Below are 57,671 nucleotides of genomic sequence, written 5' to 3'. Positions count from 1 at the left end.
CCTCGCCCACGATGTGGAGTGGCTGCTGACGGAGGCGCTGGAGCTGCCCAGTGCGGGCGAGTTCAGCATGAGCGGCGGAGGCCAGTTCTTTCTCGAAGGCCGCGGCGTGGGGCTGGACTACCAATCCGACGCGGAGGTGTACGAAGACGAGCTGGACGACGAATTCTACAACGACTTTACCGACGAGCAACTAACTGCAATGGGCCTGACGCGCCCCGGGCCCCAAGACGAATCGGCCGTTGTGGTGCCGCCGGCCGAATCGGAGCACGCCGAACCGGCCGCCCTACGCGACGAGCAGATGAGCAATGAGTACTCCGGCCGCCGCATCTTGTTTATGCTGCCGGATTAACAATCCATAACCTTTTTCCCTCGAACGTTAATCACCATTAACATTCGAGGGAATTATTATTTTGAATGTTAGTAAATATTAACGTTTCAATTTATTTTGGAATCGAATGTTAATCCGCTGCTAAAAGTATGCCCCGCCGTGCCTACCCCTCCAACTCGCTGTCTGCCCTCGTACGCAAGGTTTTTGGTTTGACGCAGGCCGATTTAGCTCGTTTCCTGCATATCAAGCGCGCCCAGGTGGCCCACGTCGAAGCTGGCCGCAGCACTTTTTCCCGTGAAGTAGACCGGCGGCTGACGGTGCTTCTGGAGGCGCAGCCGGTACCTGAGGGACGCGCAGGGGCCTGGCCCAAACCAGCCGCAGAACCGGCGGGGGCGTTGCGCCGGGAGCCCCTAGAAAAGCGGCTGAAGGAGTGCCGCTACCGGGCGCTGGTTATCCGCTACGAGCTGGAAAAGACGGACAAGCGGCTGGCCGAGCTGGCGCACCGCCGCCGCGCCCTGGCCGCCCTGCGCGCCTACCTGCTCCCCGCCGACGGCAGCATTCCGTGGATGCCCGGGGATAAAGTAGACGTGGCCTATGTGCGGTTCTGGCTCGATACCCTGGACGCCGACACGGCCGCTGCCCCGGTGCCCGACCCCACCGAGCGGGCCTTGGTGGAGCTGCGCCTGCGTCTGCTCGATGCTGAAGCCACTGCCCTGGAAGGCCTGCTGGCCGACCTGCCGCCTGCGCCGGCAGTGTGACGCCTCGGCCGCCGCCGCTTACCTTTGCCGTTCCCGCCTCGCCGCATTTCCCCTATGACTTCCCCTCAACCCCGCTCCCTGGCCCTGCTGGGCTCCACCGGCTCCATCGGCACGCAGACGCTGGACGTGGTGCGCGCCCACCCCGGGCGCTTCCGCGTGGCCGTCCTCACCGCCCAGCGCCAGGCCGATCTGCTGGTGCAGCAGGCCCGTGAGTTCCGCCCCGCCGTGGTCGTCATCGGCGACGAAGCGCAGTACCAGGGCGTGAAAGCCGCCCTGGCCGCGCAGCCCGAAACCACCGTGCTGGCCGGCGCCGCGGCCCTGGCCGAAGTAGCCGCCCGCCCCGACGTGGACGTGGTGCTGACGGCCCTGGTGGGCTACGCCGGGCTGCTGCCCACCATTGCGGCCCTGCAAGCCGGCAAAACCGTTGCCCTGGCCAACAAGGAAACCCTGGTGGTGGCCGGGCAGCTCGTTACGGCCCTGGCCCGGCAGCACGGCGCCGCCATTTACCCCGTCGACTCCGAGCACTCGGCCATTTTCCAGTGCCTAGTGGGGGAGGCGCCCGGCGCGGTGGAGAAAATCATCCTCACGGCCTCGGGCGGGCCGTTTCGGGGCCGCTCGGCCCAGGAGCTGGCCCGGGTGACCAAGGCCCAGGCCCTGAAGCACCCCAACTGGGAAATGGGTGCCAAAATCACCATCGACTCCGCCTCGCTCATGAACAAGGGCCTGGAGGTTATCGAGGCCAAGTGGCTGTTTGGGCTGACGGACGAGCAGATCGAGGTGGTGGTGCACCCGCAGAGCATTATTCACTCGCTGGTGCAGTTCAAGGACGGTTCCCTGAAGGCCCAGCTCGGCCTGCCCGACATGAAGCTGCCCATTCAGTACGCCCTGGGCTACCCCGAGCGCCTGCCCAACCGCTTCCCGCGCTTTTCCTTTCTCGATTATCCCACGCTCACCTTCGAGCGGCCCGACGGCGACACCTTCCGCAACCTGCCGCTGGCCTTTGAGGCCATGCGCCGTGGCGGCAACGCGCCCTGCGTGCTCAACGCCGCCAACGAAGTAGCCGTGGCCGCCTTCCTGCGCGAGCAGATTGGTTTCATGGACTTACCCAGCGTGGTGGAAAACTGCCTTTCCAAGGTTTCGTACCTTGCCGAACCCTCGCTCGACGACTACGTGCAGACCGACGCCGAAACCCGGCGCGTGGCGGCGGAGTTGGTGAAGTAGCTTTGCATGGACATCTGATTTGACCGTCCTGTCGAGCTTGTCGAGACATCTCGCGTGCTGATGCCGGATAGTAGCCTCACGATTGGAATTACTATCCGGCGAGATTCCTCGGCTGCGCTCGGAATGACGTTCTGGTGTGAGCGTTCTGGCACTGCCCCCAAGACCACAGACACAACTGACAACTAAGTAAAGAATGGATATTCTCGTAATGGCCGGCCAGCTGCTGCTGGGGCTTACCATCCTGGTAGGCGTGCACGAAGCAGGGCACATGCTGTCGGCCAAATGGTTTGGAATGCGGGTGGAGAAGTTCTCCATCGGCTTTCCGCCCAAGATTTTCGGCAAGCAGATTGGCGAAACCGAGTACATGGTGGGGGCCATCCCGCTGGGCGGCTTCGTCAAGATTACCGGCATGGTCGATGAGTCGCTCGACACGGAGGCCCTCAGCGCCGAGCCCCAGCCCTACGAGTTCCGGGCCAAGCCGGCCTGGCAGCGCCTCATCGTGATGCTGGGCGGCATCATCGTCAACGTAGTGACGGGCATCCTCATTTTCACGGTGCTCATCTACATCTACGGCATCGAGTACATTCCCGCCAAGGAGGCGCAGCGCTACGGCGTGGTACCCAGCCCCCTGGGCGAGAAAATGGGCTTCCGCGAGGGCGACAAGATTGTGAAAGTCAACGGCCGCCCGTTCGACGATTTCAACTACGTGTACGACCAGGACGTGCTGCTGGGTACCAACTCCTACTACACCGTGGAGCGCGCCAAGGCGGACGGCACCGAGCTGGTTGACGTGCGGGTACCGGAAAACATCGTCGAAAATCAGGACGAAGTGCACTTCGTGGTGCCGCGCCAGCCTTTCCGGGTGGAGCAGGTGGCTGCCGGCAGCGCCGCCGCCCGCGCCGGCCTGCAAGCCGGCGACGAGATTATCCGCGTCGGCAACCGCGACATTACTTACTTCCACGAACTGAAGGAAGCCCTGGCCGACAACGCGCCTAAGGTGGAGAAGCCCTCCCTGCTGCAGCGCTTCAAGAACTGGCTGAGCAACACCCCGCCCCCCGCCGCCCCCGACAAGCTCACGCCGCTGCTGGTGCGCCGCAACGGGCAAACCCTGCCGCTGAACGTGCGCATCGACGCGGACGGCACCATCGGGTTTGCGCCGAAGTTCAACCTGAACTACGGCACCCACTACTACAGCCTGCTGGGCTCGGTGCCCAAGGGGGCCGAGCGCGCCTTTAGCATCGTTACGGGCCAGGCCAAGGCGTTTGCGAAGATTTTTGCCGGCAAAGTCTCCTTCCAGAAATCGGTGGGTGGCCCCTGGGAAATTGCCCAGCAGTACGGCGGGGCCAAGGAGTTTTCCTGGTACAAGTTCTGGTCGCTGACCGGCATGCTCTCCATGGTGCTGGCCTTCATGAATCTGCTGCCCATCCCGGCCCTCGACGGCGGCCACGTAATGTTCCTGACCTACGAGATGGTAACGGGCCGCAAGCCCTCGGACACCTTCCTGGAAAATGCCCAGAAAGTAGGCATGGTACTGCTGCTCTCGCTGATGGCGTTTGTCATCATCATCAACCCGATTATCAAGCTGCTCAGCAACTAAGGCTGCCCGACTCCTGCTTACCCAATGCCATCTTCCTCGTCGAAGATGGCATTACTTTTTCCCGGCCGTTGTTAGGCCGCTAGTTTTTCCTGCCTATGCGTCGTTTACTTTTCCTGGCGGGCGCCCTGCTCATGGCCCTGACGGCCGCCGCCCACGCCTACCACGCCAGCATCATGGAGGCCCGGCTGAACCCCAGAACCCGGCAGCTGGAGGTGGCCCTGAAAGTCTTCACCGATGATTTGGAGGCGGCCCTGTCGGTGGGGCGGCCCCGCCACCTGAGCCTGGCCGAAACGCCCGCCGCCCAGCTCACGCCCCTGCTCAGTGGCTACCTGCGCCGCACCGTGGCCATCGGTACCCGGCCGGGCGAGGCCCTGCCCCTGACCTACGTGGGCCAGCAGGCTGAGAAGGATGCGCACTGGCTGTACTTCAGCGTGCAGCTGCCCGCCGGCAAGCCCGTGCAGAGCCTCACGCTGCGCCACCGCCTGCTGATGGAGCAGTTTCAGGACCAGATGAACATCGTGAACTTCGAAGCCGGCGGCAAAAAACAGAGTGCCCTGTTCCGCGAAGGCAACGAGGAGCAGCAGCTGAGCTGGTAAGCGGCGGCACCGGCTGTCATTGCGAGGACGAAGGACGAAGCAATCCTTCCTCCAGTAGCACCGCCGTTACCACTGGTAGAAACCAAAAAACAGCCGCGCCCGAAACTGCAGATACAGTTTCGGGCGCGGCTGTTTTTGTTCTGACGATTTTTCGGTTGGTGCCAGTTGCGCCGTTGTGCCGCGAGAGGAAAGCTTGCTTCGTCGTGCCTCCTCGCAATGACTGCCAGTGGGGCCGTTTACCAGCCGCCGCCCGCATCCGGGGCCTTGCCGGGCTTGACTTCGCTGCCCTCCGGCTTCACCAGGCGGAACTCCACCCGGCGGTTGACGCGCATGTCTTCTTCGGTCACTTCCTCCTTCAAGGGCACGGTGCTGCCGTAGCCCCGGCTTTCGATGCGGTTGGGTTTGAGCTTGCCCTTGACTTCGATGTAGCGGCGGATGGCGTCGGCGCGGTCCTGGCTGAGCTTCTCGTTCACGTCCGGGTCGCCGGCGGCGTCGGTGTGGCCGGCAATGCGCAGGCGGGTATCGGGATGGTCGACCATGAATACCACGATGCGGTCCAGGGTGGCGTGCATGGAGGGGCGGATATTCGACTTGCCCGCGTCAAACTCGATGTTCTTGAAGATGAGCGGGATGTTGTAGTCGATGCTGGTGGTCATCAGCTTCATCACCGTGTCGGCCTTCAGGTCGAATTTCTTCTCCACCGTGAAGTAGTCCGGGCTCTGAATCAGCATCACGTACTTGCCCCCGTCGATGAGGTCGAAGTCGAAGGAACCGTCGGGCCGCACGTATTTGCTGGCCACCTCGATGCCGTTGTCCACGTCGATGATGCTGATGATGCCGTTGAGCGGCTTCTGTGTCACGGAGTCGATGAGCGAGCCTTCCACGTGGGTGGTAGCCAGCGGCTGGGCCTCCATCGGCAGGGGGAAGGAGTAGAGGTCCAGGTTTTTCATCTGCTTCTCCTCCGAGCGGGCATAGTACAGGTTCTTGGAGTCCGCGTCGATGGTGAAGTAGTACTCCGAGCCCTTGCCGTTCACCAGCGGGCCGATGTTGATGGGTTCCTGCCAGCGCCCGGCCACGCGGTAAGCCTTGTAGATGTCGAAGTCGCCGAAGTTCAGCAGCTGCCCGCGCGAGGAGAAGTACAGCACGTTGTAGAGCGGGTGGTAGAAGGGGCTGACCTCACTTTCGCGGGTGTTGATGATGGGCCCCATGTTCTGGGCCTTGGCCCAGCCGCCGTTCTTAAGCTTGTAGGTAAACCAGATATCCGACAGTCCGAAGCCGCCGATGCGGTCGGAGGCGAAATACAGGGTATCCTCGGTGCGCGAGAGGGTCGGCTGCGAGTCCCAGCCGGTGGAGTTGACGGCCATGCCCAGGCTCTGCGGCACCGTCCACTGCCCGTTCTTGAACTTGGTCACGAACAGGTCGCAGTTGCCGTGGCAGGTGGGGCACTCACAGCGCGAGAAGTACATGGTGGTGCCGTCCTTGCTGAGGCAGGCCGAGCCCTCGTTGTAGGGCGAGCTGATGGGCTTGGGCAGCGGCTCGGCGTCGAGCCAGGATTCGCCCTGGCGCTTGGCCACGTACAGCTCCTCGTCCACCACGTTGTGAATGCCGCGCACCTTGCGCTTGGAGGAGAAAATCAGCTGCTGCGAGTCGTCGTTGTAGCTCGGGCCGTAGTCTTCCACGTTGGAGTTGATGCCCGCGCCCATGTTGGTGTACACGCCCTTGGGCGGCCGGAAGGTGGCAATGTTCTTCCGGTACTCCACGATGTCGTAGTAGGTCTTCAGCGGCACGTACAGCTCGGCGTCCTTCTGCTCCAGCGAGTCGTAGTAAAGCTGGATTTTGGTTACGTCCTGGCGGTGGTGCTTGAGGGCGAGGCGGTAGTAGGCTTTGGCCTTTTCCTCGTTGCCGGTGCGCTCAAACAGCTGCCCCAGGCGCCAGAGCATCATGTTGTTCTTGTAGAAGTTCTCGATGCCGAAGTGGGCCACGTACTGCTCCAGCAGGCCGCGGGCGGCGTTCCAGTTCTTGCGCTTTTCGGCCTTGGCAATTTCGCGCAGGGCCTTTTTGTCCTCGAAGTACGGCAGGCGGTTGACGTTGACGAAGTCCGGGGTGGCGTCGGGGCGCACCCGCAGCTGTCGGGTGACTTTACCCTTGAGGGCACGCTGCTGGTTGGGCAGGTTTTTCTGGGCCAGCAGCGGGCTGGTAAGCCAAAAAAGCGCCGTAAGCAGGAAAAAAAGCTGGCGTATCAAACGAAACATAGACGAGGACGGCGCGGGAGCCCGGCGTGGGAAAGCCAAGGACTCCAAAAATATAGCTTTTCGGTGATGAGCCGACAAATATATGTGGGGCGTGAGGGTACGGGGGTAGGAGGGTAGGCGTTATTGACTTTGGAAGTCAAGAGTGTAAGGGCGGGTAAGCGTTTAGGAGTTGTTCGGTCGATGCCTCTTAAACGCCCAAACTCGTCAACATTCGACCTCCTGCCCTCAAGCCCTTATACCCTCACACCCTACCCCCGGGCCTGCCGACTTGTCGGGGCGGCTGACGCGCAAAATAGCCCGCCGGGGCGTGGCACGGCACTTGACAAAAGGGTATCTTCGTTCAGCGGAAAGCAGTCGGGCCGCCTGGGCCTGCCAATCTGGCGCTGCTGACCTCCCCCTTTCCTTATGCCAAAAAAATCTGATCCGCGTTTGCCCGCCGGGCTGGTGCTTATGACCGACGGTCCCGACGAGCTGGTGCAAGTGGTGTCGGCCGACCCCGAGCAGGCCGGCGCCGGGCCGGGCGAAACGCCGGAGGTGCTGCCTATTCTGCCCGTGCGTAATACCGTGCTGTTTCCCGGCGTGGTGCTGCCCGTGACGGTGACGCGCAAAAAGAGCATCCGCCTGGTGCGCAAGGCCTACAAGGGTGACAAGCTGGTGGGCGTGGTGGCCCAGAAAACCGGCAACGCCGAGGACCCCACCCTGGCCGACCTCTACGAAGTGGGCACGATGGCCCGCATCCTGAAGCTGCTGGAGCTGCCCGACGGCAACACCACCATCATCATTCAGGGGCAGCAGCGCTTCCGCATCGGCGAAATGACGCAGACCGCGCCCTACTTCGTGGCCCGGGTAGAGTACCTGCCCGAGCTGATGCCCACGCGCTCCACCAAGGAAGTGAAGGGCCTGGTGGCGTCGCTGAAAGACGCGGCCACCAAGATGCTCAAGCTCAACCCGGAAATTCCGCAGGAAGCCCAGGTGGCGCTGGATAATATCGAGTCGCCCGCGTTTTTGATTCACTTCCTGGCCTCCAACCTCAACGTGGAAGTAGGCCAGAAGCAGCGCCTGCTCGAAATCAACGAGGGCGTGCAGCGCGGCACCCAGCTGCTGGAGCTGCTGCTGAAGGAAATTCAGCTGCTCGAAATCAAGCACGAAATCCAGAACAAGGTCCACACCGACCTCGACCAGCAGCAGCGCGACTATTTCCTGCGTCAGCAGCTGAAGGTACTGCAGGACGAGCTGGGCCAGGAAGGCCCCGACGCCGAGCTGGACAAGCTACGCACCCGGGCCAAGGACAAGAAGTGGCCCGAAACGGTGGCCAAGCACTTCCAGAAGGAAGTCGACAAGCTCAGCCGCATGAGCCCCATGGCCGCCGAGTACCCGGTGAGCCTGAACTACGCCGAGTTCCTGCTCGACCTGCCCTGGGGCGAGTACACCAAGGACAACTTCAACCTCACGCGCACCCGCAAAATCCTCGACCAGGACCACTACGGCCTGGAAAAGGTGAAGGAGCGCATTCTGGAGTACCTGGCCGTGCTCAAGCTCAAGCAGGATTTGCGCGCCCCCATCCTGTGCCTCTACGGCCCCCCCGGCGTGGGCAAAACCTCCCTGGGCCGCTCCATTGCCACGGCCCTGGGCCGCAAGTACGTGCGCCTGAGCCTGGGCGGCGTGCGCGACGAGGCCGAAATCCGCGGGCACCGCAAAACCTACGTGGGCGCCATGCCCGGCCGCATTGTCTCGCAGATCAAGAAAGCCGGCGCCTCCAACCCGGTGATGATTCTCGACGAGGTGGACAAGCTCAGCTCCGACTTCCGCGGCGACCCGCAGGCGGCCCTGCTGGAAGTGCTGGACCCCGAGCAGAACTCCACCTTCACCGACAACTACCTGGAAGTGGAGTACGACCTCTCGCGCGTGCTCTTCATTGCCACCGCCAACTCGCTCGACTCCATTCACCCCGCCCTGCGCGACCGGATGGAAATCATTGATCTGACGGGCTACACGCTGGAGGAAAAAACCCAGATTGCCAAGAAGCACCTCTGGCCCAAGCAGGTCACCGAGCACGGCCTGACCAGCAAGGACGTGAGCATCAGCACCGCCGCCGTGCAGCGCGTCATCGACGACTACACCCGCGAATCGGGGGTGCGGAGCCTGGAGCGCAAGCTGGGGGCCCTGGCCCGCAACATTGCCAAGCACAAGGCCATGAAGCAGGCCTTCCCGAGCAAGCTGGAGCCCGACGACGTAGCCAAAATTCTGGGCGCGGCCACCTTCGACCGCGACCTGTACCAGGACAACGAAACCGCCGGCGTGGTGACGGGCCTGGCCTGGACCTCGGTGGGCGGCGACATCCTGTTCATCGAAAGCCTGCTGAGCCGGGGCCGGGGCAAGCTCACGCTGTCGGGCCAGCTCGGCGACGTGATGAAAGAGTCGGCCGTGACGGCGCTGAGCTACCTGCGCAGCCGGGCCGAGGAACTGGGCATCGACTACCGCCTCTTCGACCAGTACGACCTGCACATTCACTTCCCCGAGGGCGCCGTGCCCAAGGACGGGCCGAGTGCGGGCATTGCCATCTTCACCAGCATTGCTTCGGTGTTTACGCAGCGCAAAATCCGCTCCCACCTGGCCATGACCGGCGAAATCACCCTGCGCGGCAAGGTGCTGCCGGTGGGCGGCATCAAGGAAAAGGTGCTGGCCGCCAAGCGCGCCGGTATCAAGGACATCATCCTGAGCCACAAAAACCGCAAGGACATCCAGGAAATCCCCGCCGAATACGTGAAGGATTTGCAGATTCACTACGCCGACCGCGTCGACGACGTGCTGGAAGTGGCCCTGCTGGATGAGCTGGTGAAAAAGCCGCTGAAGCTGACGGTGCGCGAGGAGGAAAAAGCTCCCGCGCCCACCCACGAGGTGGAAGTGCACTAAGAACTGCCATGTCGAGCAGCACGAGGCATCCGGGTTGGAATACCGCCTGACGTTTTCACCCAGATGCCTCGCGCTACTCGACGTGACAGTTTCATTTCTACCTGAAACGCTTAGCCCCGCTCCGGCAACTTGCCAGGGCGGGGCTAAGCGTTTATCTGGCATTATGATGGACGCCGACGAAGTCAACAGCAAGCAGGATTTCCTACTTTTTCTAGCGGAACTGCAGCGTGATTTGCTGACCAACCCCGAAGACTGGGAAAACCACACGCTGCCCGCTTTTCTCGACGCCATGAGCCGCTGGGTGGCCGACATGGAGGGCTATTACCGCAATACCGGCCAGGAAATACCCCGGCAAGTCAGCTGGCGGGTGTTTGCCAATATTATACAGGCGGCCAGCATCTACGAGTAAAGCCCGGGCGGCTCACAATAAACCGCCCGCTTGTGCGTACTGAGGCAGTTCTTCTGAGTATCTTAGCTGTAATGATTCGACCCGTACGCCGCCTGTTTCGTGTTTTGTTGGTTGGGCCGGCCCTGGTAGCTGGCGTCACGGCTGCCCAGGCCCAGATTGGGGGGCAGAGCGTGTTTTCCTCGCTGCACCTGCCGCCCTCGGCTTACCTGGCCAGCGTGGGTGGCATGAGCGTATCGGGCCGCACCGCCGACCCCAACATGCTCTATGGCAACCCGGCCCTGCTCAACGCCGATATGGACGGCCGGCTGAGCCTGAGCTACGGCGGCTACCTGGGCAGCATCAAGCAGAGCACCGCCGCCTACGTGCGCAACTCCCAGAAGCTGGGCCGCTGGGGCTTCGGCCTCTCGTATCTGAGCTACGGCGACTTTGACCAATACGACCCGGCCGGCACGCCCCTGGGCACGTTCTCCGTCAACGACTACCACTTGAGCGTGAGCAATGCCCACACCGTGGGCCCGTTCACGCTCGGCGGCACGGCCCGGCTGGCCGTAGCCGGTATTGCCGGCAACCACTCCGTGGCTACCCTGCTCGACGTGGGCAGCGTGTTCAAGCACCCCGAAAAGGACTGGACCGTGGGCCTGGCCGTGAAAAACGTCGGCTACCAGCTCAAGCCATTTGAAGGCAGCGGGCGGGAACCCATGCCGCTCGACGTGCAAATCGGTACCTCCATCAAGCCCGAGCACATGCCGGTGCGCTTCACCATCACGGCCCACCACCTGCAGCAGTTCGACATCGTGTACCTCGACACCGTCCGCAGCCGCACCACGAGCCTGGATGGCACCACCAAAACGCCCAAGAAATCGGTCGGCGACAAAATTGCCCGCCACTTCACGGTAGGAGGGGAGCTGCTGCTGGGCAAGGGCTTGAATATCCGCGTGTCGTACAACCACCTGCGCCGCCGGGAGCTGCGCCTCGACAACACCTCCGGCGGCGCCGGCCTGGCTTTCGGCGCCATGCTGCGGCTCGGCGCCTATCAGTTCGAGTACACCCGCGCCATGTACCACGTGTCGGGCGGTGCCAACTACATCACGCTCACCCGCAACGTGGACGAGCTGTTCAAGAAGAAGGAATAGCCGACGACAGCACTGGCAGGCATTGCGAGCGGAAGGCCGAGGTAGTCAAGCGCGGCAACTGCAAGAAGGCGCAGCCAATCCTTTCTCCAGTAGCACCGCCGCTACAATCCCTGTCAACCGTAAGGTCGTCTGAACTAAACCAGCCGCGCCCGGAACCTCAGCGGTTTCGGGCGCGGCTGGTTTTGGTTGGTGCCAACTGTGGCGGCGCGCCGCGAGAGGAAGGATTGGCTACGCCTTCCTGCGGTTGCTTCGGCTGCGCCTCGCAATGACTGCCACCCGCACCGTTGGCCGCCACCTGCCAGAACGGCACCCTGGCCGATTCCGCCATCATTTTTGCTGCCGGGCAACTCTGCGGCAGCCGCGCAGTATCTAGTCGGCAGCCGTAGCTTCTGACTCATGCTTGATTCCGCCACCTTCCTCACGCCGGCCCAGATTGTGGCCGAGCTCGACAAATACATCATTGGCCAGCACGACGCCAAGCGCAACGTGGCCATTGCCCTGCGCAACCGCTGGCGCCGCCTGCACGCGCCCCAGGACATGCAGCGCGAAATCGTGCCCAACAACATCCTGATGATCGGCTCGACGGGCGTGGGCAAAACCGAAATTGCCCGCCGCCTCGCCGCCATTGCCGACGCGCCTTTCACCAAGGTCGAAGCCAGCAAGTTCACTGAAGTCGGCTACGTGGGCCGCGACGTGGAAAGCATGGTGCGCGACCTGGCCGAGCAGGCCGTCAACCTGGTGAAGCAGCGCCGCAAGGAAGCCGTCAAAACCCAGGCTGCCCAGGCCGTCGAGGATGCCATCATCGACGCGCTCATTCCGCCCCTGCCCGGCGTGGGTAGTTCCGTCGTGAAGCCCGGCCTGGGCTTTGGCGGCCCGTCGTCTTCCCCGGAGGAAATGCCCAGCTCCGACACCGAGCTGAACGAGCGGACCCGGGTGCGGTTCCGCGAGAAGCTGCGCCGCGGCGAGCTGGAAGACCGGTTTATCGACATTAAGGTGCAGCAGAACAGCAGCCCCGGCATCGGCCTCATGGGCGGGCAGGCCGGGCTCGATGAAGCCTCGCTGCAGGGGTTGCAGGACATGCTCGGCTCGATGATGCCCAAGAAGACGCGCAAGCGCAAGGTCACCATTGCCGAAGCCCGCAAAATCCTGCTCGACGAGGAAGCTGCCAAGCTCATCGACATGGACGAGGTGAAGGACGAGGCCATTCGCCTGGCCGAAAACGCCGGCATCATCTTCATCGACGAAATCGACAAGGTAGCCTCCTCCAACGCCGGCAAGAGCGGCCCCGACGTCAGCCGCGAAGGGGTGCAGCGGGATTTGCTGCCCATCGTGGAAGGCTCGGCCGTCACGACCAAGTACGGTGTCGTGAATACCGACCACATCCTGTTCATTGCCGCCGGCGCCTTTCACGTTAGCAAGCCTTCCGACCTGATTCCGGAGCTGCAGGGCCGCTTCCCCATCCGCGTGGAGCTGCAGAGCCTGTCGAAGGACGACTTCTACCGCATCCTCAAGGACCCCAAAAACGCCCTCACCAAGCAGTACGAAGCCCTGCTCAAGGCCGAGGACGTGGAGCTGACCTTCGATGACGCGGCCTTGGAGCAGCTGGCCAGCATTGCCTTCGAAGTCAACAGCGAGGTGGAAAACATCGGGGCCCGCCGCCTGCACACCGTCATGAGCCGCCTGCTCAACGACATCCTGTTCGACGTGCCCGACCGCATCGGCGCCAATGCCCACATTCAGATTACGCGCGAGCTGGTGGAGCAGCGTCTGCAGGGCATGGTGCGCAACCGCGACCTGAGCCAATACATTCTGTGAGCAGGTGAAATGGCGAGTGTCGTTCAACGGTCCCGTACTTCTCGGCGTAATCGTCCGGAAGGACAGTCGTTGAACGACACTCATCATTTCACCACCTCACTGCATGCACTACTACATTATCACCGGCGCCAGCCGCGGCCTGGGCAAGGCCTTGGCCGAAGAATTGCTGACGCAAGCCGATACCCAGGTGCTCGGCGTGTCGCGCCACGCCACCATCGAGCACGCGCGCTACCAGCACCAGCCCCTCGATTTTTCCGATGTGGTGGCCGTGCAGAACAACCTCTACAAGCTTTTCCCGGCCCGCCCCGACGCGCAAAGCCTTACGCTGATCAACAACGCCGGGGTCATGGGCGACATTGCCTACTTCGGTGAGCAGCCCAACGAGCATTACGAGTTCGTATTCGACGTCAACGTCATCGTGCCGGCCATGCTGATGAACACCTTCCTGAGTGCCTACGGTAGCCTGGGCTGCCCGCTCACGGTGCTCAACATCAGCAGCGGCGCCGGCCAGCGCCCCGTCGACGGCTGGGGCGCCTACTGCGCCTCCAAAGCCGCCCTCGATATGATGAGCCAAGTGGCCCAGAAGGAGCAGGACCGCCGCGGCCGCCCCGTGCGCATCCGCAGCCTCTCGCCCGGCACCATCGACACGGATATGCAGCTTCACATTCGCCAGGCCGATGCCAGTCAGCTCAGCGAGGTGGACCGCTTCATCGGTCTGCACGACGCCGGGCAGCTAACGGCCCCCAGCGACGCCGCTCAGCGCATCATTGCCTGGCTGCGCGGTGCCGCAACGGGAAATGTAGTGCTGCACATGAAGGAGCTGGGCTGATTTTGCCGGGCAAGCCATAAAAAAAGCCCCGACCAAATGGTCGGGGCTTTTGTGGTTTGAGCAGGTAGGGCCTAGTAGCCCGGGTTCTGCTGCGCAGCCAGTACAGGGTTGTTGGCTACTTCGATGGCCGGAATGGGCCACAGGAACAGGAAGTTGCTGTAGGGCACTGCCGATACCGAAGGCGTTGCCAGAGCGCCCGGGTTGTTGCAGGCGTAGCGGGCCAGCGTTACCTGACCAGATACCTGGCCATTGTATTTGGCCGGGACACCACCGGGACCGAAAGTAGCATCCGGCGACAGGCGCGAAATGTCACCCCAGCGTTTGCCTTCACCCACAAACTCAATGCGACGCTCGTTCAGGATAGCCCGCACCAGTGCAGCACCAGCCAGCGAGCCGGGAGCGTACTGGTCGGCAGCCGTCGTTACCGAGCGGTTGCGCACAGCGTTGAGCAGGCTCAGGGCCAGTGTGTTGTTAGTGCCCGTACGAGCCAGCGCCTCGGCCTGGTTCAGAATCACCTCCGCATAGCGGATGATGGGCGCGAAGTCCGAGCTGGTAGCGGCATCGGTGTACTTGCGCAGCACGTAAGCAGTACGCACGCCGTCCTGCTGCATCATCTGCGTACGACGCAAATCGTTGCAGGTAAAGAACGGCGCGTTGTACAGGCCCGGGCTAACGGCCAGCAGGGCGCGGCCGTTGATACCGCCGTTGGCCGGCGTCGCGGAGGAGCCGAATACGTTGGCCACAGCGCCGTTTACCCCCGGGTTATCCTGAGCGCTGTTCTCCACGGAGAAGATATTCTCCGCCGAAACGGCCGTTCCGCCGGGGAATGCTGCCCGTTGCGTAGCTGCCAGGGCGTAGCCGCCGATGGGGCTGGTGAAGGTCGTCGTGCCCGTGATGAGCTTGTTGCCTTCCGTCACAGCCAGTGCCCATTCGCCCTGGTGCAGGCGCAGACGCTGCTTCAGCGCAATGGCCGCCCCTTTAGTAGCCCGCGTCACCGAAGGCGAAGTCGCCCCCGTAATGGTGCGGGTGTTGGGCAGGTTGGTTTCGGCGAAGTCGAGGTCAGCCAGCATCTTGGTGTAGACCTCTGCTACGGTACCCCGGCCCTGAGAACGGGCAGCTTCTACCCCGGCAATGGTATTCACCGGAACATCGCGGTAGGGTACACCCGGGTTAGACCCGTTGTTATCGGTGTACGGACGCGAGAAGTTGATAACCAGTTCGTGGTGCGACAGGGCGCGCAGGAAGCGCAGCTCTCCTTCGTATACCGCAGCATCAGCCGCCGAAATGATACCGCTGGCCGCCGCCTGGCGTACGCCCGCGATGGTCACGTTGGCTTGGTTGATAACCGAGTAGCAGTTCGACCAGATATTTACCAGGTTCGGCGCGGCCGGCGTAATCTGGTTTTGGAACACGAGACCGAAGAAACCGGCCATGTCCGATACGTCCTCGCCACGGGCGTCACCCAGCGCCATGCTGGCGGCGCCAAACGGATAGCCGCGCACGGCCAGCGCCGTGCCGTTCAACGGATCATAGAAACCGGACTGAGCAGCGTTGTACACCCCGTTTACGGCCAGCGCGACGCGGGCCGGGTCGGTGAAGATGGCCGTTTCCGATAGCTGGTTTCGTGGGCTTAAGTCCGTTACATCGCAGGCGCCCAGGCCTAACGTCGCAACAAAAGCCAGCGCCAACATCCGCTGGCGGCTGAAAAGAGAAAAGGTATTGTTCATCAGTGAAAAGCGAAACAAGGAATTAGAAAGCAACGTTCACGCCGCCCGTTACTACCCGCTGCTGCGGGTTGCTGTTGTAGTCCACACCAGCCTGACGGTTCGAGGTGAAGTTGGTGTTGACTTCCGGGTCTACCCCCTTGTATTTGGTGATGGTGAACACGTTCTGCGCCTGCACGAAGAAGCGGATGCGGTTCACACTGAGCGTATTAGTGAAGCGCGTCGGGATGGTGTAGCCCAGCGTCACGTTCTGCAGGCGCACGAAGTTGCCGCTCTCCACGAAGCGGGTCGAAGCGTTACCGTCCTGGTTGACGAAGGCGCTGGTACCCGAGGCGATGCGCGGTACGTCCGTCTGGTCGCCCTCCCGCTGCCAACGGTCGAGAATCTCCCGGCCGTTGTTCAGGAAGTCGTTGCGCAGCAGTTGCTGACGCGTCACGTTCATGATCTTGTTGCCGTAGTTGTAGCGGAAGAACACGTCCAGATCAAAGCCCATGAAGGTGACGGTGTTGCCCAGACCGCCGAATACTTTCGGGTTGGTCTGGCCGAGGACCTTCTTGTCAGCCGTGGTGAGCGTGGAAGCTGCTACGCCGGTACCCAGCGCGGCGCCGGGGTTGGCGGGGTCATACACGTAGTAACGGCTGGCCGTAGCGCCCGAAGCTGCCGTGCTGCCCTGTACCAGCGAGCCATCGGCTTTCCGGTAGATGGGGTTGCCATTGGACGGGTTTACGCCCTGGTAATCGTAGCCGTAGAGCGAACCAATGGCTTCACCCACCCGCGTAATGTTGTACGGGTCGATGATGTCTTCATTGTTGTTCAGCCCCGTCACCTCGTTCTTGTTGGTCGAGATGTTGAAAGTGGTCGACCAGGTGAAGTTGTCTTTCCGAATGTTCTCGGTATTCAGCGACAGTTCAAAACCTTTGTTGTTGATCGAGCCAATGTTGGCGTTGTAGCCGTTGTTCGGTACGCCCAGCGAGAGCGGAGTACGCACGGCCAGAATCAGCCCGTCTACGTCGTTCTCGTAGTAGTCCGCGTTGACGTTGATGCGGCCGCCCAAGAAGCCCAAGTCAACCCCGATGTCGGTTTTCTTGGACGATTCCCATTTGATTTGGTCGTTGCCGAAACGGCCGCTGGTGTTGTAGGCCAGAGCCGACGAGGTACCGTACTGCGCGGCACCGAAGGCCCCTACGTACGGGAAGAAACCGATATCAGTGTTGCCCACCTGTGCGTACGATGCACGAACCTTGAAGTCCGTCCAAACCGACGACAGGCCCATACCCTTGAAGAACGACTCTTCCGAGATGCGCCAGCCAATCGAGCCACCCGGGAACAAGCCGCGACGGTTAGCCTCCGGCAGCGACGACAAAGCGTCCGAACGCAGGGTGAAGCTCAGCAGGTAACGGTCCTTGAACGAGTAGTTCAAACGACCAAAGTAGGACTGCAGCCCCTGCTCGGCAAAGTCACCACCGATGCTGGGCGTAGCCAGCGTCGAGCTGATGATACCGTTCTGGCCCAGGGTACGGTCCGAAATGTTCGTGCCCGACGCCGAGTAGTAGGAGGAAGTCGTTTTCTGGTATTCAGTACCGATTACGGCGTTGATTTTGTGCGACTCGCCGACAACGGTGTTGTAAGTGGCGGTGTTAACCCAGTTCCAGCGGATGCTGGGACCGAACAGCTGGTAGACGTAACCGTTTACGCCACGGCCGTCGCCCTGGCGCGGATCCCAGAACGTGAAGTCATCCTGCAGCTGGGTGTCAGTGCTGAGCTGGGTGCGCAGACGCAGATTTTTCACCGGCTCCACTTCCAGATACCCGTTGCCGAGGATACGGTAGCTGATGGAGCGGTAAATGTTGTTTTCCAGCGGGAAAAGGATGTTCGGGTAGTTGAAGGCAATGGCCTGGCTGTTGTTGCCCTGGCCCAGAATACCGGCAGCGTTGGTGTAGGGCGTGCCATCGGGGTTACGAGCGGGCACGTTGGGGAACAGCGACAGGGCGCCGGCCACGTTGCCCGACAAACCATTAATGCTCGTGTTCAGGCCGTATACCCGGGTCCGCGTCAGGCCCAGGTTCATGCCCACGCGCATCCACTTCTTCACCTCGTTATCGATGTTGGCCCGGAAGCTGAAACGCTGCAGCGAGTTGCTCACGATAACGCCGGTCTGGTCCGTGTAACCACCGGAGAAGTAGTAGTTCGTTTTGTCGGTAGCACCGGAAACCGAAGCAACGTGGTTCTGCTGGAACCCTTGCCGGAAGATTTCATCCTGCCAGTCAGTGCTGACGGTATTTCCGTTAGCATCGACGAACGGAGCAGCAATCGTACCGGCACCACCCGCGTTGCGGTCTTTTTCGTTGCTGATTTCGATAAACTCCTCAGCGTTGAGCATGTCGTAACGCTTGAGGGTTTGTGCCACGCCCAAATAGTTATCGTAGGTAAACGACGCCCGGCCCTGACGGCCTTTCTTGGTCGTAATCAGAATTACCCCGTTGGCGGCGCGCGAACCGTAGATAGCCGTAGCCGAACCGTCCTTCAGGACTTCGTACGACTCGATGTCGGCCGGGTTGATGTCAGCCAGCGGGTTGGAGCCGTTGGCGAAGGCGCTGGTGTTGCCGGTGAAGATGGGCTGCCCATCCACTACAACCAGCGGATAAGTGCCCGAGGAAATGGAGTTCGTACCCCGAATCTGGATGCGCGGCTGCTGACCGAGCAGACCAGTCGGCGTTTGTACTACCACGCCAGCCGAACGGCCTGCCAACTGCTGGGCAAAGCTCGGAGTAGCGAGGTTGGCAATGGCTTCGCCCTGTACCGTGGTGATAGAGCCCGTCAAATCGCGGCGCTCCTGAGTGCCGTAGCCGGTTACGACTACTTCGCTCAGGGTCTTGTTGTCCGAGGCCAGCCCGATGTTGATCTGCGTATCGGTGCCGATCGGGCGCTCCACTGCAATGTAGCCAACCGAGCTAATGGACAGAGTACCACCCTCGTTGGGCGCACTCAGCGTAAACGTACCGTCCGAGTTTGTAGAAACACCAGTAGTCGTGCCTTTGATAAGAACAGTGGCACCAGGAATTCCTTCGCCAGTGGCTCGGTCAGTAACCCGGCCAGAAATCTGGCGGGTTTGGGCTTCCGCCTGGTGCACGATGGCCGCCAAGGGGATCAGACCCAGTAAAAGTTTGTTCATGCGAAAATGAAGTGAGTGAAGTGAGAAAGACTCATCTAAATGTACAACATAGTCATCCAAGTTCGTACTGCTTAATGACTTTTTAATAACACAAGTGGTTATTGATGACAGACTTTATGCTATCCGAAAAGGAATCTTACCTGAATGAAAAACAAAAGCCCGACCAGTAATGGTCGGGCTTTGCGTTAATAACCAGGATTTTAAATATCCTAGTACCCTGTGTTTTGTACAAGATTTGGGTTGCGCTGCAATTCGTTCGCCGGAATTGGCAAAATAGAGCGAGGATCGTTCCATGCCAGGGCCGGCACCTTGATAGTGCCGGTGCCGTGTTCCGGTACGAACGCCGCGGTGCGAAGCAAGTCGTAGTAGCGGTGGCCTTCGAAAGCAAGCTCGAAGCGGCGCTCTGTCAGAATAGCATCAATCAAGGCCTGGGCGTTGGCAAAGCTGGCGGTGGTGTACGAAGCGGCGGAAGTCGGCTTCGAACGGTCACGCACTTGGTTCAGCAGGCTAACGGCCTCGGTGGTAATTCCGCTGGTGCGAGCCAGAGCTTCGGCGCGGTTGAGCAGAATTTCCGGGTAGCGCACAATCGGAATCCAGGCTCCGCGGTTCGAGTTGCCGGCCGCGCCGCTGGGCAGGTTACCGGTATACTTGCGCGTCCACCAGCGGGCCGGGGGCGGGGAGGTGCGGTAAACGGTCAGATCAAGGCGACGCCGGTCAGTGTTAGCTGCCGTGGAACCGTTGGGAATCGGTAGGTTATTAGCGGAGTTGAACGGACCGGGCAGCGCCCGAACGTACGGCCCTATCGAAATGCTGGTGCCCGGTGCGTAGAACTGCCCGATAGCCGCGTTGGTATTCGGGTTATCGTTCTGCGACATAGCAATGAAGAAGATTGATTCCGTATCGGAGACAAAATTCCGTTCTTCCCCGGCCGTCACGCTGAATGCGTCCTTGGCCTCCGCGTTCATCTGGTGGCGGGTAGAGGTAATTACCAGATTGGCATAACGCGCGGCGCTGTCATACTGCATCTGGTAGAGGTACACGCGTGACAACAGGCCGCAAGCCGCGTCCTTGGTTGCCCGGGCCACGTTAAGGTTAGTTGAGCCTTGATTTACCGGCAAGCCTTTGATGGCGTCCTTCAGGTCCTGAGTAACCTGTTCGTATACCTGCTTGACCGTAGCGCGGGGCTTCTGCTGGGCTGGTTGGTATGCTTCAGTGCCATCTGGCGCGTCCAGCTGAATCGGCACGCCTAGGTGTGAGCCGTCAGGGCTGAACCGGTAAGGATGGGCAAACAGGTTGACGAGCGTGAAGTGGCAGAGCGCGCGGATGAATTTGGCCTCTGCGATGTACTGGTTGTACTTGTCGGCGGGAATACCGGCACCATTACGCCGAGTCAATTCCCGAATCATGTAGTTGGCCATGTACATGCTGCGGTAGCCCCCGGCCCAAGCACCTAGAGCGTTGCCGTCGCCCGATTGCAGGGTACTGGTAGCCAAATTCTGAAAGCCAGACGGCAAATCGACATCATCGGAACGGACGTCGCTGTAAATCAAAGCGAAGCTGCCCAGAAATTCGCCATCCTGCAACGCGTCATACATCCCAGCCGCCGCCTTGTCTACGCGTCCTGGCGAAGAGAATACGTCGTCGGGGTTGAAGTCCTGTGGTGATTGTTGATCAAGCAATTCGCAGCCCGCGCCGGCGGTCAGCAACAGGCTAAGCAATGCGGCCCGGCCTATAAAAGGAAAGGTAAGTTTCATGAAACGTCTCGGCGAAAAATCAGAAATCAATGTTGAAGCCAGCGGTGTACGTCCGTACCTGCGGGTTGGAACGCTGGTCAATTCCGTATGCAATGTTGCTGTTCGTCCCCTCGTTAGCAGCTACGTTTACTTCGGGGTCAAGGCCGCTGTACTTAGTGAACACAAAAGCGTTCTGAACCATTGCAAATAAGTTGACGCGCGACGAGCCGAACTTTTGACTGATAGCAGTCGGCAGTAGGTAAGCTAGGCGCACCTGACGTACACGTAGGAAATCACCCTTCTCCATAAATAGGGTAGAGCTGCGCTGGTGCTGGTTTTGGTTGATGAACAAACGCGGAATGTTGGTTTCATCACCGGGCTGGCGCCAACGGTCCAGAATCTGGGTAGTGTTGTTAGTAGCGCTGAATGTGAGCAGTTGCGAGCGAGTAGAGTTGTAGAGGTAGTTGCCGCCGCTGTATTGCAAGAATATTTCCAACTGCAATCCTTTATAGCTGAACGTGTTGTCAAAACCACCCATCCATTTGGGGAAGCCAGTTTTGCCAGTCCATTGACCATCAGTTTGCGTCGAAGGTTCTGGTACTGGCTGTCCGTTCAGCGTCGATTCGCCGTTGTGCAACCAAGTACCAGCCGGAAGTCCATAATTGTACTCGCGCACGTTGCCGTTGGCGTCAAGCCACTGCGGGTTACCGTTTGCCGGATTTACCCCTACCCAACGCAAAAGATTGTATTCGGTGATTGGGTGGCCCTCACTGGCGAAGCGATACACTACGCTGCTCTGTACGTCGCCAGCAGGTAACTCCGTTACGCGGTTGACCAAATATGAGTAGTTAAAAGACGATGTCCACTTGAACCCGGTAGGCGTTTCTAGGTTAGTAGTGTTCAGCGTCAGTTCAACGCCTCTGTTATACATTCTACCAACGTTACGGAACTTAGAAACGAGTGGCAGGCCGGGGTCATTAGGAATTCCGGAAGAATATGGTGCCGGCACGCCTAGTAGTAGGTTATCAACGTCGTTGCTGAAGAAATCGAAATTGATGCCAATTCGGTCCTTTAGAATGGAAGCATCAAACCCTATATCCAGCTTTTTACCCGTCTCCCAGCGCAGACTAGGGTTATTGAGTTTATTGATAGCAAAGCCCGGGTAGATGCCGTATTGACCTTGGCCAATGAGGGTAGCAGCAGCGTATGAGCTAATACCAGCACTATTGCCCACTAGGCCGTAGCTAGCTTTCAGCTTCAGATCGTTGATGACGCTTATATCACTCATAAATGCCTCCCGCGAGATGCGCCAGCCTACCGACGCCCCTGGGAAAAACCCCCAGCGTTCCTGCTCACCAAAACGTGAGCTAGCATCGCGACGGGCTGTAAACGTAGCGTAGTATTTATCCGAAAAGGCATAGTTGAGGCGCCCGAACAACGACTGCCAAGCCGTTACGTCGCGCGAAGTACCTTGACCCGACTGTAGCGGGTCGAAGAGCCCGGAATAGTTGTCTTTGAAAATCGGGTCAGCGAGGAAAGCGCCGCTCGTGAACGAAGCTTCGTAGGTTTCCAGGTTCTGCTCGTAACCGAAAGTGGCGTCGATATTATGGTTGTCGCCAAACAGGTGCGAGTATGTAGCGTAGTTCTGCCAAGTCGTGAGCGTGTTGTCAGCCCGCGTCTTTTGCACCAAGCCGCCCAAGCCGTTCACGCCCCCAAAGTCAAAGCCTAGGCCCGCAATGCTCGGGTCGCTGTACTGGTACTCATAGTTATTAATATAGTCGACCCCGAACTTCGTCGTCACGCTCAGGCCTTTCAGCGGCGTGACGGTGAGGTACGCATTGCCCAGCAGGCGCCGCTGTGTGTTGTTGTTGTTGTTCAGCTTCAGCGTGGCCAGCGGATGGTACAGGCGACCTGCCGTGCCGGTGTAAGGTATGTAAGTAGTCAAACCGACGTTGCTACCCTGCCCCAGATACCGCTGGTCGTCCAAGTAATATGACCCGTCAGCATTATACACCGGGATGTTAGGCTGCGCGTTTAGGGCCCCGAAGGTGGGGGAGGCGAAGAAGTTGCTGGTCAGGTTTGGCCCGAGCACTCCTTGGTTATAGGCGTGGTTGAAGCTCATGTTCACTCCGGCCTTGGCCCAGGTTTTCGGCGTCAGCTCCATATTGATGCGGCCATTGGCGCGCCGCAGCCGGTTGGATACGATGGTGCCTTTCTGGTCGGAGTAGCCTACCGACGCGTAGTAGCTGCCTTTATCGTTACCGCTGGTCAAGGCCAGTTGGTAATCTTGGATGTAGCCGCGCTGGTAGATCTGGTCTACCCAGTTGGTGTCGTCTTCCACGCCATCCATATTCGCGTCGCCGTTGATGGCAATTGGGGCGGCGTTAGGCAGCGCGTTGTTCAGCTTTTCGTTGGTGATGTCACGGAATTCCGAGGCATTCAGCAGCTTGGGCAGCTTGGTGGGCTCCATCATGCCACCCGACACGTTCAGCGTCAGCTTGGATTGTCCACTCTTACCCTTTTTGGTTGTAATCAGAATTACCCCGTTGGTAGCGCGCGAGCCGTAGATGGCCGCCGCCGAGGCATCCTTCAGCACCGTCATCGACTCGATATCATTCGGGTTGATGTCGGCCAGCGGGTTATAGCGCAGACCGGAGGTCATGATGTTCAAGTTGCCGAACTCCGTCATCGGCACCCCGTCAATCACGAACAGCGGCTGCGAGCTGCCATTAATGGAGTTGATGCCGCGGATACGCACCGTCACGGCGTCACCGAGCGTACCGCTGCTGTTGGTGATTTGCACCCCGGCTACCCGACCAGCCAGCGCCTGATCGGCGCTCTGCACGGGCTGCGAAGTAAGCTTGGTTTGATCCAGCTTAGCAAAGGAACCGGTGATGTCCTTCACATCCTGCGACCCGCCATACCCCGTTACCACAACCTCGCTGGTCATCTTGGTGTCCGTAGCCAGGCCAATGTTGAACTTGGTTTCATTGCCAACGGGCAACTCCACCGACATGTAACCTACCGAGCTAATGCGTAGCGTTTTAGCGCCAGCGGGTAGGTCGAGCGCGAAAGTGCCATCGGCATTGGTAGATACCCCGACTGTAGTGCCAGGCACTACAATCGTGACGCCAGGAATTCCCTCTCCGGTAGCGCGGTCAGTGACACGCCCAGAGACGCTCCGGGATTGGGCGTTTGCTTGGTGCACAATGGCCGCCAAGGGGATTAAGCCCAGTAAAAGTTTGTTCATGCGTTGAAAAAAAGTTGACGGGTGTGTGTTATGGAGGGTTTTGTGCTTTGGGTGGCAGGTACTTCGCAGAGGTTCAGCGCATATAAATAAAGCTTAAGTCAGTATCGTCACAGTAAGTCTAGGGTAGGTAGCTAGTAATGAGTCTGCTAATATAGGTAGTCGTGGGGCAAAGGTGTATGATATCGGGTAGGTCGTTTACGCCAGGCTGACCTGCTCCATTGCGAATCACCAGGTGATGGACCTAGGGTAGTTGCTATATAAATATTTAATATTTGAATATTCATAAACCATGGCTTTGCATTATATATAATAAAATGAATAATAATTGCTTTAGTGTTAATGAACCAGCGCATTCATAAAAGCTATTGTGAAATCAGGGTCATCCCGCTGGTAGTCTTTGTAATACGTTGACAAAGTTCTAACACGCCTCACAAACTAAAAGCACAAGTTAGCGTGTAAAAACACAAACTATGATTAAATATTTTTTAATGCAAAGGTTGGAATATCAACGTGGTAGATTCGAAAGGAGTAGAGGAATTTGGAATAAATACAATGTTTTTATAGCTGGATATATGGTTTTAGTTTATACGTAAAGTTATATTTTACTACTTGGAATAAGACTTGTTTAGGGTAACAAAGACAAGTGTGGTTGCTTTGGATATAATCAACTAATTAAAGAGGATTAATCTCAGAAATAAGCCGAGGAATTTGATGGGCAAGCCAGCTCAAATCTCTAGACAGCAGTGGTTATTGCGTTGGTAATCTGTGGTTTGATTTTTAATAGACGGGTAGCGAGCATACAGGTGAACTTCCGATGATAGTGTCGTGGTGGATACTGGTCAATTGTGTTTGTCTAGTAATCGAGCGACTTTCTGATAACCATTCTCTGCGCTTATAGCTATGGGCCAAACATAAAATTGATTATGTTTGGCGACACTCATTCACCATCACTCACTTTCTTCAAATGAAAAAACTTCTAGTTGCGTCGCTGCTGATGGCTCCCTTAGCGGTGCACGAAGCAGCAGCGCAGGGCCGATCCATCTCGGGTCGTGTTCTTGATGCTTCCAGTGGACAGGGCCTACCTGGTGTGACGGTTCTGGTTAAAGGCACTACCAATGGTGCTTCAACTAATGCGGACGGGTCTTATACCCTGAACGTAGCAGCTGACGCCGCCACTCTAGTTTTCTCCTCTATCGGTTACGTAACGGTAGAGCGGCCTATCGGCAATGGGTCGGTTGTCAACGTCACGCTGAACAACGATACCAAACAGCTAGGCGAAGTTGTAATCACCGGTGGCTTGGGTTTACAGCGCCAAGCTAAAGAAATCGGTTACGCTACGGCTAAGATTGAGGCACAAGAGCTTAACCAAGCCCGCGTAACCAATGTCACGAATGGTCTAGCTGGCAAAGTCTCAGGTTTGCAAATCCAGACACTGAGTAACGGTATCAATCCGCAGGTACGAGTAACGCTGCGCGGTACTCGTTCGCTGACAGGCGAAAACCAAGCACTGATTGTACTTGACGGAGTATTGGTGCCCAATGACGTGCTGACTGCATTGAACCCGGACGATATTGCTGATGTGACTATCCTTAAGGGGGCTAACGCAGCAGCTATCTACGGTTCACAGGCTTCTAACGGTGCACTAATTATCACTACGAAAAAAGGTAGCACGACACCGACTGTTACCTTCTCGCATACTTCGCAGTTTGAGGAAATCAGCTTCCTGCCCAAACTGCAGGAGGAATTTGGCCTTGGTTCGAACGAGTACTTCGACCCGAACGATCCGGCCACCTTCTTCGATAACTACATTCCGTACGAAAACCAACAGTACGGTCCGCGTTTCAACGGACAGATGGTGCCAGTTGGTGAACCGATCGGCAGCGCTAGCGGCGACTCGCAAATGCTACCGTATCAGGCTTTCCCGGATGAGCGCCGCAAATTCTTCAACCGCGGCTACCAGATGCAGAACAACGTATCGTTTGCAGGCGGGGACGAGAAGAGTAAGATATTCCTCTCTTTCCAAAACGTGCGTAATAATGGTATCGTACCCAAGGATGTATTTGACCGCAACACCTTCCGTCTGAATGCTTCGCGTGAGTTTGGCAAGCTGAAAGTTGGTTTCAATACCTCATACTCCCAGAAGCGCATCGACGCTACGTCCAACTTGGACCGTGACAACTCAGTGTACTGGAATATTATTAACACGTCGGTTCAAATACCGATTCGCCGTTATAAAAACTGGCAATCGGATTTCTATTCGACGCCGGATAACTATTACAACGAGTACTACCAGAACCCGTACTTCATCCTTGACAACAACCGGGTACGTAGCCGCGAAGACTACTTGATCGGCAACGTTGACTTAGGATACAAGCTGACGGACTGGGCTTCAATCCAGTACCGTCTAGGGGGGACCATTGCTAACCAAGCCAGCAACACGTACCAGAACCAATTTACATACAGCGTTTACAGCGTAAGCCGTGGCGCCCGTCGCGACATTCCTGGCTTCGTGTTGGAGCAAACCAGCGCTAACACGCGTTTGAACTCTGATTTGTTTATCAACCTGAACAAGTCGTTTGGTGACATCACGATAAGCGGTATTCTGGGTAACAACGTGCAGCATGGTGTCTCGCGTTGGACCAACACGCGCTCCTCGGCACTGGCCGTACCGGATGTATTTAACTTGGAAAACCGGGTTGGGGCCATTCAGGGTAGCGCCGCAACGTACCGTTACCGGCAGTTCTCGTTCTTCGCTGATGCAACTTTGGGCTTCCGCGACATCTACTTCCTGCATGGTTCGGTTCGTAACGACCAGACCTCGCTGCTGAGCAAGAAGAATCGTTCCATCGTGTACCCGAGCGTTGACGCTTCCGTGGTCTTCACGGATGCTATTCCTGGGTTGAAGGACAACTCTTTCTTGAACTACGGCAAAATCCGCGCTGGCATTGCTCGTGTAGGGCAGTTCAACGTGGGCAGCGGCCGGGTCGGTGTAGCCGAAACCTATGGTGCTTACGCGTTAGAACCGTTCTTTGGTCTGGGCAGTGGATTCCCCTTCGGCCCGATTACTTCGTTCACTGCCAGCAACCAGCTCATCAGCCCGGACCTGAAGCCGGAATTCACCACTTCATATGAAGTGGGTACGGAATTGGCTTTCTTGAATCGTCGAGCCAATTTTGCGGCTACCTACTATTTCCAGAACTCGACGAACCAGACCGTTTCGGCTGGGGTGTCGCGCACGACCGGCTTTAGCAGCTACTTGCTGAATGCAGGTAAAGTGCAGAACAAGGGGGTGGAACTGGATCTGAACATCACGCCGATTCAGTTGGATAACAGCCTGACCTGGAAAGTAGGGGCCAACTACAACTACAACAACAACGAGGTCAAGGCAATTACGACTGACATCACCGAACTGGCGCTGTCGACTGGTGGTAACGCCCAGGTGTACGCTATTGTAGGCCAGCCTTACCCGGTGCTGCGTGGCAGCTACTACGTAAAGGATGACCAGGGCCGCACCGTAGTGACTCCGACTGCGGTGGCCGGGCACGGTACCCAGTATTTCCCGACTAAAGCTTCGGATCTTAAGGTTTTCGGCAACACGCTGCCTAAGCACAAGTATGGTTTTAATACCAGCTTGGCCTTCAAAGGAATCACGTTGGCAGCGCAGGCTGAATACCGTACGGGCTACTACGTATACCACTCCATCGGAGAAAACCTTGACTTCACCGGGGGCTCACAGCGTAGCGCTGAGTATGGCCGTCTGCCCTTCGTATTCCCCAACTCGTCGGTACGTAATCCCGATGGTACGTTCTCGGCCAATACTTCCAACCTGACGCCAGGTGGGGCTGAGTTCTTCGCCAACGCGGCTTACAATACGACTGTAGCCGAGAACTACGTGACCAAGGGTGACTTCTTTAAGATCCGGGAAGTTTCTCTGAGCTACAGCGTGCCTGCTTCCTTACTGGAGTCGACTCGCGTGATTAAAGGTGTGTCATTGAATCTTTACGCGCGGAATTTGTATACCTGGGTACCCAAGGAGAACCAGTGGACGGACCCGGAGTTCAGCTTCGGCAACTCCAACTCCAACGCAGTGGGTATTAATACCATCAACCAAACCCCGCCGACCCGTTTCTACGGAGCGAGCCTTTCCGCGACTTTCTAAGACTTAGTTGAACATGAAGCGAAATTTTAAAGTATGGGCAGCGTTGGCTATTACGGCCACGACGCTGGCTACTACGGGTTGCGACAAATTTCTGGACGTCAACGAAAACCCGAACAACCCGCTCACCGCTACGCCGCAAGCGGTGCTGGCGCAGGCCTTGAATGCTACGGCCACCAACTTTGCTTCCCAATACAATAACTACGGTAACTGGGTAGCAGCCTATTGGGGCAAAAGCGGTACGGTGAACGGCTACAACGAGGAGCGTACGTACAACTACAGCAGCCTATACAATCAGGGCCTGTGGAACAACACTTACGACAACCTGTACGACTACCAACTGATCGAACAGTTGTCCAACGAGCAGGGACGCCCGAATTTGGCTGCTGTTGCCAAGATCATGAAGGTGTACAACTTCCAGCTGCTGGTGGATCAGTACGGGGACATACCGTATTCGCAGGCTCTGAACGGGCTGCAAAACGTGTTGCCTAAGTACGACAAAGCCGAAGACATCTATAAGGACTTCGTCGTGAAGCTGACGGAAGCCACCACTACGCTGGCTACGTTGCCGACTGACACGCGCGTGTTGGCCAACGAAGACATCGTGTTCGGTGGTGGAGCGGCTGCGCACACTAGCTGGCAGCGTTTTGCCAACACCCTGCGTCTGCGTATTCTGTTGCGTATGTCCAACGTACAGTCGCTGCAGGCTTACGTGACCACGGAGATGACACGACTGGCCTCAGCTCCGGGCGGCTTCCTGACGACGGATGCCCAAGTACAACCAGGCTTCATTCAGTCGGAAGGCCAGCAAAGCCCGTTCTACAACCGTTATGGTGTAGTATCTTCGGGCTTGGCCAGTGCCACGGAGCGTAACTATGTGCAGCCTACGCAGTACATCATCGACCAGTATCAGAACAATGGTCCTGATCCGCGCCTGACCCGCTTGTACACTCCCGCCACGGTAGCACCTTACGCTAACGTATACCGCGGTGTGGTACTGGGCGAAAGCAATATTCCGGCTCTGGGCAACTATGCCCGTTTGCGCCTGGGCGGGGGCCTGCTCAAAGCTTTCGACCAACCAGTGCCGCTCATCCTGTTGGCTGAGAGTAAGTTTTTGCAGGCAGAAGCAAAGCTGAAAGGATTCTTGCCCGGCGGTGACGCAGCTGCTAAGACGGATTATCAAGATGGTATTCGGGCTTCGTTCGTGTACTTCTATGCCCCTGCTCCCAGCCAGCGCTCCACGACGGCTGACCAGTCGGCTAACGCAGTGCCTAACTATGACCTGTACCTCACCCGTAACGCTGCCAATCCGCTAGTAAACTGGGATGTACCGGGCACCGGCGCTAATGCTGTAAGCAAGGAACAAAAGATTTACTATCAGAAGTACCTTGCGTTCAATACGGTTGAAAGCATCGAGGCTTGGAGCGAGTACCGGAGAACTGGTTACCCCCGTATTCCGGCTTCGATCGAGTCGTCCTCGACGCGCCCCGACAAGCTGCCTGTGCGCTTGCTGTATCCGCAAACGGAGATTGCGACGAACCTGAACAATATTCCGACTGGCATCAACCAGTTCACGAGCAAAATTTTCTGGGACGTAGTTGACTAAGCAGTCAGCCTGGACAAAAAAGAGGTTGGGACTTCCCAACCTCTTTTTCTTTGTTCCCTTCCGCTGCAACCTCACTGCGTTGCGGCTCCAATAAAAAGCCCCATTGGTAAATCCAATGGGGCTTTTTATTGAGCGTATCAGCTGCGGTTAGTTCTCCATCAACCAAGCCTTGATATACTCATCTAAGTCACCGTCGAGTACATTTTGCACGTCGGTACGCTCTACGCCGGTGCGGATGTCCTTGATGAGCTTGTAGGGGTGTAGCACGTAGTTGCGGATCTGGGAGCCGAAGTCGATACGCTTTTTACCAGCTTCTACTTCGGCCCGGGCGGCGTTGCGCTTGTCCATTTCGATCTGGTACAGGCGCGACTTCAGCATCCGCAGGGCGTGTTCTTTGTTCATCAATTGACTACGCTCAATCTGCACGGCGATGATGATACCGGAGGGGGCGTGGGTCAGGCGCACGGCGGTTTCTACCTTGTTCACGTTCTGTCCGCCGGCACCACCGGCCCGGAACGTGTCCCAGGTGATGTCAGCGGGGTTGATGGTGATGTTGATGGTATCATCAACGACAGGATAGGCGAAGACGGAGGCGAAGGAGGTGTGCCGCCGGCCGCTGCTGTCGAAGGGGGAGATGCGCACGAGGCGGTGCACGCCGATTTCGCTTTTCAAGTAGCCGTAGGCGAATTGGCCGTCGATTTCCAGGGTGGCCGACTTGATACCGGCGCCTTCGCCCGGCTGGTAGTTCACCTCGCGGACCGAGAAGCCGTGCTTTTCGCCCCACATGATGTACATGCGCATGAGCATTTCGGCCCAGTCCTGGCTTTCGGTGCCGCCCGCGCCGGGGTTGATTTCGACGATGGCCGAGAGCTGGTCTTCCTCATTGGAGAGCATGCGCTTGAACTCCAATTGTTCCACGGCCTGGACGGTTTTGTCGTACTCGGCGCGCATTTCGGCTTCCTCCACGTCGCCTTCCTTGTAGAACTCGAAGAGTACATCGAGGTCGTCGAGGGTTTTTTCGACGGCTTCGTAGTCGTCGGTCCACACCTTGATGCCTTTCAGCTCTTTGAGGGTGGCCTCGGCCTTCTTGGAGTCGTCCCAGAAGCCGGCGGACTGGCTCTGACTTTCCAGCTCGGTTACCTGGGCTTTGCGGTTATCGTAGTCAAAGGTACCTCCTCAAGGCCTCCACGCGGCCTCTCAGGTCTTTCACTTGGTCTGCAGTCATTCTGCTGGGAAAGGGTAGCGGGGTGAAAAATAGCGGACCATCGGGCGGTCCGAGCGTCAGGCTGACGACTTAGGCTGGGCAAAGGTAGCCGCTGCCAAAGAGTACGCCCGCCACTGGCCTAAATAAAGCCAGTAGCGGGCGTAGGGAAATAGAGTTGCGGCTTTACACCCGCACCATCCAGCCGTGGGGGTCGGGTGCCTGGCCGGCGCGAATTTCATCCAGGGCCTTGCCGACGCGGCGCGCAAAGGCGGCATCGGTCAGGGCGGGCAAGTCGTAATCCTTGCCTTCGAAGCCGATAACGGCCATGGGCGCAATAGTGGCGGCGGTGCCGACGCCGAAGGCTTCCTGGAGAGTCCCGTTCTGCAGAGCGTCGATGATTTCGTGCACCGATACCTTGCGCTCCTCCACGGGCATGCCCCAGTCGCGGGCCAGTTGCAGCACGCTCTTGCGGGTAATGCCGTCGAGGATGGACGAGCTGGTGGCGGGCGTGACGACGCGGCCGTCGATGACGAAAATGGCGTTCATCGTGCCGGATTCCTCCACGTAGCGGTGCTCGGAGGCATCAGTCCAGATGAGCTGGTTGTAGCCTTCCTTCTGGGCCAGCTTGGTGGGGTACATGGCCGCGCCGTAGTTGCCGGCGTTTTTGGCGTAGCCGGCGCCGCCCTCCGCCGAGCGCACGTACTTCTCCTCGAAGCGCACCCGGATGGGCTTGCTGTAGAAGGGGCTGGAGGGCGAGGTGATGATGAGGAAGCGGTAGGTATCGGAGGGACGCACGCCGAGCAGGCCGTCGGTGGCAAACATCAGCGGGCGGATGTAGAGCGAGCAGCCGTCGGCGGAGGGCACCCAGTTAGCATCGAGGCGCACGAGCTGCAGCAGGCCCTGCATAAACAGCTCCTCCGGAATCTCGGGCATGCACATGCGCTGGGCCGAGAGGTTCAGGCGGCGGCAGTTGTCGAGCGGGCGGAAGAGCTGCACGCCGCCGTCGGCGGTGCGGTAGGCCTTCATGCCCTCGAAGATGGACTGCCCGTAGTGCAGGGCCGAGTTGGCCGGGCTCAGCGGCATGTCGCCGTAGGGCACAATGCGCGGCTCCTGCCACTCGCCGTTGGCGTAGTCCACCACGAACATGTGGTCGGCGAAGGTTTTGCCAAATTCGATGTTGGCCGGGTCAAGCTCGCCCAGGCGCGAGGCCGTGGTGCGCTGGGTGGAAATCGTCAGCGTATCAAGCATTGAATGGGGAGGAAAGCGTGGGGGGAATGCAGAAAAAATGGGTCGGAAGCGGAGAGAGAGGGGAGGAACCAGGGCTAGACCGGGCGTTGGCGCGGCTGCCAGGCTACCTCTTCGGCACCGAGGGCGTGGCCCATCCAGCGTGCCAGCACAAACAGATAATCCGAGAGTCGGTTCAAATACTGCACGACTAACTCGGGCACGAAGGAGTCTTCGCGCAGGGCAATAACCAGCCGCTCGGCGCGGCGGCACACGCAGCGGGCCACGTGAGCCTGCGACACGGCCGGGTGGCCGCCGGGCAAAATGAAGTTGCGCAGCTCGGGCAGCACCTCGTTCATCCGGTCCATTTCCTGCTCCAGCTCACTCACGTCGGCGTCGAGCAAATCAGGCAGCTGCATGCGGGAACGTTCGGGGTCGGAGGCCAGGGTGGCGCCGACGGTGAACAGGCGGTCCTGCACGTGCTTGAGCAGGGCGCGGTGGGGATGGTTCACGTCCTGGTCGCGCACCATGCCCAGCCAAGAATTCAGCTCGTCGACGGTGCCATAGGCCTCAATGCGCAGGCTGGATTTCGGTACGCGGGTGCCGCCGATGAGGGAAGTCAGGCCCTGGTCGCCGGTGCGGGTGTATATCTTCACGGAAACGAAGCTGAGTTCAGTGGAAAGACAAACGGCCGTTCGTAAGAAGAACGTTTCACCGAAAGTTACGGGAAAAGAAATGCCCCGACGGCGCATCGGGGCACAACCTTGAAAGCCAATAGACTACCGCAGCGGAAGGGTTGAAGGGGTTAGGTGTGCAGCACCACTTGGTGCTTGTGGACGTCGTGGTTGGGCAAATCGGTTTCGATTTCCCCGTCGCGCAGGCGCACGATGCGGTGCGCGTAGCGGGCAATATCCTCTTCGTGGGTTACCATGATGATGGTATTGCCCTTGGCGTACAGGGCCTCGAACAGCTCCATGATTTCGTAGCTGGTCCGGGAGTCGAGGGCGCCGGTGGGTTCGTCGGCCAGCAGCACGCTGGGGTCGTTGACGAGGGCGCGGGCAATGGCCACGCGCTGGCGCTGCCCGCCCGACAGCTCGTTGGGCTTGTGCTTGGCGCGGTCGTGCAGGCCCACGGAGCGCAAGGATTCCATGGCCCGCTCCTCGCGCTCCGACTTGGAAAAGCCGGCGTAGATGAGCGGCAGGGCCACGTTGTCGAGGGCCGTGGCGCGGGGCAGCAGGTTGAACGTCTGGAAGACGAAGCCGATTTCCTTGTTGCGCACGTCGGCCAGCTGGTTATCCGTCATGCGGCTCACGTCTTTGCCGTTGAGGATGTACTGGCCGGTGGTGGGCGTATCGAGGCAGCCGACGATGTTCATCAGCGTGGATTTGCCGGAGCCCGAAGGGCCCATGAAGGCCACGTACTCGCCGCGCGGAATGCTGATGGTGACGGAGCGCAGAGCGTGGATTTCCTCGGTGCCCATCCGGTACACTTTGGAAATGCTGGAGGTTTGGATGACAGGCGGCAGCATAGGGTTGGGGTTAGTTCCAGGGTGCTGCGGCGGCCTGGTGGATGACGCGCCGCTTGTCGTATTGGCTACGAAAGATAGAATATTCTGTGGATGGAAGCAACGTGCCAAGTTTATTCAGCGACGAAATTGCATACTCATCCAAGCCCGCGTCGGCGGCGGTCAGCACCAGGTTCTTGAGCACCGGGACGGATTCAGGATTGTAGGACGCGGCCCGCTGCAGCAGCTCGTAGGCCGTCAGCAGGTCGCGCTGACGAGTGAAAAAAGCCGCGGCAGCCAGCACACCGGCCTCGTCGTACGGGTCGGCCTGCACCAGGCGGCGGTAGGCAGCCGCGGCCTTTTTCGGGGAGGCAGCTTCCTGCGCCGTCGCTTGCTGGTAGGCTTGGGCCAAGGGACGGGCCGGGGCGGGTGGGGCAGGGGCGGGGCCGTTGAGCAGGCGCTGCAGCGGTGCGGCAGCAGCCGGGGAAGCCTTGATGGCGCGCTGGGCCAGGGCCCGGGCCGAATCGGGCTGGCCGGCCCAGAAGAGCGCGTGGACGACGGGCACGGCGGCCGCAGCGTTGCCGGCTTCCTGGGCCTGCTGCAGCCGGGCGGCGGCGCTGGCGTACAGGCCACGCTCCAGCAGGTACTGGCCCAGCAGCTGGTGGTAGTAGCCCCCGGCGCTGCCGTTGGTGAGGGCCTCGAGCTGGTCGGCGCCCGCGGCGGGGCGGGGGCTGCGCAGCAGTTGCAGGCCGCTCAGGAAAGTCAGCTGGTCGGTAAAAGCCTGATTCCCGCCCACCAGTCGCAGCTCCTGCACCAGGGGCAGCAGCGTGGTATCGCGGCGCGCGGCCTGAGCCAGCCCGACGTGGTAGAGCTGGGCAAACTGCGGCACGGTCAGCACCGAGTCGAAGGCGGGGCGGGCGGCAGCCACGGACTGGAAGCGGCCCTGCTGCAAGTCCAGCAGCCAGGCGTTGTTCTGCCAGGCCGGCCAATCGAGCTTGGGCGCCTCCTGCACGGCCTGCCGGGCGGCGGGCCGCTGTTCGTTTTGCAGCAGGTAGGCCAGCCAGTTGGTGTGGGCTACGGGGTTGTCAGCGTCGGCGGCCAGGGCGCGGCGCTGGTAGTACTGTACCGAGTCGATGAGGGCCGAGCGGGTGTAAAGCTGGGCCATTTCGGCGTTGAGCCGGGCACTGGCGGGCAGCGCCCGCAGCCCCTGGCGCAACAGCTGCTGCCGGTCGAAAAAGTCGGCGGGCTGGTCGAAGCGGGCACTCAGGCGCAGCAGCACCTTTTCGCTGGGCTCCCGCTGCAGGGCTTGCACCAGCACGTTGATTTCGTTTTGCCGCTGGGCGCGCTGCTGAAACAGCGCGGCCCGGCCCAGGGCGGCCCGGGCGTTGCGCGGGTCGAGCTGGTCGGCCTCGGCGTAGTACCGCTCAGCCAGGGCCGCCAGGTAGAGGTTGTCGGGCTGCTGGGCGCTCTGGTAGCGCGTCAAATCCCCGAGCTGAATGTATTCGCCGGCGCGGGCCAGGTCCAGCACGTCGAACTTATTGCGCAGCAGTACCCCGGCCACGATGAGCGTGCCCAGCGCGTACATGGCGAAGAAAGGCATCCGGCGCGGGTCGTAGGCCACGCGGTGCACCTGCTTCTTGGCCTGAATCAGCGGGGCGAAGTTGACCAGCACGTAGGCGAAAAAGGCCAGGCCCAGGGCCGCCAGAATCAGGTTGGTAAGGTCGCGGCCGGCCTGCAGCAGCGGGGTATTGGCCGTGGCGGCGGCGTAGGCGGTGCCGCCCAGGGCCAGCAGCAGCAGCACCAGGTACAGCGGCGCGGCCGCCCGGTACGGCAGCCAGCCACTGTAGGTCGGCTCCCGCTTGGGCAGCGTCCACCAGCCGATGCCGGCTGCGGCCAGCAGCAGCAGATAAGGCTCCAGGTGCACCCCCGGCAGCACGGCCAGCTGGCCGCCGTTCCAGTAGTAGAGCCCCATGATGCCCAGCAGCAGCCCGCTCGACACGATGAAGGGTAGCAGGCCGAAGCGGCCGGCGGGGCTGGCGCCCTGCGTATTCAGCCAGAGCAGGCCGTAAATCAGTTCCCCGCCCAGCCAGAGGCTCAGCAGCGCTACCGCTGCCACTCCGGGCAGGGTGGCGTAAGCGGCCAGGTGCAAGATGACCAGCTCGGCGGGCTGCGGGGCCTGGGTAAATAGCAGGGCCGTGAGGCCGGCTACCAATGCTGTGAACAGCAGCAGCCGCCAGCCCAAATTCACCCGCTCGAAGAAAGCCTGCAGCAGAAACGCCGGCAACAGCAACACGCCCAGGGCCAGGATCAGCAGGTACTGCTGCGAGCCGCGGAACACTTCCAGCGCGTCGAGGCTGAGGGCCATCAGCAGGAAGATGACCAGGGCGGCCCCGCCCAGGAAAGCCGGGCGCGACAGGTGGCTGATAACGGCCAGCCACACGCTCAGTCCGAGGCCGAGCAGCAGCAGCCAGGCCGTAGCCGCCGCCGGCCACAGCTCAGGGCCGGCCACGTCGTAGGTCTGCGTGACGAGGTAGCCGTTGGCCTGCAGCGCGAGGCTGTCGGGGCCGGCGGGCAGTTGGGCCACGGTGACGGGCACGGGCACGAGCTGGGCCACGGTGCCAACGGGCAGCGTGTGCTCATCGCCCACAAACCAGGCGTAGAGGGCAAAGCCAAGGCCCGCCAGCAGCAGCGCGCCGAGCAGCAGCAGCAGCCAGCGCCAGACCGGCGGTCGGACCGATGAAAGAGTGGGCACGCGCTACTCCAGAACTTTCGGTACGCGGAAGTAATCCGAATCCTTGCGCGGGGCGTTTTTCAGGCCCTCGGCGTGACTCACGGAGTTGCGGGGCTCGTCGGGGCGCAGCACGTTCAGCTCGCGCGAGAGGTGCACCAGCGGCTCCACGTGGCTGGTGTCGAGGGCGTTGAGCTGGTCTACCCAGTTCAGGATTTCGTTGAGGTCGGCCAGCATCTTTTGCTCGTTGCCCTCATTGAATTCAAGGCGCGAAAGGTGGGCCAGCTGGCGTAGGGTATTCAGGTCGGTGCTCACAAGGAAGCCGGAAATAATGGTTCGGGGAGAAAGTAACGTCAGGAAGCGGCCGGCACGTTCACCGGCGGTGCGGTTTGGGGGCGCAGCGTGCTCGGGCCAGGGATGCCCGCCGCCGTCGGGTCGAATTCGCCGGCAATAATACGGCCCACGCGCTCCTTGAGCGCCGGAATGTCGGCCGCCGTGAGGCCGGCAGTCGGAATGGCCTCGTGCAGCACGATGCGCAGCTTGGAAAAGCGCACGCGCAGGCCCTTCACGTCGGGCATGAAACGGTGGTTGTGCGTCATGGTGACGGGCACCAGTGGCACGCCCGCCGCCACGGCCAGCTGAAAGGGGCCGTCCTTGAAGGGCAGCAGCTCCTCGCCGGGCTTGGGGGCAATGGCGCCTTCGGGAAAGATAATGAGGGAGCGGCCGGCCGCCAGCGTCTGCCGGGCCTGCACCAGGGAGCGGCCCCGCGCCACGGCGTTGCCCCGGTCGACGGTGATGTAGACCCGGCCGAAGATGGGCCCCCAGAGCGGCGTCTTGGCCAGGGAGCTTTTGCCCATGATGTTCAGGTGGCCCGGAATGGCCTTGAACAGCAACGGAATGTCGATGTAGGAGCTGTGGTTGGGCACGTACACCACCGGCGCCGGGGGCCGGGGGCCGCGCCACTCCACCCGCACCGGCACGCCCCACATCCGAATAAAGAGGATGGACCACCAGCGGTTCAGCGCGTGCAGGTGGCGGTGCCAGCGCGGCTGCCGCGACAACAGTACCTGCAGCGGGTAGGTCACGACGAACGGCATCACGAACCAGAACGTGGCCCAGGTGGTGTAGAGGCGGTGACCAAGGTAAGTAAGCAGCCGGCGCATAGACGAAGTGACACGTAACACGTGCCGCATGACACGTGGTGGGGCACGAGAACGTCCGGCAAAAATACGTTGCTGCCGCTAACCGGGCGCACCGGCCACAGTACAGCCCTGTCACCTGTCACCTGTCACCTGTCACCTGTCACCTGTCACCTGTTACTCAGGATCAGGGAGGCTTTGAGCAGACCGGCCACGCTGATGGCATCGGTAATGCGGTTGGCCATGACCATCTGCACGGCTTCGGCCAGGGGCAGCTTCCAGAGGTGCAGCTCCTCGGTTTCTTCGTGCTCGGTTTCGCCCTGCTCCAGATCCTCGGCCAGGAATACGAAGCCTTCCTCGTCGGTGACGGAATTGGAAGTGTGCAGGCGGGCAATGTTGGTCCAGCGGCGGGCCTGCAGGCCGGTTTCCTCCCGCAGCTCCCGCTGCGCCGACTCTAAGATGTCTAACTCGACGGGGCCGCCGCCCATTGGAATTTCCCAGCAGTACTCATCGAGCGGGTAGCGGTACTGGCCCACCAGCCAGGTATTGCCCTCGGCGTCGACGGGCACGATACCCAGAGCCTTGTTTTTCATGCTCACGACTCCGTAGATGCCGCGGCCGCCCCGCGGATTGATAACCTGGTCTTCGCGCACGCTGATCCAGGGATTCTGGTACTTAACCTCGGTGCTTATGACTTGCCAAGGATTGTGCGACTCGTCGGGGAAGGGCTGCATGATTCAGTGAATACGGTATAGGCCGCAGGCAAAGCTACTATCACAGATTTAGCAAAACATATATGATTATCTATATAATTACTAGACTTGCTGTCGGTCGTATATTTGGAAAGTGTCTGAAGAGGTGCGAATAATCCAAAGTCTGATTCGGGTTGTTCGGCTGAGTACGCTTGGTATTATTACTTAGCTGTAATTTGCTAATCAGTAAATTATCTACGAATTTTGTGGCCCAAATACAAAATGGTAGTGGGATAGTTTAAGGTTTATGTTGTTTTTGTCCTAAGCCTGATTAGAGGTGAAGCCTTTCCCATACTGGGAAAGGCCAAGCGGAGCTCTATCTACCAAGACAAGTGCACCATTCAGCTAGTAAGTCCGCTCATTGGTCGAAAACCGGTGGGGCTTTGCAAGGCCTCAAATAATTTTGAAAGCGCCTAATACCCGCTAGGCTGGTAGCAGCCCGAACCCAACCAGACTTTCATCCATCCATCAAACATACTTTCATGAGAACAACCTTACGACTTGCAGTGCTGCTGCTGGCCTGGGGGATGCTCGGAGCGACGGCTGCGCAAGCGCAGCTAGCCTTGCCTGACATCTACAAAGACAGGTTGACCGACGACTTGAGGGCGCTGGTTCCCTCCCTGAATCAAGCCCCCACACCCACGGGTGTGGGCGCCCGGCCGTTGGCTAACCCCGTAGTGACGGACATCACTTCGACGACTGTAGTACCGCTCAACAGCGGTGGTACCGGCTTGACGCCCGGCTTGTCGGGTACCGACTCAGACGGTAATCTGTCGGGTTTCCGCTTGTCGACGCTACCGCCGGCCTCGCAAGGCACGCTGTACATTGCCAACAGCTCCATCAGCGCTTACGAAGTCGCTCAAATCAACGTCAACTACAGCGCGGCCCGGGCTCAATACCTGGCTTTTGCGTCGACGGCCAACGCTACGGTGGGCGCTACTTCGTTTACGTTTCGGGCTTACGACGCTACCAACGGCTTCTCCAACACGGCCACTTACACCTTCCAAGTGGGTGGCCCTTCGTCGGTTGACGTACTGAGCGACATGGTTTCTAACGGCGCTGGTCCGGTCGTGCTAACACCTTATCTGCAGGGCTACAGCGCCGGCACGGTAACGGGCTACGTTATCAAGTCGATTCCGAACACGAGCACGCAAGGTACCCTGGCCCTAAACGGCACACCCGTTACGGTGAACCAGGTGATTTCCCCCAACGACTTGCCCAACCTGACCTTCGACCCGGTTGCTACGGCCTTCGGGGCCGTTGAGTTTACCTACGTTGCGCAGGACAACACCGGCACGGAAGTAGCCGCCAATACATACTCCATCCCCGTGGCGAAAAGCGGCTGCGCGGATGCCAATACGGCCAATTTTCGGGCTCGGACCACTGGGGAAGACTGGAAAACCAGCCGGACGCTGACGGTAGAAGGCCTAAATATTACTTCTACCTACAGCTCGTCGGTGGCAGCCGGTGAAACTACTTTCTCCATTGCGGAGTCGTTCAACAACAAGGTCCTCACGCTGACCACCGACTACACCACCAACGCGGCCACGACCAACAACGCCGTGGCTACGTTCGCGTTGAGCCGGGCGGTGACGGGCTTCTCATTTGCCATCAACGATATCGACAAGCTGGTTGGTGCCTCGAATGGCAGCGGTTGGGAAGACATTGTACGCATTGACGGCCGGCGGCCCGATAACACCATCTACACGCTGACAGCTGCCGATATCGATCTGGGTACCAACAACGTAAATACGTTCAGCGGCAACAACACCATCACGGGTACGGCCAACAGCGGTGGCCTGCTGAGCAATGTAGTTATTACGTTCCCGGTTGCCATCAACCAAGTGGTAGTTACCTACCGCAACGGTCAGACCTCGCAGCCCAACCCTGGTAGCCAGATCATCAGCTTCACTTCGTTTGCCTGGTGCGCCACCGCCGATGTTACCACGGCGCTGACGGCCCCGGCTACGTTGCTGGCGGGTGTGCCCTCGGGCAACTACAGCGTATCGTACACCAACAACGGCCCGGACGCGGCCAACGACGTGACGCGCACGGTTAGCGTTCAAGCCAACGTAGCTTCGGCCGTATCGGCCCCGGGCGGAACGGTGACCGGCTCGCAGGCCGGTGGCTGGACCATTACCTACCCCGCCGCAACCGACTTGCCCTCTGGCACCGCGGTTTCCTACAACTTTACCTTGACGCCGCTGCCGGTGAGCAGCATCACCGTCACAAGCAATACGACCACCAGCACGGGCCAGGGCACGGACACGGCGCCAAACACGGCTTCGACGACGACGACGGTAACGCCGGTAGCCGATGTGTACGCGCAGTTCACCGCGCCGGCCGCGGCCACCACTACGGCTACGGCCGGAACCACCGTCAACTATACGGTGCAGTTTGGCAACAACGGTCCCTCACCGGCGGCTGGGGTAACGCGGGTGGTGAGCATTCCGGCTGGCGTGCCGAGCGTAACGCAAACCGGCGGCACGCTGAGCGGCAACCAGACTTCCGGCTGGACAATTACCTACACTGGGGGAACCATTGCCTCGGGTAACGCCGACAGCTACAGCTTCAGCATCGTGGCGCCGGCCAGCGGCTCGCCCGTATTGACGGCTACTACGACCACTACCACCAATCAGAACGGTGTGACCAGCAACGACTCGCAGACGCGGACGCTGGACGTGACGCCCGTCGTGCTGAGCGGTAACATCTTCGACGACGTAAACTACGGCGGCGGGGCCGGCCGCGACTATGCGGCGGCCAATACGGCGGCGCAGGCTTCGGGCTTTGCCAGCGGCGCCATCCTGCGCGCTAACGCCCGGGTAGAACTTTACGACGCCAGTGGCATCTTCGTAGCCGCTACCACGAGTGCCGCCAACGGCAGCTACTCGTTTAACGTGCCTTCGGCCGCCAACTACACCGTGCGCGTGGTCAACTCCACGGTAACCTCGGTGCGGGCGCTGAACAGCGGCTTCACGGCTGCCAACACCACGGCGGTGCAAACCTTCGTGTACAATGACGTGAACCGCGTGGGTGGCGAAACCCCGTCGCGTATCGACGCTGCGGCCAATACTACCAACGCCAACCTCGCAACGCTGACGGCCGGCTCGGGCCAGACGGCTACCACTGCCCAGTCCATCAAGCTGGTGACGGTACCGGCTGCGGGCCTCACTGGGGTTGACTTCGGCTTCAATTTCGACGTCATTACCAATACCAACGACGCGGGCCAAGGCTCGCTGCGGCAGTTCATCAACAACAGCAACGCGTTGTCGAACACCAATCTGGCTCAGAACGGACAAACGGCGGGCCGCGAGGTGTCGATTTTTATGATTCCGAACGGGGCCGCCACGGGTGCTCCGGCCGGTCTGCGCAATGGCCTGACTTCGGGCCTGACCAACGGGGTGGCCTCGATTTCGCCGGCTTCGGTACTGCCGGACCTGGAAGACGCCAATACCTCGATTGACGGCACGCTGCAAACCACCAACATTCAGAATTCCAACACCGGGACGCTGGGCAGCGGCGGCAACGTAGGCACGGCTGGTACGGCCTTAGCTACGGTGAACCAGCCGGAAGTACAGATTCTGGGCTCGACGGCCCGCGCCATCGGCCTGGACGTGAGCAGCACCGCCACCGGGACGCTGATTCGCGGACTGGCCATTGCTGGCTTCGGCAACGCGACCAACAATAACGCCAACGCCAACATCCGGGTAACGGCCAGCAACGTCACCATCACCGGCAACGTGATTGGCGGTACGGCCGACAACTTCTCGACGGCGCAGGTAAGCAACGCCGATAACATCCGCATCACCGGCGGCACGGGCATTCAGATTACCAACAACCTGATTGGTTTTGCCAACGGGTACGGCGTGCGCGTGAACACCAGTACGTCGGCCACCATCAGCGGCAACGAAATCAGCGGCAACGGGCGCTCGAACAACCTGGACGGCATCAACGTAGTCGGCGGCAACGTGGCCATCAGCAACAACCTCATCACCGGCCACAACGGCAACGGCATTGAACTGGCCGTCGACGGTGACGGGGCTGCTGTCAGCGGCAACACCATCAGCGGCAACGGGGTAGGCACCGGCGCAACGTCGGGCATCCGCATTGCGGCCGACAACGCCACCATCAGCAGCAACGTGATTACCGGCAACTACGGGGCGGGTATCCGGAGCCTTAACGGGGCCGACAACAACACGTTCAGCCAGAACTCCATCTACAGCAACGGCAACGTAGCCAACAACGCCGGCTCGACGGTCAGCGGCCAGATCGGCATTGATTTGCTGTCGAGCGCCCAGACCTCGGGCGGCAACCAGAACAACGGCGTGGCGCCTTACGTGACGCTGAATGATAATGGCGACGGTGACTCGGGGGCCAACGGCCTGACCAACATGCCGATCATCCAGACGGCGACGGTGCGCAACGGCGTGCTGTACGTGGCGGGCTTCACCAAGCCTGGGGCTACCGTGGAATTCTTCGTGGCCGAGCCGAACCCGGCTTCGAGCAACGCCACCGGCGCCAACTTCGGCCAGGGCCGCACTTTCCTGTTCAGCCGCGTGGAAGGCGTCAACGGCAGTGACCTAGATGGATCGACGGGCTCGTACAGCGGCAACATCAACGGCTTTGCGCAGGGCACGGAAACCAACCAGAACCGCTTCACCTTTGCCGTAGCACTCTCGTCGCTGACGGCGGCGCAGCAAACCGCGCTGTCGACGGCGGGCGTGCTGATTACCTCGACGGCTACGCTGAGCGCCGTGGGTACCTCGGAATTCTCGGGCAACGCGCCGGTGCTGCAGGCTCCGGTGGCCACCAACGACTTCACCACGACGGCCCCGAACACGCCGGTGACGCTGACGGTAACCACCAACGACCAGAACAACATCGACCCGGCTACGGTGAACCTGAACGGCCAGGGCGCCGGCAGCACCACGGCCGTGGCCGTCACGGGCGGTACGTTCCAGTTTACCAGCGCCGGCCAGGTGCTGTTCACGCCGACGACGGGCTTCACCGGCATTGCCACGGTGCCCTACACGGTAAACAACACCTCGGGCGTAAGCTCCAACACGGCGTTCATCTCCGTGGAAGTGAAGGCGCCGAACATTGATCTGGCAACGAGCTTCACCTCGCCCGCCAACAACTCGACGGCCGGTGCCTCGCAGACCTACTCGGTGCGCGCGGCCAACAACTCCTCGGTAGCGGTGAATGACGTGGTGCAGACGCTGCAGCTGCCCGCCGGCCTGACCACGGGTGGCGGTACGGTATCGGTAACGGGCGGTGCCTACACTAGCAACACGACGCTCTACAACAACACGACCGGCGTACTGAGCATCCCGGTAGGCACGATGGCGGCCAACACCAACGTCACCTACAACGTGGCCGTGTCGAACATGCCCGGCAGCGGTCCGGTAACGGCTACGGCTACCATCGGCGGTACCGGCACCGAAACCAACACGACCAACAACGTGGTCACGCTCACCTTGAACGTGTCGCCCCGCTACGACGTGGCTACCACCATCAGCGGCCCGGCAACGGCCGTGGTGCGGGGCAACGAAGTAACCTACACCGTGACGACCAGCAACCTGAGCAGCACCAGCGGCTCGGTGTCGCCCGCGCCGAACGTGATTCAGGTAGTACAGCTGCCGACCGGCCTGACGGGCGTATTCGCCTCCAACGGCGGTACCTACAACTCGGGCAACGGCCGGGTGACCTTCCCGGCCATCGGCAGCCTGCCGGTGGGCCAGACGGTGGTCAACTCCATCAGCTTCGCGGCTCCGTCGGCCAACTTCGGTATTCCGACGGCAGTAGTAACGGCGGGCGCCAGCAGCGACAACGCCGGCGACCTGGCTACCGGTAACAACTCGGCCAACCTGAACGGCCTGGCTACCGGTACGCAGGTAGGCACGGTAGCCGGCACCGCCGCCGTCAACGTGTACACCACCGTGACGCCGTCGGCCAGCACCGTAGCCCCCGGCGCCCCGGTAACGCTGACCGTGACGGCCAGCAACGCCGGCCCGAACACGGCTAACGCGGTAACGGAAACGCTGCTGCTGCCCACCGGCCTGACCGGCGTGAGCGTGTCCAACGGCGGCAGCTACGACATCAATACCGGTCTGGTGACCTTCACCTCGTTTGGCAACCTGGCTTCGGCCGGCAGCGCCAGCGCTACGGTGACCTTCAATGCTCCGGCGCAGGGCGTGGTGCTGGCTACGGCCACCGTCGCCACGACTTCGGCCGACATCCTGCCCGCCGACAACCTGGCCCAGGTGAAGGTGGAAGTAAGCAGCGTAGCCGACCTGGCTACCACGCTGGCCGGCCCGACCACGGTTAGCACCGGCCAATTGGTAACCTACACCGTGACGACCAGCAACAGCGGCGAAGCCCCGGCTACGGGCGTGGTGCAGCGCGTGAGCCTGCCCGCCGGCCTGAGCGGCGTGCAGGTGTCCAACGGTGGCAGCTACGACATCAATACCGGCATCGTGACCTTCAACATCTCTAACCTGATGGTGAAAGGTGCTTCGCAGGTCAACACCATCACTTACGAAGTGCCAGTGGGTGCCCGCAGCTTCACGGCTTCGGCCAGCGTGAGCAGCAACACCCCCGAAACGACCCTGACCAACAACACAGCCGCGGTGGCCACCACCGTACAGGCCGTGGGCGACATCGTGGTGGCCTTGAGTGGTCCGACCAGCGCCCCGGTAGGCAGTGCCGTGACCTTCTCGGTATCGACGCGCAACGCCGGCCCGGCCGCGGCTACCAACGTGGTGCCCACGCTCCAACTGCCGGCCGGCCTAGGGGCCAACGCCGTGACGGTAACGGGTGGTGGCTCGTACGACAACACCACCGGTCTGGTAACCTTTGGCACGACCAGCTTCTTGGCCAGCGGCAGCTCCCTCACGAGCACGGCCACGCTGACTATGCCCGACGTAGCCAGCCTGAACGCAGTGGCCCGCGCCACGGCGGGCAGCGTGGAGTCGAACTACGACAACAACGTAGCCACGACCAGCATCAGCGGCAGCACCGCCCCCACCTCGACGGTGGATCTGCGGACCAGCATTGTGTCCTCGCTGCCAAACGTGAACCCGAACTCCAGCCTCATCATCGCCGCCAACTACACCAACAACGGCCCGGTAACGGCCAATAACGTAGTGGTTTCGCTGGCGCTGCCGGCGGGGCTGCAGGCCTTCGGGACGGTGACGGTAAGCGGCGGTACGGGTGGTAGCTACAACATTGCCACCGGCCTGGTAACCTGGAACCCCATTGCCAGCCTGGCTTCGGGCGCTTCGCTGCCCACCAACGCTTACTCGGTGTCCTTCACCGCGCCGAACAGCGGCACGGTTCAAGCCACCTCGTTTGTCCGCTCGGACAACGGGGACAGCAACCCGGCCAACAACTCGGCGCCCTTGGAAGTACCGATTGACGTACGGGCCGACGTGGCCACGAGCGTAAGCGGTCCGGCCACCACGCAGCCGGGCGCCACGGTAACCTACGCCGTGATGACCCTGAACAACGGGCCGACCCCGGCTTCGTCGACGCAGACGGTGACCATCCCGGCTGGAGCTACCAACATCACGTACTCGGGGGCCAGCGGGCCGGTTAGCGTCGCCAACGGCACGACGACCATCACCTTCCCGGCCATCAGCAACCAGACGGTGGGGGCCAGCGGGGAAGTGACCAACTACGTGACCTTCTCGGCGCCGAGCACCAACTACACGGTGACGGCCAACGTGACGCCCACCAACTCGTTCGGGGAAGTGAGCGGCAACAACTCGGCCTCTACGCCGACGACCATCAACCGCGCGCCGGTAGCCTACAACGTGGTAAACAACCTGCAGACCCCGCAGGCTACCACGGCTGGGCCGCTGCTCATCTCGCCGCTGCTGGCTACCGATGCGGATGCCTCGACCACGCTGACCTACACCATTACCTCGTTGCCGGCTTCGGCGGCTGGTACCCTGTACCTGGGCCCGGGCACCGGCTCGCCCATCACCAACGGCCAGACGCTGACCGCCGCCCAGATTAACACCCTGCGCTTCGACCCGGCCAACGGCTTTATCGGCAACGCCTTCTTCACCTACACGGCTACCGATAACGCCAGTGCCCCGGCTACCTCGAACACGGCCATCTACACCATTGCCGTGGGCCAGGATGTCAACTCGGTGTACACGGCGGCGCCGACCCGCGGCGGTCTGCTGGCTGATGCCTACCGCAACAACGACCTGATTGCCAGTGTGCTCGACGCCAATGCGGCCCGTTACAACAGCAGCGGGCAGATGTACACCGTCGGCGGGACCAACAACGGTACGCTGGTGGGCTCCGACAACGGGGTGCGCTCGGCCACGACGGATGCGGCCGGCACCACCCTGCTCAACACGCTCGGGCTGACGCTGAACGCCACCAACGGGGAAATCCGGGTGACGAACGTGAACAACCTGAACCTGCGCGCCGGCAGCTACACGCTGAACGTAACGACGGTAGACGCCAACGGCGGCACGAACACCCAGGTGGTGGCCTTCACCATCGGCTTCGGCCCGCTGCCGGTGGAGCTGGTTGACTTCGCGGCCAAGGCGCAGAACACCGCCGCCCTGCTGACCTGGCGCACCGCTCAGGAGAAAAACAACAGCCACTTCGAGGTTGAGCGCTCCATCGACGGGGTGAACTTCGTGAAGGTAGGCCGCGTGGCCGGCCACGGCACCTCCACCACGGCGCACCAGTACAGCTTCACCGATGCCGAGGCGGCCCGCCAGGCTAGCACGGTGTACTACCGCCTGCAGCAGGTGGACCTGGACGGCACCACGACCACCACGGACACCCGCGCCGTGCGCTTCGACAAGCAGGCTGGCCTGGAGTTGGCCCTGTACCCGAACCCGGCCGTGGAAACGCTGAACGTGCGCCTGCTGGGCGCCACCGACGCCAGCTCCGTGCTGATCTACAACACGGCCGGCAGCCTGGTGCTGAAAGGCCAGTTGGCTGGTTCGCTTGCCACGTCGCTCGACGTGCGGGCGCTGCCGGCCGGAACGTACCTAGTGAAGGTGCAGGGCGCCAACGGCCTGAACCTGACCCGCCGCTTCGTGAAAAACTAGGGTGGATGGAACCCGCGAACGGCAACGGCCGCTGTCCCGAAAGGGGCAGCGGCTTTTTTTTGGCCGGCCGTAACATAGAGTTAACTTGATATCCACTAAAGCCGTAACTTCCAATAAGCTGGTCGCTAACCTTCCGGCCAGCCATCTGCACCGTTATGGCCAATTCGCAAAAAAACTCCGCCAACCAAAACACCTCTAATCCCGGCGACCCGCTGTTCAACCTGAAACACGCCCAAGCCGAAGCCGAACTGCAGCAACAAACCGGGGGCCTCGGCCCTCTGACCAACGAATACATCAGCACCGACGAAGACGGGGAGCTGGACGAAGGCCCGCGCGACAGCCAGGGCCTGCGCCGCGGCGAATCGCCCGACAACATTATCGGCAGCACTGCCGGCAAACATTAGGCAGCCTCCTTTCTTGCCTACTTGGGCAACCGCCCGTCCTGGCTTCAGACGCCACGGCGGGCGGTTGTTTTTTGCCCCGGCCGCGGCGTAGCTGCCCCGCCGTGGCTAGCTTTGCGGCCGATTATGCTGCCCGTTTCCCTTACCCACCAGCCGCTCGAAGCCGGCCTCGACGAAGCCGGCCGCGGCTGCCTGGCCGGACCGGTGTTTGCCGCCGCCGTGGTGCTGCCGCCCGATTTTGTAGCCCCCGGTCTCACCGATTCCAAGCTGCTCAGCCCCAAGCGGCGCGAGCAGCTGCGCGACGTGATTTGCCGCAACGCCGTAGCCTGGGCTGTGGCCGAAGCTTCGCCCGAGGAAATTGCCAGCATCAACATCGCCCAGGCCAGCTACCTGGCCATGCACCGTGCCGTGGCCGCCCTGGGCCTGCAGCCCACCCACCTCGCCGTCGACGGCAACCGGTTCCGGGCTTACCCGGGCATCCAGCACAGCTGCATCGTGAAGGGCGACGCGAAGTTTCTCAACATCGCCGCCGCCTCGGTACTGGCCAAAACCTTCCGCGACGAGCGGATGGGCCAGCTGGCGGCCGAGTTTCCGCACTATGGCTGGCAGCAGAATGCCGGTTACCCCACCAGCCAGCACCGCGAAGCCATTCGCGCCCACGGCCCCACCGTGCACCACCGCATGGGCTTCCGGCTCCTCTAGGGCGGTGAGATAGTGAAATGGTGAGTTTGACGGCCTGACGACCCGAAATACGAAACGGCCCCGGCAACTAGTGTTGCCGGGGCCGTTTCGTGTTGGTAAAAGCAATAAGTAGAGCAAGGGAGCTGCGTAAACGTCAAACTCACCCGCTCACCATCTCACTATTTCACCAGCTACCGCTGCGCTTCCTTGAGCTGCAGCAAATCCAGGAACAGGCTGAAGCCGTCGACGGTGGAGCCGCCCTCGCCGAACTTATCGAAGTTCAGGGGCTTGATGATGTAGCCGCTCACGGCCAGGTCGCGGGCTTTGAGGCGGTCGGTATCGAGGTCGGAGGTGGTCATGATGAACACGTTCAGACCCACGAACTCGGGGTCGGAGCGCAGCACTTCCAGCAGCTCCAGGCCGTTCATGCGCGGCATGTTGATGTCGAGCATCACCACGCTGGGCTTGGGAATCTGGTCCCGGTCGCCCTCCCCGCGCAGCAGGGCCAGGGCCTCGCGGCCATTGCGGGCCACGTACAGCGGCACGGTGATGTTGTGCTTGCGCAGCTCGCGCTGCACGTTCATAATATCCATCTGGTCGTCTTCGACGAGCAGAATGCTGGCGGGGTTTGGTGAGTCGGTTGACATAGCGGGCAAGGGTGAGGGGCCGGCGCATGCAAGGGGTGGCGGAGTGCCGGCCTGCCCATATTACGCAAATAATCCGCTACTGGCCGACTTGGGCCGGCCGGGCCGCGGCCGCCGCGGTGCTGCGGGCCGGGAGTTTGGGCCAGGTAAAGGTGAACGTGGCGCCGGCTCCTTCGCTGGATTCCAGCCGGATAGTGCCCCCGTGCCGCTCGATGATTTTCTTCACGATGGCCAGGCCCACGCCGGTGCTTTCCATGGTGTCGCGCTCGGTCAGCGTCTGGAATAGTACGAACACCCGCTCGTGGTACTCGGGCGCAATGCCGGGGCCGTTGTCGGCAATGGTGAAGGTATACTCCTCGGTGGTTTCGCGCAGACCGATGCGTACCAGGCCCTGGCTGGGGTCGTGGTGGTACTTGAGGGCGTTGCTGATGAGGTTGCTGAACACCTGCTGCAGCTCCACCCGCGAGGCCAGTAGCACCGGCAGGTAAGGCGGCAGCACCACCCGGAAACCCTCGGGCGGGGCCAGAGAGTCGATGATTTCATTAAGCAGCTCGCGCACGTTTACGCGCTCCTGCTGCTGCTGCACCCGCCCGATGCGGGCCAGCTCCAGAATGCCACTGATGAGGTTTTCCATGCGGTGTACCCGGGTGCGCATCAGCACCAGAAACTCCCGGATGTGCTCGGGCAGGCCGGTATCCATGTCCTCCTCAATCCAGCGGGAGGCGCTTTCGATGCCGCGCAGCGGGGCCTTCAGGTCGTGCGACACCACGTAGGCAAACTGGTCCAGCTCCTGGTTGCGGCGCTCCAGCTGGTTGATGGTCGACTCGATAGTGGTGGCCATGGAATCGAGCGAGAGGGCCAGCTCGCTCAGCTCGTCGCGGGCGTCGTCGGCCAGGCGCACATGGTACTCGCCGCGGGCAATGCGGGTGGCCAGCTGCACCATGCGGCGGATGCGGCGCGAGAGCAGCCGGGCAATCAGCCAGGCGCCGAGCAAACCCAGGCCCAGGGCCAGCAGCGTCAGCACCACCGACAGGATGCGCGTCTGCTGAATGCTGGCGGCCAGCTTGGCGCGCTGCTTGTCGCGGGTGGCCAGCTCGTCGCGGTCGAAGCCCCGGAAGATGACGCGAATCTGGTCCATCATCTGCTTGCCGGTCAGGTCTTCCACCAGGGCGCGGTGCTCCATGCCGTCGACGCCTTCCTGGCGCGGGTTGCGCTTGCGGGCGGCGCGCTTCTCGCTCACCAGCATGTGCGAGTACACCGACCACCGCTCGTACAGGCGCTGGGCCTGCAGCATGCGGGCGTACTGCGGGTCGTCGAGGCCGAACTCGTCGCGCAGGCGCGAGAAGGAGCCCAGCAGCTGCCGCTCGCCCTCGTAGTAGGATTCGAGCAGGCCCTCGTTGCCGACGAGCAGGTAGCCCCGGAAGCCGGCCTCCATGTCCACGATATTGCCCAGCATGCGCGTAGCCTGGGCCGTGCGGTTCTGCGAGTGGGCAATGCGCTCGGAGTTGCGCAGCACCTGCCGCGAAAGTTGATAGTTGACGATGCCGACCATCACAAACAGCATTGCAATGGCCAGAAAGCCGATAAAGAGGCGGGTGGAAAGCTTGAGCTTCATGTAAAGGGGCCGCGCCGGACGCTAGCGGGCCTCTTTACGCAACTTATGCTCAAGAGTATTCAGCAGGCCCAGCACCTCGTCGGTGAGCGGGTTGGCGGCGCGCAGGCCGCGCATGGCTTCCTCGGTCTGGCCGGCGAGGTGCAGGTCCATGAGGCGGTTGGCTTCGTGGTGCACGCGGCGGTGGGCGTCGTCGAGCTGCCGGGCCTCGGGGTAATGGCCGAAACGGGGCAGGGCTACGTCGCGAATCCAGTGCCCGAAGGAGCATTCGTCCGGGTCGCGCACCGGGGCCTCGTTGCCGCCAGCCCCGAAAAGGAAGGAGCGCAGGCGGGCTTTGAACAGAATGTGCTTAAGACGGGCCGTATCAAACTCCCGTTTGAGGTCTTCATCCATTACGTACAACATCCTGCGCTGATGTGCGGCCATCGACAGGGCATATAGCATATACCCGCTTCGCGGGCCGCGGGTTGGGGGTGAGCGGCTGGCAAAGGTGCATGGTGGGCAGGTGGGGGGCCGGCGCTACTGGGCCAAAGGTGCCGGGGGCTGTGCGAACGGGCCCCTGGGCGCGGCGGAGGGGTTTTGCAGCAGGGGAGGGCCGGGGCGTGGCGGATATAGCCTACTTTTGCGCCGCCGGCCGCCCGGCCTGTTTCCCACACCCCGAACCCCAAGTCCCGCCCCCATGAGCGACCTGAAGACCGTCGTGCTCAACGACGTGCACCAGCAACTCGGCGCCAAGATGGTGCCCTTCGCCGGCTACAACATGCCCGTGCGCTACTCCTCCGACCTCGACGAGCACCACACCGTGCGCCGGGCCGTGGGCATCTTCGACGTGTCGCACATGGGCGAGTTTCGGGTGCGCGGCCCCCAGGCCCTGCCGCTGATTCAGCGCGTGACCAGCAACGACGCCAGCAAGCTGGAAAACGGCAAAGCCCAGTACAGCTGCCTGCCCAACGAGGAGGGCGGCATCGTGGACGACCTGCTGGTGTACAAGCTGGCCGATGAGGACTACATGCTCGTGGTCAACGCCTCCAACATCGACAAGGACTGGAGCTGGATTCAGAAGTACAACGCCGAGTTCGGGGCCGACATGGAAAACGTGTCGGAGCAAACGAGCCTCTTCGCCGTGCAGGGGCCCAAAGCCGCCGCCGCGCTGCAGAGCCTCACCGACGTAGACTTGGGCAGCATTCCGTACTACAGCTTCGTGCAGGGCACCTTCGCCGGCCACGAGGGCGTCATCATCTCGGCCACGGGCTACACCGGCGCGGGCGGCTTCGAGCTGTACATCCCGAACGCGGCGGCCGCCGATATCTGGAACAAGATTCTGGAAGCCGGTCAGCCTTTCGGCCTGAAGCCCATCGGGCTGGGGGCCCGCGACACGCTGCGCCTGGAAATGGGCTTCTGCCTCTACGGCAACGATATTGACGACACCACCTCGCCGCTGGAAGGCGGCCTGGGCTGGATTACCAAGTTCACCAAGGACTTCGTGAATAGCCCGGCGCTGGCCCGGCAGAAGGAGCAGGGCGTCACGCGCAAGCTGGTGGGCTTTCTGATGGACGGCCCCGGCATTCCGCGCGCCCACTACGAGCTGGTAGACGAAGCCGGCGAGAAAATTGGGGAAGTTACTTCGGGCACCCAGTCGCCGAGCCTGAGCAAGGGCATCGGCCTGGGCTACGTCAAGACCGAGCTGAGCAAGCCGGGCAGCAAAATCTTCGTGCAGGTGCGCGGCAAGAACCTGCCCGCCACTGTCACCAAGCTGCCCTTCGTGAAGGGTACGGAAGAGTAAGCTTTATTGAGCCATAAACGGCCGTCATCCTGAGCAGAGCGCAGGACCTTCCTCGAACCTGACCCCAACGATTGAGTCTGAGCCAGGACTTGGCCGGCGGTGCGGGGTGGGAGGAAGTTCCTGCGCTTTGCTCAGGATGACGTTCTATTTTCCCCTTTCACCTCAAATCAAACATGCCTGCCGTCGACATCTGTTTTTCCCCGGAGCTGCTGCCGCTGTATAAGCTCGAAGGCCGCGTGGCCGTCATTGTAGACATTCTGCGGGCCACTTCCAGCATCGTCACGGCTTTGGCCAACGGCGTGACGCACGTCTTTGCCGTGGCCGAGCTGGACGAGTGCACCGCCCTGGGCCGGCAGCACGGCTGCCTGACGGCGGCCGAGCGCAACGGCGTGCAGGCCGAAGGCTTCGACCTGGGCAACTCGCCCTTCGGCTACCTCGATGGCGCCATTGTCACCCGCGGCCGGGCCGTGGCCATCAGTACCACCAACGGCACCCAGGCCCTGCGCCGCTCCCTCGGGGCCGACGCCATTATCATTGGCTCCTTCCTGAACCTGCAGGCCGTGGCCGATTTCGCCCGCGGGCAGCAGAAAGACGTGCTGGTAGTCTGCGCCGGCTGGAAAGGCCAGTTTTGCCTCGAAGACACGGTATTCGGCGGCGCCCTGGCCGAGCGCCTCGCCGATACGTTCGACGTGCGCAGCTCCGACGCCACGCTGGCTGCCCGGCACCTCTGGCAACAGGCCCGGCCCGACCTCAGCGGCTACCTGCTGCAGTCGGCCCACGTGCGGCGGCTCAACCACCTCGAAGCCCACAAGGACTTCGAGTTCTGCCTGCGCCTCGACGAGTACCCCGCCACGCTGCCCATCTGGCGGGAGGACCGGCTGGTGCTCTTAGGCGACAGGTGAGGGGGGGGTGACAGGTGACACGTAACACGTGACAGGATGAGGCATAAGCGGGCGGCCGGTTCGCCTTTGCCTGCAAGCGCCGGAGGCCCCTACGTTGTCCCGGACACCGGTCGGCTGCAGCCGGGAGGAAGTACCCTGCATCGGAATGCCAACCTGGTGCACCCGGATGGCAAACCCGTGCAGCCGGATGCCATTCCGGTGCAGGGGAATAGCACTCCGGTGCAGCTGGGTGGCACTCGGCTGCACCGGAACGGCACCCGGCTGCAGCCGGATGGCAAACCGATGCACCGGAGTGCCACCCGGCTACAGCCGGGAGGGGGGTACCCTGCAGCCGACCGGGGTACCCTCCAGCCAGGAGGGGGCCGGTGTAGCAGGAAGGGCCCCGGCGCAGCTGGGAGGGGGCGGCCGGGCGGGCGCGTGCGACGCGCCCCTACTGCAGCTTCTCGTTCTGCCGGTGCCGGTCGGTGTCGCGCTGCGTTTTCTTGGCCAGGTTACGCTGCAGGGCCTCGGTGAGGTCGACGCCGGTCTGGTTGGCCAGGCAGATAACCACGAACAGCACATCGGCCAGCTCGTCGGCCAGCACTTTGTCGCGGTCGGAGGGCTTGAAGGACTGCTCGCCGTACTGGCGGGCAATGATGCGGGCCACCTCGCCGACTTCCTCGGTGAGCATGGCCATGTTGGTCAGCTCGTTGAAATACCGCACGCCCGTGGTATGAATCCACTGGTCGACGGTCTGCTGGGCTTCTTCGATGGTCATGGGTTAGGGTAAGAGGGTATGGGGGTAGGAGTTTAGGAGTTCGGTTAGGGTAAGAAGGTATGGGGGTAGGAGGGTGCGAGTCATTACTTGGATAACTCCTACCCTCTTACCCCCATACCCTCTTACCCTAACGAGGCTTCCCGGTCGAGCACGATGGTCACCGGCCCATCGTTGAGCAGGCGCACTTTCATATCGGCGCCGAAGCGGCCGGTGGCTACGGGGCGGCCGAGCAGAGCTTCGAGCTGGCGCACAAACTCCTCGTAGAGCGGGATGGACACCGGCGGCGGGGCGGCCTGGATGTAGCTGGGGCGGCTGCCTTTGCGGGCGTCGGCCAGCAGGGTAAACTGGCTGACCACAAGCAAGTCGCCGCCCACGTCCTGCACCGAGAGGTTCATCTTATCGTCGGCGTCGCCGAAGATGCGCAGCTGCACCAGCTTGCGGGCCATCCAGTCCAGCTCGGCGGCGGTATCGGAGTGGGTGAAGCCAACCAGCACCAGCAGGCCGGGGCCAATCTGGCCGGTTATTTCGCCGTCGACGGTAACCGAGGCTTCCGTGACACGCTGCACGACTACGCGCATGAGTCGGTGATTGAATGGTTGAATGGCTGCATGGTTAAATGGCTAACTGGTTGGTCGTTCAACAACAATCAGCCAGTTAGCCATCCAGCCATTTGACCATTGGGTTAAGCAAAGAAACGGCACAAATGCCCATCTTCGTCGGCCGGTAGGGGTGGAGCAGCACCAAAGACGCCCTTTGCCCGTCCGCGTCCCCGCGGGCCGCTAAATCATCCACGCACTAAATCCCGCCTTGTCCCTGCCCGCCGAGTTGCCCGCGCCCATCGTAGCTCCCGCCGAGCGGCGCGGCTGGCTGCTGCCCGCCCTACTGCTGGTGGCCGGGTTGCGGCTGTGGCGGCTGCCGGCGGCCGCCCTGCCCGATTACGACTCGGTGCGCAACTGGCAGATTGTGCAGGAAGTGGCCGGCTTCGATTTTACGCACCTGTTTCACCACGGCAGCCCGCTGTTCTACCTGCTCTACGCGCCCGTGGCGGCCGTTAGCACCGATTACCGCGTTTTCCTCGTCCTCAACGCCCTGCTGGCCGTGGCCGCCGTGGGCGTGTTTGCCGACTGGGTGGCCCGCACCGCCCGCCTGCCCGGCCCCGAAACGGCCCTGCTTACCGCAGTGGCCGGCTCCTCGGTGTTTCTGACCTTCTCCGGCCGCGACTTCACCATGAGCTCCATGAGCCTGCTGCTGCTGGCCCTGCTGCTGCGGGCGCACTGGCAGCGGCTGCAGCAGCCCACGCGGGCCAGTCTGCTGCGCACGGCCGGGCTGCTAGCGCTGGGGCTGAGCGTCAACTACAAGTTTCTGCTCACCGCGCCCATTCTGCTGGTACTGGAGCTGCAGCAGGCCGACGGGCTGCTGTGGCGCGGCGGCAACTGGTGGCGGGTGCTGCTGGTGCTGGCCGCGCCCTTCGTGGTGCTGGGCGGGGCGGCCTGGCTGGTGTCGGGCGTACCGGTGTACCGCTGGCCGGCGGTGTTTTTCGTCATCATGTTCCCGGCTGCCGCCAATGCCGCCGGCCGCCGCACCACCGTGCAGGTCGATTTTGCCTATTACCTGCGCTACCTCGCCGATTTTGAGGCTCCGCTGCTGCCGGCGCTGGCGGCCGCGCTGGTGTGGTTTGGCGGCCTGAAGCGCCGGCCGCTGCCCCTGGCGGCCTACCTGCTGGTGTGGGCGGCCCTGACGCTGGCGGGCATGTCGTTGCTGATCAAAGCCCCGCGCGGGCTGCTGTTCGGCTACCTGCCCCTGTACGCCCTGCTGGTGCTGCTGGTGCTGCGCTGGGCGCGGCCGGCGGCGTGGCTGGGGCTGCTGGCCGTCGTGGGCTACAACTTCTGGCAGGTGCAGCGCCACGTCTACGCCTGCCTGCCCACCCGCTACCCGCTGGTGGCCGCCTGGCTGCAGCAGCACGGCGCTCCGGCGGTGGCTACCACGGTGGGGCCGGCCCTGCTGCCGGTGGCCACGCCGCGCGGCATCCGGGCCGAGGTAGCCCGCACGCCCGCCGAGCTGGCTGCCCTGCGCCGCCAGGGCTACCAGTACGTGCTGCTCGACGACTACTACCGCGTGGCCGGCGTGCCGGGCTTCGATTCGCTGCGCCGGCTGCCCGCGGTGGCCGCCTGGCCGGAGCCGCTGCTGACTTCGCCGCTGCTGTACCTGGAGCACTCCGAGTTTACCGGCCTGGGCTACCAGGCCACGCTGCAGCGCCAGCAGCAGGCGGCCCAAGACTCGGTGCAGCTGCGCCTGCTGCAGCTGCCATAGCGGGCCGGCAGGGTCGTGTGCGCCGTAGCGCGAAGTTGTACTTCGCGTATCGTTGAACGGTTGTCGTTGAACGATGATCTTTTAGGCGTTCATCTTAACAACCTCAGCAACGATACGCGAAGTATAACTTCGCGCTACGACGCGGACGACGCTTGCGGCCCACAAAATCCGGGGCTGAATGATTGTTGCGCTGTTTTCGCTCGTCGGGTACTGGTAGCTTGCCGCTTTCAGCTGGTCGTCGGATCCTCGTGGCCACTGGTGTTGGCTACCTGCTTTCCTGCCCGATGAAGCCTCATTACCCGATTCTGGACGGCCTGCGCGGCGTGGCGGCGCTGCTGGTTGTGGTGTTCCACCTCTTCGAGGCGCACCAGACCAACTACGCCCTGCACCCCATTCACCACGGCTACCTGGCCGTCGACTTCTTCTTCCTGCTCTCGGGCTTCGTAGTGGGCTACGCCTACGACGACCGGTGGGGCCGTATGAGCAGCTGGGACTTCGCCAAAATCCGCCTCACGCGCCTGCACCCCCTCATCGTCCTGAGCGTCATTATCGGCGCCCTGTGCTTCTGGTTCGACCCGTTCAGCCCCGGCGCCCAGCAGGCCGGCCTCGGGAAGCTGCTGCTGGTGGCCCTGCTGAGCCTCACCCTGCTGCCCTCGCCCGATTTGCGCGGCTGGGGCGAAACGCACTCCCTCAACGGGCCGCTTTGGTCCTTGCTGCAGGAATACCTGGCCAACGCGCTCTACGCCCTCTTCGGCCGGCGGCTGGGCCGCGGTGCGCTGTGGGCTTTGGTGGTGCTTAGCGGCGGGGCCCTCACGTGGGCGGCCGTGCAAAACGGGCACGTGGCCAGCGGCTGGGGGCACAGCAATATCTGGTTTGCCGTGGTGCGCATGATGTACCCGTTTTTTGCCGGGCTGCTGCTGTTTCGCAGCGGCCGGCTGCCGCGCATTCCCTACGCCTTCCCGCTCTGCGCCGCCCTGCTGACGCTGTTGTTCTGCCTGCCGTACTTTCCCAACAACGGCCTCTACGAGGCCGCTACCATCATCCTCGCCTTTCCGCTGATTGTGGCCCTGGGCGCCGGCGGGCGGGTTGGTGGGGTAGGGACGAAGCTGTGCAAAGGGCTGGCCGACCTCTCGTATCCGCTCTACATCACGCACTACCCGCTGATTTACCTCTACATCGGCTGGGTAATCAAGACCAAGCCCACGCCCGAGCAGGCCCTGCCCGTGGCGGCGGCGGTGTTCGGGGTAGCCCTGCTGCTGGCCTGGGCCGCCCTCAAGCTCTACGACGAGCCCGTTCGCGCCTGGCTGAAGCGCCGGCAGCAAGCCAAAACGGCCGCCGCCAACCCGTAGCCCGTCAAGGCCTGAACAGCCGCCAGCTTAGCGCTTGATGTTCAGGCTGTCGAGCCAGTGCTGATAGCGGCGGGCATTTTTCTTGTGCTCGGCAAAGGTGGCGGCGAAG

38 protein-coding genes (2 of these 38 running past the window's edge) are annotated in these 57,671 nt (G+C 61.4%); 19 read left to right on the top strand and 19 right to left on the bottom strand.

Annotated features, from left to right (window positions below; genetic code table 11):
* The 5 genes from EJV47_RS10925 to EJV47_RS10905 all read left to right on the top strand — a co-directional run.
* A protein-coding gene (locus EJV47_RS10925) for a hypothetical protein (protein WP_126693189.1) crosses the window boundary here: on the top strand, nt 1-349 show its 3' portion. It extends 149 nt beyond the left edge of the window; only the last 349 of its 498 coding nucleotides appear in the window; its start codon lies beyond the left edge, outside the window; it ends in the stop codon at nt 347-349.
* A 128-nt stretch (nt 350-477) separates the two neighbouring features.
* Nucleotides 478-1,086 carry a helix-turn-helix domain-containing protein gene (locus tag EJV47_RS10920; RefSeq protein ID WP_126693188.1) on the top strand — a complete coding sequence of 203 codons (609 nt, stop codon included), beginning with the start codon at nt 478-480 and terminating at the stop codon, nt 1,084-1,086.
* 54 nt (nt 1,087-1,140) lie between these two features.
* On the top strand, nt 1,141-2,307 hold the full coding sequence (locus EJV47_RS10915) for a 1-deoxy-D-xylulose-5-phosphate reductoisomerase (protein ID WP_126693187.1): 1,167 nt from the start codon (nt 1,141-1,143) through the stop codon (nt 2,305-2,307).
* A 193-nt stretch (nt 2,308-2,500) separates the two neighbouring features.
* Nucleotides 2,501-3,904, top strand: a complete 1,404-nt coding sequence (locus EJV47_RS10910; protein ID WP_126693186.1) for a M50 family metallopeptidase — start codon at nt 2,501-2,503, stop codon at nt 3,902-3,904.
* 95 nt (nt 3,905-3,999) lie between these two features.
* On the top strand, nt 4,000-4,500 hold the full coding sequence (locus EJV47_RS10905; protein ID WP_126693185.1) for a DUF6702 family protein: 501 nt from the start codon (nt 4,000-4,002) through the stop codon (nt 4,498-4,500).
* Between the two features lie 236 nt (nt 4,501-4,736).
* On the opposite strand, the gene EJV47_RS10900 is transcribed toward EJV47_RS10905, so the two are convergent.
* Nucleotides 4,737-6,752: an OmpA family protein gene (locus EJV47_RS10900; RefSeq protein WP_126693184.1), complete on the bottom strand. Its 2,016-nt coding sequence runs from the start codon at nt 6,750-6,752 to the stop codon at nt 4,737-4,739.
* Nucleotides 6,753-7,157: 405 nt separating this feature from the next.
* Here EJV47_RS10900 and lon point away from each other — a divergent pair, with 405 nt between their 5' ends.
* The 5 genes from lon to EJV47_RS10875 all read left to right on the top strand — a co-directional run bounded on the left by lon (nt 7,158) and on the right by EJV47_RS10875 (nt 13,851).
* Entirely contained in the window at nt 7,158-9,665 is a 2,508-nt protein-coding gene (gene lon / locus EJV47_RS10895; protein WP_424321757.1) for an endopeptidase La, read from the top strand.
* 163 nt (nt 9,666-9,828) lie between these two features.
* A complete protein-coding gene (locus tag EJV47_RS10890) occupies nt 9,829-10,074 on the top strand; it encodes a DUF7660 family protein (RefSeq protein ID WP_126693183.1) in 246 nt (81 codons plus the stop codon).
* Between the two features lie 71 nt (nt 10,075-10,145).
* Nucleotides 10,146-11,207, top strand: coding sequence for a type IX secretion system protein PorQ (porQ, locus tag EJV47_RS10885; protein WP_126693182.1), 1,062 nt, complete (start codon nt 10,146-10,148; stop codon nt 11,205-11,207).
* 396 nt (nt 11,208-11,603) lie between these two features.
* Nucleotides 11,604-13,022 (top strand): ATP-dependent protease ATPase subunit HslU, encoded by a 1,419-nt coding sequence (gene hslU / locus EJV47_RS10880; protein ID WP_126693181.1) that lies wholly within the window; start codon nt 11,604-11,606, stop codon nt 13,020-13,022.
* A gap of 103 nt (nt 13,023-13,125) precedes the next feature.
* Nucleotides 13,126-13,851: an SDR family NAD(P)-dependent oxidoreductase gene (locus EJV47_RS10875; RefSeq protein WP_126693180.1), complete on the top strand. Its 726-nt coding sequence runs from the start codon at nt 13,126-13,128 to the stop codon at nt 13,849-13,851.
* A 71-nt stretch (nt 13,852-13,922) separates the two neighbouring features.
* Here EJV47_RS10875 and EJV47_RS10870 read toward each other — a convergent pair whose 3' ends face one another.
* From EJV47_RS10870 to EJV47_RS10855, 4 genes are all read right to left on the bottom strand, one after another.
* On the bottom strand, nt 13,923-15,578 hold the full coding sequence (locus EJV47_RS10870) for a RagB/SusD family nutrient uptake outer membrane protein (RefSeq protein ID WP_243651110.1): 1,656 nt from the start codon (nt 15,576-15,578) through the stop codon (nt 13,923-13,925).
* A 22-nt stretch (nt 15,579-15,600) separates the two neighbouring features.
* The gene (locus EJV47_RS10865; RefSeq protein ID WP_126693179.1) at nt 15,601-18,747 is read right to left on the bottom strand and encodes a SusC/RagA family TonB-linked outer membrane protein; all 3,147 of its coding nucleotides are present in this window, start codon (nt 18,745-18,747) and stop codon (nt 15,601-15,603) included.
* Between the two features lie 209 nt (nt 18,748-18,956).
* Nucleotides 18,957-20,501, bottom strand: a complete 1,545-nt coding sequence (locus tag EJV47_RS10860) for a RagB/SusD family nutrient uptake outer membrane protein (protein WP_126693178.1) — start codon at nt 20,499-20,501, stop codon at nt 18,957-18,959.
* 19 nt (nt 20,502-20,520) lie between these two features.
* Nucleotides 20,521-23,730, bottom strand: a complete 3,210-nt coding sequence (locus tag EJV47_RS10855) for a SusC/RagA family TonB-linked outer membrane protein (RefSeq protein WP_126693177.1) — start codon at nt 23,728-23,730, stop codon at nt 20,521-20,523.
* 964 nt (nt 23,731-24,694) lie between these two features.
* Between EJV47_RS10855 and EJV47_RS10850 the strand changes: the two genes are divergently transcribed.
* Entirely contained in the window at nt 24,695-27,889 is a 3,195-nt protein-coding gene (locus EJV47_RS10850) for a SusC/RagA family TonB-linked outer membrane protein (protein ID WP_126693176.1), read from the top strand.
* 13 nt (nt 27,890-27,902) lie between these two features.
* Entirely contained in the window at nt 27,903-29,492 is a 1,590-nt protein-coding gene (locus EJV47_RS10845) for a SusD/RagB family nutrient-binding outer membrane lipoprotein (protein WP_126693175.1), read from the top strand.
* A gap of 147 nt (nt 29,493-29,639) precedes the next feature.
* Here the strand turns inward: EJV47_RS10845 and prfB are convergent.
* From prfB to EJV47_RS10805, 8 genes are all read right to left on the bottom strand, one after another.
* A protein-coding gene (gene prfB / locus EJV47_RS10840; protein WP_126693174.1) for a peptide chain release factor 2 occupies nt 29,640-30,717 on the bottom strand; the annotation gives its coding sequence in 2 pieces (ribosomal slippage) (nt 29,640-30,665 and nt 30,667-30,717; 1,077 coding nt in all).
* A 162-nt stretch (nt 30,718-30,879) separates the two neighbouring features.
* On the bottom strand, nt 30,880-31,944 hold the full coding sequence (locus EJV47_RS10835; protein ID WP_126693173.1) for a branched-chain amino acid aminotransferase: 1,065 nt from the start codon (nt 31,942-31,944) through the stop codon (nt 30,880-30,882).
* Nucleotides 31,945-32,018: 74 nt separating this feature from the next.
* Nucleotides 32,019-32,576 carry a cob(I)yrinic acid a,c-diamide adenosyltransferase gene (locus EJV47_RS10830; RefSeq protein WP_126693172.1) on the bottom strand — a complete coding sequence of 186 codons (558 nt, stop codon included), beginning with the start codon at nt 32,574-32,576 and terminating at the stop codon, nt 32,019-32,021.
* 149 nt (nt 32,577-32,725) lie between these two features.
* Nucleotides 32,726-33,448 carry an ABC transporter ATP-binding protein gene (locus tag EJV47_RS10825; protein ID WP_126693171.1) on the bottom strand — a complete coding sequence of 241 codons (723 nt, stop codon included), beginning with the start codon at nt 33,446-33,448 and terminating at the stop codon, nt 32,726-32,728.
* Nucleotides 33,449-33,458: 10 nt separating this feature from the next.
* Nucleotides 33,459-36,176 carry a tetratricopeptide repeat protein gene (locus tag EJV47_RS28000; protein WP_165903699.1) on the bottom strand — a complete coding sequence of 906 codons (2,718 nt, stop codon included), beginning with the start codon at nt 36,174-36,176 and terminating at the stop codon, nt 33,459-33,461.
* Between the two features lie 3 nt (nt 36,177-36,179).
* The gene (gene gatC, locus EJV47_RS10815; RefSeq protein WP_126693170.1) at nt 36,180-36,467 is read right to left on the bottom strand and encodes an Asp-tRNA(Asn)/Glu-tRNA(Gln) amidotransferase subunit GatC; all 288 of its coding nucleotides are present in this window, start codon (nt 36,465-36,467) and stop codon (nt 36,180-36,182) included.
* A gap of 38 nt (nt 36,468-36,505) precedes the next feature.
* Nucleotides 36,506-37,315, bottom strand: a complete 810-nt coding sequence (locus tag EJV47_RS10810; RefSeq protein WP_243651109.1) for a lysophospholipid acyltransferase family protein — start codon at nt 37,313-37,315, stop codon at nt 36,506-36,508.
* A 146-nt stretch (nt 37,316-37,461) separates the two neighbouring features.
* Nucleotides 37,462-38,025, bottom strand: coding sequence for an NUDIX domain-containing protein (locus EJV47_RS10805; RefSeq protein WP_126693169.1), 564 nt, complete (start codon nt 38,023-38,025; stop codon nt 37,462-37,464).
* Between the two features lie 695 nt (nt 38,026-38,720).
* On the opposite strand from EJV47_RS10805, the gene EJV47_RS10800 reads away from it, so the two are divergent.
* The 3 genes from EJV47_RS10800 (at nt 38,721) to EJV47_RS10790 (ending at nt 48,226) form a co-directional block, all read left to right on the top strand.
* A complete protein-coding gene (locus EJV47_RS10800; RefSeq protein WP_207895877.1) occupies nt 38,721-47,123 on the top strand; it encodes a right-handed parallel beta-helix repeat-containing protein in 8,403 nt (2,800 codons plus the stop codon).
* Nucleotides 47,124-47,278: 155 nt separating this feature from the next.
* A complete protein-coding gene (locus tag EJV47_RS10795; protein ID WP_126693167.1) occupies nt 47,279-47,527 on the top strand; it encodes a hypothetical protein in 249 nt (82 codons plus the stop codon).
* A gap of 123 nt (nt 47,528-47,650) precedes the next feature.
* The gene (locus EJV47_RS10790; protein ID WP_126693166.1) at nt 47,651-48,226 is read left to right on the top strand and encodes a ribonuclease HII; all 576 of its coding nucleotides are present in this window, start codon (nt 47,651-47,653) and stop codon (nt 48,224-48,226) included.
* A 170-nt stretch (nt 48,227-48,396) separates the two neighbouring features.
* Here the strand turns inward: EJV47_RS10790 and EJV47_RS10785 are convergent, their stop codons facing one another.
* The 3 genes from EJV47_RS10785 to EJV47_RS10775 form a co-directional block, all read right to left on the bottom strand.
* The gene (locus EJV47_RS10785; RefSeq protein WP_126693165.1) at nt 48,397-48,852 is read right to left on the bottom strand and encodes a response regulator; all 456 of its coding nucleotides are present in this window, start codon (nt 48,850-48,852) and stop codon (nt 48,397-48,399) included.
* Between the two features lie 76 nt (nt 48,853-48,928).
* Entirely contained in the window at nt 48,929-50,464 is a 1,536-nt protein-coding gene (locus EJV47_RS10780) for a sensor histidine kinase (RefSeq protein ID WP_126693164.1), read from the bottom strand.
* A gap of 21 nt (nt 50,465-50,485) precedes the next feature.
* Nucleotides 50,486-50,854, bottom strand: coding sequence for a CZB domain-containing protein (locus EJV47_RS10775; RefSeq protein WP_165903697.1), 369 nt, complete (start codon nt 50,852-50,854; stop codon nt 50,486-50,488).
* A 286-nt stretch (nt 50,855-51,140) separates the two neighbouring features.
* Here EJV47_RS10775 and gcvT point away from each other — a divergent pair, with 286 nt between their 5' ends.
* Both gcvT and EJV47_RS10765 read left to right on the top strand, forming a co-directional pair.
* On the top strand, nt 51,141-52,244 hold the full coding sequence (gcvT, locus tag EJV47_RS10770; RefSeq protein WP_126693162.1) for a glycine cleavage system aminomethyltransferase GcvT: 1,104 nt from the start codon (nt 51,141-51,143) through the stop codon (nt 52,242-52,244).
* A 173-nt stretch (nt 52,245-52,417) separates the two neighbouring features.
* A complete protein-coding gene (locus tag EJV47_RS10765) occupies nt 52,418-53,146 on the top strand; it encodes a 2-phosphosulfolactate phosphatase (RefSeq protein WP_126693161.1) in 729 nt (242 codons plus the stop codon).
* Between the two features lie 430 nt (nt 53,147-53,576).
* Here the strand turns inward: EJV47_RS10765 and EJV47_RS10760 are convergent, their stop codons facing one another.
* On the bottom strand, nt 53,577-53,903 hold the full coding sequence (locus EJV47_RS10760) for a nucleotide pyrophosphohydrolase (RefSeq protein WP_126693160.1): 327 nt from the start codon (nt 53,901-53,903) through the stop codon (nt 53,577-53,579).
* 122 nt (nt 53,904-54,025) lie between these two features.
* Nucleotides 54,026-54,481: a D-aminoacyl-tRNA deacylase gene (dtd, locus tag EJV47_RS10755; protein WP_126693159.1), complete on the bottom strand. Its 456-nt coding sequence runs from the start codon at nt 54,479-54,481 to the stop codon at nt 54,026-54,028.
* 229 nt (nt 54,482-54,710) lie between these two features.
* On the opposite strand from dtd, the gene EJV47_RS10750 reads away from it, so the two are divergent.
* Nucleotides 54,711-56,213 (top strand): hypothetical protein, encoded by a 1,503-nt coding sequence (locus EJV47_RS10750; protein WP_126693158.1) that lies wholly within the window; start codon nt 54,711-54,713, stop codon nt 56,211-56,213.
* Between the two features lie 284 nt (nt 56,214-56,497).
* Nucleotides 56,498-57,562, top strand: a complete 1,065-nt coding sequence (locus EJV47_RS10745) for an acyltransferase family protein (protein ID WP_126693157.1) — start codon at nt 56,498-56,500, stop codon at nt 57,560-57,562.
* A 27-nt stretch (nt 57,563-57,589) separates the two neighbouring features.
* On the opposite strand, the gene mltG is transcribed toward EJV47_RS10745, so the two are convergent.
* Nucleotides 57,590-57,671, bottom strand: partial view of an endolytic transglycosylase MltG gene (gene mltG, locus EJV47_RS10740; protein WP_126693156.1) — the 3' end only. Its footprint extends 989 nt past the window's final position; only the last 82 of its 1,071 coding nucleotides appear in the window; its start codon lies beyond the right edge, outside the window — the gene reads right to left on this strand; the stop codon is at nt 57,590-57,592.

The organism is Hymenobacter gummosus, from assembly GCF_003970915.1.
In the GTDB taxonomy this organism is placed as follows: Bacteria; Bacteroidota; Bacteroidia; order Cytophagales; family Hymenobacteraceae; genus Solirubrum; species Solirubrum gummosum.
This window is presented reverse-complemented; position numbering and strand designations above follow the sequence as displayed.

What these genes read in the sequence shown, in the direction of transcription:
- lon (WP_424321757.1), top strand. Translation starts at nt 7,158, where the DNA reads ATGCCAAAAAAATCTGATCCGCGTTTGCCCGCCGGGCTGGTGCTTATG.
- EJV47_RS10900 (WP_126693184.1), bottom strand. Translation starts at nt 6,752, where the DNA reads ATGTTTCGTTTGATACGCCAGCTTTTTTTCCTGCTTACGGCGCTTTTT.
- EJV47_RS10760 (WP_126693160.1), bottom strand. Translation starts at nt 53,903, where the DNA reads ATGACCATCGAAGAAGCCCAGCAGACCGTCGACCAGTGGATTCATACC.
- EJV47_RS10805 (WP_126693169.1), bottom strand. Translation starts at nt 38,025, where the DNA reads ATGCAGCCCTTCCCCGACGAGTCGCACAATCCTTGGCAAGTCATAAGC.
- porQ (WP_126693182.1), top strand. Translation starts at nt 10,146, where the DNA reads ATGATTCGACCCGTACGCCGCCTGTTTCGTGTTTTGTTGGTTGGGCCG.
- dtd (WP_126693159.1), bottom strand. Translation starts at nt 54,481, where the DNA reads ATGCGCGTAGTCGTGCAGCGTGTCACGGAAGCCTCGGTTACCGTCGAC.
- hslU (WP_126693181.1), top strand. Translation starts at nt 11,604, where the DNA reads ATGCTTGATTCCGCCACCTTCCTCACGCCGGCCCAGATTGTGGCCGAG.
- EJV47_RS10890 (WP_126693183.1), top strand. Translation starts at nt 9,829, where the DNA reads ATGATGGACGCCGACGAAGTCAACAGCAAGCAGGATTTCCTACTTTTT.
- EJV47_RS10855 (WP_126693177.1), bottom strand. Translation starts at nt 23,730, where the DNA reads ATGAACAAACTTTTACTGGGCTTAATCCCCTTGGCGGCCATTGTGCAC.
- EJV47_RS10785 (WP_126693165.1), bottom strand. Translation starts at nt 48,852, where the DNA reads ATGTCAACCGACTCACCAAACCCCGCCAGCATTCTGCTCGTCGAAGAC.
- EJV47_RS10860 (WP_126693178.1), bottom strand. Translation starts at nt 20,501, where the DNA reads ATGAAACTTACCTTTCCTTTTATAGGCCGGGCCGCATTGCTTAGCCTG.
- EJV47_RS10845 (WP_126693175.1), top strand. Translation starts at nt 27,903, where the DNA reads ATGAAGCGAAATTTTAAAGTATGGGCAGCGTTGGCTATTACGGCCACG.
- EJV47_RS10920 (WP_126693188.1), top strand. Translation starts at nt 478, where the DNA reads ATGCCCCGCCGTGCCTACCCCTCCAACTCGCTGTCTGCCCTCGTACGC.
- EJV47_RS10825 (WP_126693171.1), bottom strand. Translation starts at nt 33,448, where the DNA reads ATGCTGCCGCCTGTCATCCAAACCTCCAGCATTTCCAAAGTGTACCGG.
- EJV47_RS10850 (WP_126693176.1), top strand. Translation starts at nt 24,695, where the DNA reads ATGAAAAAACTTCTAGTTGCGTCGCTGCTGATGGCTCCCTTAGCGGTG.
- EJV47_RS10835 (WP_126693173.1), bottom strand. Translation starts at nt 31,944, where the DNA reads ATGCTTGATACGCTGACGATTTCCACCCAGCGCACCACGGCCTCGCGC.
- EJV47_RS10780 (WP_126693164.1), bottom strand. Translation starts at nt 50,464, where the DNA reads ATGAAGCTCAAGCTTTCCACCCGCCTCTTTATCGGCTTTCTGGCCATT.
- EJV47_RS10795 (WP_126693167.1), top strand. Translation starts at nt 47,279, where the DNA reads ATGGCCAATTCGCAAAAAAACTCCGCCAACCAAAACACCTCTAATCCC.
- EJV47_RS10910 (WP_126693186.1), top strand. Translation starts at nt 2,501, where the DNA reads ATGGATATTCTCGTAATGGCCGGCCAGCTGCTGCTGGGGCTTACCATC.
- EJV47_RS10765 (WP_126693161.1), top strand. Translation starts at nt 52,418, where the DNA reads ATGCCTGCCGTCGACATCTGTTTTTCCCCGGAGCTGCTGCCGCTGTAT.
- gcvT (WP_126693162.1), top strand. Translation starts at nt 51,141, where the DNA reads ATGAGCGACCTGAAGACCGTCGTGCTCAACGACGTGCACCAGCAACTC.
- EJV47_RS10875 (WP_126693180.1), top strand. Translation starts at nt 13,126, where the DNA reads ATGCACTACTACATTATCACCGGCGCCAGCCGCGGCCTGGGCAAGGCC.
- EJV47_RS10790 (WP_126693166.1), top strand. Translation starts at nt 47,651, where the DNA reads ATGCTGCCCGTTTCCCTTACCCACCAGCCGCTCGAAGCCGGCCTCGAC.
- EJV47_RS10775 (WP_165903697.1), bottom strand. Translation starts at nt 50,854, where the DNA reads ATGGATGAAGACCTCAAACGGGAGTTTGATACGGCCCGTCTTAAGCAC.
- EJV47_RS10865 (WP_126693179.1), bottom strand. Translation starts at nt 18,747, where the DNA reads ATGAACAAACTTTTACTGGGTCTGATCCCCTTGGCGGCCATCGTGCAC.
- EJV47_RS10810 (WP_243651109.1), bottom strand. Translation starts at nt 37,315, where the DNA reads ATGCGCCGGCTGCTTACTTACCTTGGTCACCGCCTCTACACCACCTGG.
- EJV47_RS10905 (WP_126693185.1), top strand. Translation starts at nt 4,000, where the DNA reads ATGCGTCGTTTACTTTTCCTGGCGGGCGCCCTGCTCATGGCCCTGACG.
- EJV47_RS10915 (WP_126693187.1), top strand. Translation starts at nt 1,141, where the DNA reads ATGACTTCCCCTCAACCCCGCTCCCTGGCCCTGCTGGGCTCCACCGGC.
- EJV47_RS10870 (WP_243651110.1), bottom strand. Translation starts at nt 15,578, where the DNA reads ATGAACAATACCTTTTCTCTTTTCAGCCGCCAGCGGATGTTGGCGCTG.
- EJV47_RS10745 (WP_126693157.1), top strand. Translation starts at nt 56,498, where the DNA reads ATGAAGCCTCATTACCCGATTCTGGACGGCCTGCGCGGCGTGGCGGCG.